This window comes from Pedobacter sp. Leaf132 (genome assembly GCF_920984695.1).
In the GTDB taxonomy this organism is placed as follows: Bacteria; Bacteroidota; Bacteroidia; order Sphingobacteriales; family Sphingobacteriaceae; genus Pedobacter.
In genome coordinates, this window is sequence record NZ_CAKLBO010000002.1 from 692,058 (window position 1) to 749,728 (window position 57,671).

At 33.6% G+C, this 57,671-nt stretch carries 57 protein-coding genes and 1 pseudogene (2 of these 58 cut by a window edge); 25 read left to right on the forward strand and 33 right to left on the reverse strand.

Annotation, left to right across the window (positions count from 1 at the left end):
* Both LUA86_RS06775 and LUA86_RS06780 read left to right on the forward strand, forming a co-directional pair.
* Positions 1–82, forward strand: the 3' portion of a protein-coding gene (locus LUA86_RS06775) for a hypothetical protein (protein ID WP_231459855.1). Its footprint begins 110 nt before the window's first position; only the last 82 of its 192 coding nucleotides appear in the window; its start codon lies off the left edge, out of view; its stop codon occupies positions 80–82.
* Positions 83–154: 72 nt separating this feature from the next.
* The gene (locus LUA86_RS06780) at positions 155–1,273 is read left to right on the forward strand and encodes a GNAT family N-acetyltransferase (protein WP_231459856.1); all 1,119 of its coding nucleotides are present in this window, start codon (positions 155–157) and stop codon (positions 1,271–1,273) included.
* A 100-nt stretch (positions 1,274–1,373) separates the two neighbouring features.
* Here the strand turns inward: LUA86_RS06780 and LUA86_RS06785 are convergent, their stop codons facing one another.
* From LUA86_RS06785 to LUA86_RS06810, 6 genes are all read right to left on the reverse strand, one after another.
* Entirely contained in the window at positions 1,374–1,694 is a 321-nt protein-coding gene (locus LUA86_RS06785; RefSeq protein WP_231459857.1) for a helix-turn-helix domain-containing protein, read from the reverse strand.
* Positions 1,694–3,046 carry a UDP-N-acetylmuramate--L-alanine ligase gene (murC, locus tag LUA86_RS06790; protein WP_231459858.1) on the reverse strand — a complete coding sequence of 451 codons (1,353 nt, stop codon included), beginning with the start codon at positions 3,044–3,046 and terminating at the stop codon, positions 1,694–1,696. The genes LUA86_RS06785 and murC overlap by 1 nt, the downstream gene beginning before the upstream one ends.
* A gap of 76 nt (positions 3,047–3,122) precedes the next feature.
* Complete coding sequence (prmA, locus tag LUA86_RS06795) at positions 3,123–3,962, reverse strand: 50S ribosomal protein L11 methyltransferase (protein WP_231459859.1); 840 nt, start codon at positions 3,960–3,962, stop codon at positions 3,123–3,125.
* Positions 3,963–4,724, reverse strand: coding sequence for a triose-phosphate isomerase (tpiA, locus tag LUA86_RS06800; protein ID WP_231459860.1), 762 nt, complete (start codon positions 4,722–4,724; stop codon positions 3,963–3,965).
* Positions 4,725–4,762: 38 nt separating this feature from the next.
* Positions 4,763–5,935 (reverse strand): putative sugar nucleotidyl transferase, encoded by a 1,173-nt coding sequence (locus tag LUA86_RS06805; RefSeq protein WP_231459861.1) that lies wholly within the window; start codon positions 5,933–5,935, stop codon positions 4,763–4,765.
* Between the two features lie 72 nt (positions 5,936–6,007).
* On the reverse strand, positions 6,008–6,256 hold the full coding sequence (locus tag LUA86_RS06810) for a type B 50S ribosomal protein L31 (protein WP_025142617.1): 249 nt from the start codon (positions 6,254–6,256) through the stop codon (positions 6,008–6,010).
* A 384-nt stretch (positions 6,257–6,640) separates the two neighbouring features.
* On the opposite strand from LUA86_RS06810, the gene LUA86_RS06815 reads away from it, so the two are divergent.
* The gene (locus LUA86_RS06815; protein ID WP_231459862.1) at positions 6,641–8,272 is read left to right on the forward strand and encodes an ABC-F family ATP-binding cassette domain-containing protein; all 1,632 of its coding nucleotides are present in this window, start codon (positions 6,641–6,643) and stop codon (positions 8,270–8,272) included.
* 402 nt (positions 8,273–8,674) lie between these two features.
* Here LUA86_RS06815 and LUA86_RS06820 read toward each other — a convergent pair whose 3' ends face one another.
* Positions 8,675–8,950, reverse strand: a complete 276-nt coding sequence (locus LUA86_RS06820; protein ID WP_231459863.1) for a hypothetical protein — start codon at positions 8,948–8,950, stop codon at positions 8,675–8,677.
* A 305-nt stretch (positions 8,951–9,255) separates the two neighbouring features.
* Entirely contained in the window at positions 9,256–9,663 is a 408-nt protein-coding gene (gene mce / locus LUA86_RS06825; protein ID WP_231459864.1) for a methylmalonyl-CoA epimerase, read from the reverse strand.
* A gap of 119 nt (positions 9,664–9,782) precedes the next feature.
* Here mce and LUA86_RS06830 point away from each other — a divergent pair, with 119 nt between their 5' ends.
* The 7 genes from LUA86_RS06830 to LUA86_RS06860 all read left to right on the forward strand — a co-directional run bounded on the left by LUA86_RS06830 (position 9,783) and on the right by LUA86_RS06860 (position 16,965).
* Positions 9,783–10,994, forward strand: coding sequence for an IscS subfamily cysteine desulfurase (locus tag LUA86_RS06830; RefSeq protein ID WP_231459865.1), 1,212 nt, complete (start codon positions 9,783–9,785; stop codon positions 10,992–10,994).
* Positions 10,995–11,144: 150 nt separating this feature from the next.
* The gene (gene iscU / locus LUA86_RS06835) at positions 11,145–11,558 is read left to right on the forward strand and encodes a Fe-S cluster assembly scaffold IscU (RefSeq protein ID WP_138821688.1); all 414 of its coding nucleotides are present in this window, start codon (positions 11,145–11,147) and stop codon (positions 11,556–11,558) included.
* A gap of 100 nt (positions 11,559–11,658) precedes the next feature.
* Positions 11,659–11,985 (forward strand): iron-sulfur cluster assembly accessory protein, encoded by a 327-nt coding sequence (locus tag LUA86_RS06840; RefSeq protein WP_025142623.1) that lies wholly within the window; start codon positions 11,659–11,661, stop codon positions 11,983–11,985.
* Between the two features lie 314 nt (positions 11,986–12,299).
* Positions 12,300–14,216 (forward strand): long-chain fatty acid--CoA ligase, encoded by a 1,917-nt coding sequence (locus tag LUA86_RS06845; RefSeq protein ID WP_231459866.1) that lies wholly within the window; start codon positions 12,300–12,302, stop codon positions 14,214–14,216.
* 145 nt (positions 14,217–14,361) lie between these two features.
* Positions 14,362–14,820 (forward strand): MaoC family dehydratase, encoded by a 459-nt coding sequence (locus LUA86_RS06850; RefSeq protein ID WP_231459867.1) that lies wholly within the window; start codon positions 14,362–14,364, stop codon positions 14,818–14,820.
* Positions 14,821–14,936: 116 nt separating this feature from the next.
* On the forward strand, positions 14,937–16,646 hold the full coding sequence (lysS, locus tag LUA86_RS06855; RefSeq protein ID WP_231459868.1) for a lysine--tRNA ligase: 1,710 nt from the start codon (positions 14,937–14,939) through the stop codon (positions 16,644–16,646).
* A 106-nt stretch (positions 16,647–16,752) separates the two neighbouring features.
* Positions 16,753–16,965, forward strand: a complete 213-nt coding sequence (locus LUA86_RS06860; protein WP_231459869.1) for a hypothetical protein — start codon at positions 16,753–16,755, stop codon at positions 16,963–16,965.
* A 63-nt stretch (positions 16,966–17,028) separates the two neighbouring features.
* On the opposite strand, the gene LUA86_RS06865 is transcribed toward LUA86_RS06860, so the two are convergent.
* Complete coding sequence (locus tag LUA86_RS06865) at positions 17,029–17,583, reverse strand: pyridoxamine 5'-phosphate oxidase family protein (RefSeq protein ID WP_231459870.1); 555 nt, start codon at positions 17,581–17,583, stop codon at positions 17,029–17,031.
* A 287-nt stretch (positions 17,584–17,870) separates the two neighbouring features.
* Positions 17,871–18,410: a DUF2892 domain-containing protein gene (locus LUA86_RS06870; RefSeq protein ID WP_231459871.1), complete on the reverse strand. Its 540-nt coding sequence runs from the start codon at positions 18,408–18,410 to the stop codon at positions 17,871–17,873.
* Positions 18,411–18,521: 111 nt separating this feature from the next.
* On the opposite strand from LUA86_RS06870, the gene LUA86_RS06875 reads away from it, so the two are divergent.
* The 3 genes and pseudogenes from LUA86_RS06875 to LUA86_RS06885 form a co-directional block, all read left to right on the forward strand.
* Positions 18,522–19,040, forward strand: coding sequence for a thioredoxin family protein (locus tag LUA86_RS06875; RefSeq protein ID WP_231459872.1), 519 nt, complete (start codon positions 18,522–18,524; stop codon positions 19,038–19,040).
* Positions 19,041–19,063: 23 nt separating this feature from the next.
* The gene (gene ung / locus LUA86_RS06880; protein WP_231459873.1) at positions 19,064–19,741 is read left to right on the forward strand and encodes a uracil-DNA glycosylase; all 678 of its coding nucleotides are present in this window, start codon (positions 19,064–19,066) and stop codon (positions 19,739–19,741) included.
* 116 nt (positions 19,742–19,857) lie between these two features.
* Positions 19,858–20,235, forward strand: a pseudogene (locus LUA86_RS06885) (GxxExxY protein); the annotation flags it as partial.
* Positions 20,236–20,354: 119 nt separating this feature from the next.
* Here LUA86_RS06885 and LUA86_RS06890 read toward each other — a convergent pair.
* A complete protein-coding gene (locus tag LUA86_RS06890) occupies positions 20,355–20,825 on the reverse strand; it encodes an Lrp/AsnC family transcriptional regulator (protein WP_231459874.1) in 471 nt (156 codons plus the stop codon).
* A 125-nt stretch (positions 20,826–20,950) separates the two neighbouring features.
* Between LUA86_RS06890 and LUA86_RS06895 the strand changes: the two genes are divergently transcribed.
* Positions 20,951–21,613 (forward strand): metal-dependent transcriptional regulator, encoded by a 663-nt coding sequence (locus LUA86_RS06895; protein WP_231459875.1) that lies wholly within the window; start codon positions 20,951–20,953, stop codon positions 21,611–21,613.
* On the forward strand, positions 21,600–23,462 hold the full coding sequence (locus LUA86_RS06900; protein WP_231459876.1) for an Nramp family divalent metal transporter: 1,863 nt from the start codon (positions 21,600–21,602) through the stop codon (positions 23,460–23,462). Before LUA86_RS06895 ends, LUA86_RS06900 begins: the two co-directional genes overlap by 14 nt.
* On the opposite strand, the gene LUA86_RS06905 is transcribed toward LUA86_RS06900, so the two are convergent.
* A complete protein-coding gene (locus LUA86_RS06905) occupies positions 23,452–23,928 on the reverse strand; it encodes a redoxin domain-containing protein (RefSeq protein ID WP_231459877.1) in 477 nt (158 codons plus the stop codon). The two genes, LUA86_RS06900 and LUA86_RS06905, sit on opposite strands and share 11 nt — an antisense overlap.
* A 179-nt stretch (positions 23,929–24,107) precedes the next feature.
* Here LUA86_RS06905 and smpB point away from each other — a divergent pair, with 179 nt between their 5' ends.
* Positions 24,108–24,557, forward strand: a complete 450-nt coding sequence (gene smpB, locus LUA86_RS06910) for an SsrA-binding protein SmpB (RefSeq protein ID WP_231459878.1) — start codon at positions 24,108–24,110, stop codon at positions 24,555–24,557.
* A 108-nt stretch (positions 24,558–24,665) separates the two neighbouring features.
* Here smpB and LUA86_RS06915 read toward each other — a convergent pair whose 3' ends face one another.
* Positions 24,666–25,322, reverse strand: coding sequence for a protein-L-isoaspartate(D-aspartate) O-methyltransferase (locus LUA86_RS06915; RefSeq protein WP_231459879.1), 657 nt, complete (start codon positions 25,320–25,322; stop codon positions 24,666–24,668).
* Between the two features lie 213 nt (positions 25,323–25,535).
* On the opposite strand from LUA86_RS06915, the gene LUA86_RS06920 reads away from it, so the two are divergent.
* A complete protein-coding gene (locus tag LUA86_RS06920; RefSeq protein ID WP_231459880.1) occupies positions 25,536–26,216 on the forward strand; it encodes a hypothetical protein in 681 nt (226 codons plus the stop codon).
* Here the strand turns inward: LUA86_RS06920 and priA are convergent.
* Both priA and LUA86_RS06930 read right to left on the reverse strand, forming a co-directional pair.
* A complete protein-coding gene (gene priA / locus LUA86_RS06925; protein ID WP_231459881.1) occupies positions 26,213–28,693 on the reverse strand; it encodes a primosomal protein N' in 2,481 nt (826 codons plus the stop codon). The genes LUA86_RS06920 and priA overlap by 4 nt on opposite strands.
* Positions 28,693–29,079, reverse strand: coding sequence for a DUF423 domain-containing protein (locus LUA86_RS06930; protein WP_231459882.1), 387 nt, complete (start codon positions 29,077–29,079; stop codon positions 28,693–28,695). The genes priA and LUA86_RS06930 overlap by 1 nt, the downstream gene beginning before the upstream one ends.
* A 91-nt stretch (positions 29,080–29,170) precedes the next feature.
* Between LUA86_RS06930 and LUA86_RS06935 the strand changes: the two genes are divergently transcribed.
* The gene (locus LUA86_RS06935) at positions 29,171–30,739 is read left to right on the forward strand and encodes a hypothetical protein (protein WP_231459883.1); all 1,569 of its coding nucleotides are present in this window, start codon (positions 29,171–29,173) and stop codon (positions 30,737–30,739) included.
* A 26-nt stretch (positions 30,740–30,765) separates the two neighbouring features.
* The gene (locus tag LUA86_RS06940; RefSeq protein ID WP_231459884.1) at positions 30,766–32,172 is read left to right on the forward strand and encodes a DUF5723 family protein; all 1,407 of its coding nucleotides are present in this window, start codon (positions 30,766–30,768) and stop codon (positions 32,170–32,172) included.
* A gap of 1 nt (position 32,173) precedes the next feature.
* Here the strand turns inward: LUA86_RS06940 and tsaB are convergent, their stop codons facing one another.
* From tsaB to LUA86_RS06975, 7 genes are all read right to left on the reverse strand, one after another.
* The gene (gene tsaB / locus LUA86_RS06945; protein WP_231459885.1) at positions 32,174–32,860 is read right to left on the reverse strand and encodes a tRNA (adenosine(37)-N6)-threonylcarbamoyltransferase complex dimerization subunit type 1 TsaB; all 687 of its coding nucleotides are present in this window, start codon (positions 32,858–32,860) and stop codon (positions 32,174–32,176) included.
* A gap of 60 nt (positions 32,861–32,920) precedes the next feature.
* The gene (yidD, locus tag LUA86_RS06950; protein ID WP_231459886.1) at positions 32,921–33,151 is read right to left on the reverse strand and encodes a membrane protein insertion efficiency factor YidD; all 231 of its coding nucleotides are present in this window, start codon (positions 33,149–33,151) and stop codon (positions 32,921–32,923) included.
* On the reverse strand, positions 33,135–33,533 hold the full coding sequence (locus tag LUA86_RS06955) for a ribonuclease P protein component (protein WP_231459887.1): 399 nt from the start codon (positions 33,531–33,533) through the stop codon (positions 33,135–33,137). The genes yidD and LUA86_RS06955 overlap by 17 nt, the downstream gene beginning before the upstream one ends.
* Before the next feature lie 66 nt (positions 33,534–33,599).
* Complete coding sequence (gene rpmH, locus LUA86_RS06960) at positions 33,600–33,758, reverse strand: 50S ribosomal protein L34 (protein ID WP_010601723.1); 159 nt, start codon at positions 33,756–33,758, stop codon at positions 33,600–33,602.
* 229 nt (positions 33,759–33,987) lie between these two features.
* A complete protein-coding gene (locus tag LUA86_RS06965; RefSeq protein WP_231459888.1) occupies positions 33,988–34,722 on the reverse strand; it encodes a LytTR family DNA-binding domain-containing protein in 735 nt (244 codons plus the stop codon).
* Entirely contained in the window at positions 34,700–35,761 is a 1,062-nt protein-coding gene (locus LUA86_RS06970) for a sensor histidine kinase (RefSeq protein ID WP_231459889.1), read from the reverse strand. Before LUA86_RS06970 ends, LUA86_RS06965 begins: the two co-directional genes overlap by 23 nt.
* Before the next feature lie 85 nt (positions 35,762–35,846).
* Positions 35,847–36,599 (reverse strand): LiaF domain-containing protein, encoded by a 753-nt coding sequence (locus LUA86_RS06975; protein WP_231459890.1) that lies wholly within the window; start codon positions 36,597–36,599, stop codon positions 35,847–35,849.
* A gap of 130 nt (positions 36,600–36,729) precedes the next feature.
* Here LUA86_RS06975 and LUA86_RS06980 point away from each other — a divergent pair, with 130 nt between their 5' ends.
* On the forward strand, positions 36,730–37,602 hold the full coding sequence (locus LUA86_RS06980; RefSeq protein ID WP_231459891.1) for a ChaN family lipoprotein: 873 nt from the start codon (positions 36,730–36,732) through the stop codon (positions 37,600–37,602).
* Between the two features lie 40 nt (positions 37,603–37,642).
* Here the strand turns inward: LUA86_RS06980 and mscL are convergent, their stop codons facing one another.
* On the reverse strand, positions 37,643–38,032 hold the full coding sequence (mscL, locus tag LUA86_RS06985; RefSeq protein ID WP_231459892.1) for a large-conductance mechanosensitive channel protein MscL: 390 nt from the start codon (positions 38,030–38,032) through the stop codon (positions 37,643–37,645).
* A 170-nt stretch (positions 38,033–38,202) separates the two neighbouring features.
* Between mscL and rpoN the strand changes: the two genes are divergently transcribed.
* Complete coding sequence (gene rpoN, locus LUA86_RS06990; protein WP_231459893.1) at positions 38,203–39,675, forward strand: RNA polymerase factor sigma-54; 1,473 nt, start codon at positions 38,203–38,205, stop codon at positions 39,673–39,675.
* Between the two features lie 70 nt (positions 39,676–39,745).
* Here the strand turns inward: rpoN and LUA86_RS06995 are convergent, their stop codons facing one another.
* Entirely contained in the window at positions 39,746–40,759 is a 1,014-nt protein-coding gene (locus LUA86_RS06995; RefSeq protein WP_231459894.1) for a type IX secretion system membrane protein PorP/SprF, read from the reverse strand.
* 2 nt (positions 40,760–40,761) lie between these two features.
* A complete protein-coding gene (locus LUA86_RS07000) occupies positions 40,762–44,274 on the reverse strand; it encodes a PKD domain-containing protein (protein ID WP_231459895.1) in 3,513 nt (1,170 codons plus the stop codon).
* A gap of 292 nt (positions 44,275–44,566) precedes the next feature.
* Between LUA86_RS07000 and LUA86_RS07005 the strand changes: the two genes are divergently transcribed.
* Positions 44,567–44,983 (forward strand): hypothetical protein, encoded by a 417-nt coding sequence (locus LUA86_RS07005; RefSeq protein WP_231459896.1) that lies wholly within the window; start codon positions 44,567–44,569, stop codon positions 44,981–44,983.
* 15 nt (positions 44,984–44,998) lie between these two features.
* Here the strand turns inward: LUA86_RS07005 and LUA86_RS07010 are convergent, their stop codons facing one another.
* From LUA86_RS07010 to LUA86_RS07020, 3 genes are read right to left on the reverse strand one after another with little or no spacing between them, the layout of a single operon-like run.
* Complete coding sequence (locus LUA86_RS07010; RefSeq protein ID WP_231459897.1) at positions 44,999–45,172, reverse strand: hypothetical protein; 174 nt, start codon at positions 45,170–45,172, stop codon at positions 44,999–45,001.
* Positions 45,173–45,217: 45 nt separating this feature from the next.
* Positions 45,218–45,358, reverse strand: a complete 141-nt coding sequence (tatA, locus tag LUA86_RS07015) for a twin-arginine translocase TatA/TatE family subunit (protein WP_231459898.1) — start codon at positions 45,356–45,358, stop codon at positions 45,218–45,220.
* Positions 45,359–45,409: 51 nt separating this feature from the next.
* On the reverse strand, positions 45,410–46,264 hold the full coding sequence (locus tag LUA86_RS07020) for an HD domain-containing protein (RefSeq protein ID WP_231459899.1): 855 nt from the start codon (positions 46,262–46,264) through the stop codon (positions 45,410–45,412).
* A gap of 204 nt (positions 46,265–46,468) precedes the next feature.
* Here LUA86_RS07020 and LUA86_RS07025 point away from each other — a divergent pair, with 204 nt between their 5' ends.
* Together LUA86_RS07025 and LUA86_RS07030 are read left to right on the forward strand one after the other, a co-directional pair.
* Positions 46,469–47,122: a TetR family transcriptional regulator C-terminal domain-containing protein gene (locus LUA86_RS07025; protein WP_231459900.1), complete on the forward strand. Its 654-nt coding sequence runs from the start codon at positions 46,469–46,471 to the stop codon at positions 47,120–47,122.
* 6 nt (positions 47,123–47,128) lie between these two features.
* Complete coding sequence (locus tag LUA86_RS07030) at positions 47,129–48,427, forward strand: AarF/ABC1/UbiB kinase family protein (protein ID WP_231459901.1); 1,299 nt, start codon at positions 47,129–47,131, stop codon at positions 48,425–48,427.
* On the opposite strand, the gene LUA86_RS07035 is transcribed toward LUA86_RS07030, so the two are convergent.
* Entirely contained in the window at positions 48,428–48,784 is a 357-nt protein-coding gene (locus LUA86_RS07035) for a two-component system response regulator (RefSeq protein WP_231459902.1), read from the reverse strand.
* Between the two features lie 250 nt (positions 48,785–49,034).
* On the opposite strand from LUA86_RS07035, the gene LUA86_RS07040 reads away from it, so the two are divergent.
* Positions 49,035–49,643 carry a GIN domain-containing protein gene (locus LUA86_RS07040; RefSeq protein WP_231459903.1) on the forward strand — a complete coding sequence of 203 codons (609 nt, stop codon included), beginning with the start codon at positions 49,035–49,037 and terminating at the stop codon, positions 49,641–49,643.
* A 56-nt stretch (positions 49,644–49,699) separates the two neighbouring features.
* On the opposite strand, the gene LUA86_RS07045 is transcribed toward LUA86_RS07040, so the two are convergent.
* The 4 genes from LUA86_RS07045 to ppk1 form a co-directional block, all read right to left on the reverse strand.
* Positions 49,700–52,096: a GAF domain-containing protein gene (locus tag LUA86_RS07045; protein WP_231459904.1), complete on the reverse strand. Its 2,397-nt coding sequence runs from the start codon at positions 52,094–52,096 to the stop codon at positions 49,700–49,702.
* Between the two features lie 302 nt (positions 52,097–52,398).
* Positions 52,399–56,004 carry a BamA/TamA family outer membrane protein gene (locus LUA86_RS07050; RefSeq protein ID WP_231459905.1) on the reverse strand — a complete coding sequence of 1,202 codons (3,606 nt, stop codon included), beginning with the start codon at positions 56,002–56,004 and terminating at the stop codon, positions 52,399–52,401.
* 69 nt (positions 56,005–56,073) lie between these two features.
* Positions 56,074–56,973, reverse strand: a complete 900-nt coding sequence (locus LUA86_RS07055) for an SdiA-regulated domain-containing protein (protein ID WP_231459906.1) — start codon at positions 56,971–56,973, stop codon at positions 56,074–56,076.
* Between the two features lie 10 nt (positions 56,974–56,983).
* Positions 56,984–57,671: the 3' end of a polyphosphate kinase 1 gene (gene ppk1 / locus LUA86_RS07060; protein WP_231459907.1), read on the reverse strand. 1,355 nt of this gene lie beyond the right edge of the window; only the last 688 of its 2,043 coding nucleotides appear in the window; its start codon lies off the right edge, out of view — the gene reads right to left on this strand; it ends in the stop codon at positions 56,984–56,986.

Genomic DNA, 57,671 nt, shown 5'->3' on the forward strand with positions numbered 1-57,671 from the left:
TGAAGATGATGCCGATTTTGACATTCCGCTAGATGATCTCGATAATTTTGATAATTTCGATGATGAAGATGACGATTTTTAATTTCTAAATAATATATATTTGAAAAAGCATCCTACCGCTTGGTTGGATGCTTTTTATTTTTAAAACTACCTCATGCAAATAATACCAGTAAATAATTCATCAACAAAGCAAGATTTTTTAAAAGTTCCGAAATTATTATACAAGGAAGATAAAAATTGGATTTGCCCTTTGGATAGCGAAGTTGAAAATGTTTTTGAACCTGCAAAAAACAACTTTTTTAACCATGGTAAATGTACAAGATGGATTTTGAAGGATAAAGACGGGAATCTTACAGGCCGAATAGCGGCATTTATAAACGATAAAAAAGCGCATAATTACAACCAGCCAACAGGCGGAATTGGTTTTTTTGAATCTATTGATAATCAGGAAGCTGCATTTTTATTGTTTGATACTGCAAAAAACTGGCTTACTGAAAATGGAATGAAAGCCATGGATGGACCAATTAATTTTGGCGAAAACGATTCGTTTTGGGGTTTGCTTGTAGAAGGCTTTACTCCCCCATCTTTTGGTATGAATTATAACTTTCCTTATTATCAAAAGCTTTTTGATGCGTACGGCTTTAAAACTGAGTATGAACAATTAACCAACCATATAAATTTAACAATTCCGTTTCCTGAACGTTTTACCAAAATTGCAAATTGGGTGCGTAATAAACCTGGCTATACATTTGAGTATTTCGACAAGAAAAATTCTGAAAAGTATATAGATGATTTAATGGAAATTTATAACGATGGCTGGCAAAATTTCGAAAACTTTGTTCCGATAAAAAAAGAAACTTTACAAGAAAGTTTTAAAAGTATGGAACCCATTATGGATGAAAAATTAATTCAATTTGCATACTTTAATGGCGAACCAGCATCATTTGTTGTGCTTATACCCGATGCAAACCAAATGATTAAAGGTTTTGATGGAAAGCTCGGCTTAATTGAAAAACTAAAGTTTGCCTACCGTCGTTGGGTTGGCGTATCCAGAATGAGGGCAATTGTTATGGGTACAAAGCCTAAATTCCAGAAACATGGTTTAGAGTCGGTTTTATTTATAAGATTAGGCGAATATGTTCTGCCTAAAAACCAGTATAAAGAATTGGAATTAAGCTGGGTTGGTGATTTTAACGAACAAATGATTTCCATACATAAAGCTACAGGCGCAACCTTTGGAAAAAAACATTTAACGATGAGAAAGGTGTTTTAAGCAAAAAACTTCATTATCAGGCACGAAGTATCTTAAGGCTAAAGGCTGAAGATTTTAGCGGTTATTGTGAGATTACTTCGTGCCTCGCCATGACGAAAAGCTAAATCCCTAATTTATCATAAAGCTCAATAACCTTTTTCCGAAGTTTATTGAGCTCTTCTTCTTTATCCAAAAGTTGTTGTTTTAAATCCAAAAGGTCTTCATTCGTTTCAGATTCATCTAGCATTCCGGTAATTAAGGCTGCAGGCGGAACTTTAAATAAGTTTGCAATTTGTATTAATCTCGAAATGTTTAAATCGGTTTGTCCAGTTTCTATTTTACAGAATGCCGGTGTAGAAATTTCAAGATGTTTCGCAGCATCAGCCTGACTTAAACCTAAATCAACCCTCCGCTTCTTGATATTGTCCCCTACATTTTTCATTATCTTTTTAAAGATGCAGCTAATTCCTGCAAGTCAAAACCTGCATAATTACCAGAGCTCATCATCAATAGATTTGCATTACGATAATTTAAACCCAACAAATAAGCATTTAATTCCTTTGCATCATTAAAAAACTTTAGATTAGGATTTGCAAAAGCTTCGCGAACATCTTCTTCAGAAAATGGTTCCATTCTCTTTTGCTCAAAGCTTTTTAAATCAATAAATACAATTGCATCATCAGCATTATCCATCGAACCTGCATATTCTTTAAGAAAGTCTTTATTCAAACTACTGAAAGTGTGCAATTCTATACAAGCAACAAGTTTTCTATCTGTAAATTGTGTTTTTACAGCATTTATAGTAGCTTTTAATTTAGATGGAGAATGAGCGAAATCTTTATAAACATTAGTTAAATCATCAGAGGAAATGACCTCCAAACGCTTTGCTGCACCTGTAAATGAAGAAATCGCTTCATTAAACATTTTAGCATCAATATCGAGTTCATTGCAAACTAACTTTGCTGCATTTAAATTCATTAAATTATGGTCGCCAAAAATCTTTAACGCAGTACGTTCTGGTAGTAAATAGGTTATTCCATTAACAATTTCATGTTCGGGAATTGCGTATGCAATTTTTTTAACATCAGCTTTTGAATGCTCAACGATTTCATTTAAGTCTTTATCAGCCTTGCAATAAATTAATGAACCTCCAGCTTCAATCGTATTAATGAACTTATCAAACTGTTCGGTGTAATCTGCATAGGTTGGGAAAACATTGATATGATCCCAGGCTATACCACTTATTACCGCCACATTTGCATGGTAAAGGTGAAATTTCGGACGCCTGTCAATTGGTGATGAAAGATATTCATCCCCTTCAATAATCATAACCGGAGCATCTTCTGTTACTTTAACCATGGTTTCAAAACCTGCAAGTTGTGCACCAACCAGATAATCAAAATCACGTTTGTAAAAATTCAAAACATGCAAAATCATGCTGGTAATGGTCGTTTTACCATGACTGCCACCTATTACAACTCTTAATTTATTTTTGCTTTGCTCGTAAATATATTCAGGATATGAATAGATTTTTAGGCCCAGTTCCTGCGCCTTTATTAATTCTGGATTATCAATTCTGGCATGCATGCCCAAAATTACTGCATCTAAATCATGAGATATCCTTTCAGGATTCCAGCCCATTTCTTCGGGAAGCAGATTATATTTATCTAACCTTGATTTTGCAGGTTCAAAAATTACATCATCCGAACCGCTAATCTGGTAACCTTTTTTATGTAAGGCAATTGCTAAATTGTGCATGGCACTTCCGCCAATTGCGATAAAATGTATGCGCATATTTTAATTATTGAATTTTGAATGAGTGAATTTTGGAATGAATGCTGCTCACCTCATCCGATTCACATCATACATTTTACTTTTTTTCAAACTGAGCCGCAACCCAATCGCCATTTTGTTTATGGTCTAAATATTTTATACCGTATTTAGCACATTCGGCAGTAATCATGCTTAAATCCGGGTCTAAATAAAATCCACTAAAAAAGATTTTGCCTTGTGATTTTAACACTTCTGCATATCTCCCAATTTGATCTAAAAGAATATTTCGGTTGATATTGGCTAAAATAATATCATAGCTATCATCAGGAATAACTTCTTTACTGCCACAAATTGCCAATAAATTAGTAACCTGATTTAGGTTAGCATTTTCTATCGTACTTTCATAACAAACGTTGTCGTAATCTATAGCCGTTAACTTTTCTGCACCAAGTTTTGCTGCTAAAATTGCAAGAATTGCCGTACCGCAACCCATGTCCAACACATTTTTTCCCTTAAAATCATTTGTTAAAATATACTGCATCATCATAGTTGTAGTTTGATGATGACCTGTACCAAAAGACATTTTTGGGTCGATTATAATTTCGTAAGGATATGATGGCTGAGGTTCGTGAAATGTTGCTCTTACATAGCAAACATCATCAATAATCAATGGACTAAAATTTTTCTCCCACTCGGCATTCCAATTTTCATCTGCAACATCTTCTAAAATGTATTCAGCCAGAAAATCATCAGCGTAATTATCGAGCAGGTTTTTCAATTCCTGCTCGATAAAATTTTCTTTAATTACAAAAGCGGTAAAACCTGCCTCACTATCCTCAAAAGTATCAAAGCCTAAATCTGCCAAATCGCTTATTAGCAAATCCTGTTGATAATCTTCTATGCTTTTGAACTTAAAAATTGCTTTAATGTATTGCATTTAGCTATTTAATGCTTTAATAATGTCCGTAAAATCGCGTGATTTTAATGAAGCGCCTCCAATTAAACCACCATCTATATCTTTTTGAGAGAATAAACTTACCGCATTACCTGGATTGCAACTACCGCCATATAAAATTGTAGTATCATCAGCGATGTTAAAGCCATAGTTTGCCTCAATTTCTGAGCGGATAAATGCGTGAATATCCTGCGCTTGCTCTGGAGAAGCTGTTAAACCCGTACCAATTGCCCAAACCGGTTCGTAAGCAATTACAATTTTAGAAAAATCAGCATCGCTTAAGCTAAAAACGCCTTCTACTAATTGTTTCTTCAAAACCTCATAATAACTTCCGTTGTTGCGCTCGTCTAAAGTTTCGCCAATACAAAAAATTGGAGTTAAGCCATTTGCTAATGCAACTTTAGTTTTCTCAGCAAGTAATTCATTGCTTTCAGCAAAATATTGTCTGCGTTCTGAGTGACCTAAAATAACATACTCTGCACCAACAGATTTCACCATTTTGGCAGAAGTTTCGCCAGTATAAGCACCGCTTTCTTTATCGCTAATGTTTTGAGCACCAATTTTAACATCGTTACCGCCAAGTTTCGTTAAAGAATTTAAATGAATAAATGGAGCACAAATAATAGCCAATTGTTCGCCTTTACGTTCATCTTTAACCATATTTACAATCTCACTAAATAACGAAACACCTTCGTTATAGTCTAAATTCATTTTCCAGTTGCCTGCTACTATTTGTTTTCTCATTATATTTTAGTTTTGATTATTTAAAGTTCAAGATAATTTTAAAAATTTCTATGTGCTGCCGTCATCTCATAAACCTTGCTTAAGATTTCCTTTTCAGCATCATTAAAGATTACATTTTTCCTGCCAAACACCTTCTCTGTTGTTTCAAACATTTTATTAAGTTTATAGCTTTCGAAACCTTCTGCCCCGCCCCAGCTAAAATCGGCAATATGGTTAGGAGGTAAACCGCCACCAAAAATATTTGCGCTAACGCCAACAATTGTACCTGTATTAAACATGGTGTTGATACCAGATTTAGCATGATCGGCCATGATTAAACCGCAAAATTGCAAGTTCGTATTACGCATTTTTTTGCTTTCATAATCATAGAGTTTAACTTCAGCGTAATTATTTTTTAAGTTAGAGTTATTGGTATCTGCACCTATGTTACACCATTCACCCAATACCGAATTTCCTAAATATCCGTCATGCCCCTTGGCAGAATTACCCCAGATCACGGAGTTGTTAATTTCACCACCTGCTCTGCTATTCGGCCCTATAGTTGTACCTGAGTAGATTTTAGCACCCATTTTAATAGATGAATTTTCACAAAGCGCAAAAGAACCTCTAATTAAACTTCCTTCCCAAATTTCAGCATTTTTACCAACATAAATTGGTCCGTAGCCACTATTTAAAACGCTACATTCAGCTTTTGCACCTTCTTCGAAAAAGATATCGTTGCCCAACAATTGGTTTGTACTGCTAATTTTAGCTGATGTGCGTCCCTTAGTTAAAAGTTCAAAATCCTTCCTTATCTCAGCAGGGTTGTTTGCAAAAATCTCTTCGGGATAAGTAATCTTAACAACTTTAGTATTGTATTCTATCGGTTTTAGCTGCTGCTTAACCTGTTCTAAGTCTAAATGTTCATCGGCTTTGTAAGCTAAAATATGATGCTCGTGTTTGAGATACTCCCCTAATTTAAGTCCGCAAATCGCACTAAGCAATTCGTTATCAGCACAAACAGAGCCATTAATAAATAGCGTTCCACCATTTTTGGAAGGATATTTTACCGAAAGGTAGTATTGTGTATTAAAACCAAAATCTGCATATAAGTATTTTGCCCATTTCTCTGCAATAGTTAAAATTCCTACACGCAAATCGGCGACAGGCCTTGTAAAAGTGAGAGGACGTAATGAATCCCAACTGGAATCATCAAAAAGATTGATTGTCATAAGTCACAAAAATAAAAAAAGTCCCGATGCTTTTGGCAAAGGGACTTCAAAAAATGCTTTGTACAGCTAAAATTATTTTTTAGCGTAACGGTTTTTGAATTTATCGATACGTCCTGCAGTATCAACCAATTTCATTTTACCAGTATAAAAAGGGTGAGAAGTGTGAGAAATCTCTAATTTATAAAGAGGGTACTCATTACCATCTTCCCATTTAATAGTTTCTTTAGTATCTACGCAAGATTTTGTTAAAAAAGCATATTCGTTAGACATGTCTTTGAAAACAACTGGTCTGTAGCTAGTAGGGTGCAAATCTTTTTTCATCGTGTTTTATTTTCTTTTAATTGTAATGAAGCTATCTCGCTTGCTCTTCGATGGTTTCATTTGAATATTATTTTAGTTATCTGTGTGAAACTTTCAATTACACTTTTGCAATTTGCTGGCAAAAACGCTTATGTCAATTTCTATTACTCTTTTTTATCTCTATTTTAGAGGTTGCAAATATCCAAATTTTATTTCTGATAAACAAGTGTATGAAATAAATATTTTAATATTATTTACTTACCACTTCATAATGCAGCTAACTGATTAATTAATACATTTATACAGCACACCTTGCCAAAAATTTTCGCGAAGTTACAATCATTTCCATTAATCAGTAAAGCTATCTTTCATTATCTTTGCCGCTCAATTTAAAAGCGTAAAACATTGATCGACGTAAATAACCTTTCTGTATCTTTTGGCGGCACTACACTTTTTAGTGGCGTATCTTTCTCTATAAATGAAAATGATAAAATTGCCTTAATGGGCAAAAATGGGGCAGGTAAATCTACCTTGTTAAAAATTATTGCTGGTGCAGGCCAAGCCACAACGGGGAATGTTTCTGGTCCGAAAGATGCAATTATAGCCTATTTACCACAACATTTACTTACAAAAGATAATGTAACCGTTTTCGAAGAAACTTCAAAAGCTTTTAGCGAAGCTTACCACATGCGTGATGAATTGGAACGTTTGAACGAGCAATTGAACATTCGTACCGATTATGAAACCGACGATTATATGAAGTTAATAGAGCAGGTTTCGGAATTGAGCGAAAAATTTTACTCCATGGAAGAGGTAAATTATGATGCTGAAGTTGAAAAGGTTTTAAAAGGACTTGGCTTTTTACGTAGCGATTTTACACGCCCAACTTCGGAATTTTCTGGCGGATGGCGTATGCGTATAGAATTGGCAAAAATTTTATTAAAAAAGCCTGATTTAATATTATTAGATGAGCCAACCAACCACATGGATATTGAAAGTATTCAATGGCTGGAAGATTTTTTGATAAATTCTGCAAAGGCAGTAATTGTAATTTCACACGATCGTGCTTTTGTAGATAACATTACCAATCGTACAATTGAGGTAACAATGGGCCGCATTTACGATTACAAAGCTAAGTACACACATTATTTACAATTGCGTAAAGAGCGTCGCGAACACCAGCTTAAAGCTTATGAAGAACAACAACGTTTTATAGCTGATAACCAAGAGTTTATAGACAGATTTAAAGGTACTTATTCTAAAACCTTACAAGTGCAATCGAGGGTTAAAATGCTCGAAAAACTTGAAGTAATTGAAATTGATGAAGTAGATAATTCTGCTTTGCGCTTAAAATTTCCGCCTTCTCCAAGGTCAGGCAACTATCCATTTATGGTTGAAGATTTAACCAAAGCCTATGGCAACCATGTCGTTTTCCAAAAGGCACACATGGTTATAGAACGCGGACAAAAAGTTGCTTTTGTGGGTAAAAACGGTGAAGGAAAATCGACTATGATTAAAGCACTTATGGGCGAAATTGATTTTGAAGGTGATTTAAAAGTCGGTCATAATGTAAAAATCGGTTATTTCGCTCAAAATCAAGCTTCATTATTAGATGAAGATTTAACTGTTTTTGATACGATAGACCAAATCCCAACCACAGAAAACAGGTTTAAAACTAAAGATTTACTAGGCGCTTTTATGTTTAGCGGCGATGATACCACGAAAAAAGTTAAAGTACTTTCTGGTGGGGAAAAAACACGATTGGCTATGATAAAACTTTTATTGGAGCCGGTTAACGTATTAATTCTCGATGAGCCCACTAACCACCTTGATATGAAAACAAAAGACATTATTAAAGATGCTTTAAAAGATTTTGATGGCACTTTAATTCTTGTTTCTCACGATAGAGATTTCTTGGATGGTTTGGCAGAAAAGGTTTTCGAATTTGGAAATAAGCGTGTTCGCGAACATTTTGAAGACATTAAAGGCTTTCTTGCACATAAAAAAATGGATAGTTTAAAGGAAATTGAAAAATAGTTTTTTCAATTCGTCACCCCCATTATGCTTAATTTATTTCAGCATCTAAAAGATTTGTAAAGCAAATTTTGTACTTCAAATTAATGTTAGTCAGGCTTTCCGTTAAATCTTTTTAGCGGAAATTTTGTGCTACACATATATGTATTCAACTAAAAAGGATACCACTCCAATCCTGTTTAGTTGGCAAATATTCTGCAAAGAACTAAAATATCCAAACCGAAATCCCCTGGTATTGCCTAATTGCAAGGTAAGAAGCAATATCTGCTTATAATATTGATTATCCGAAATTTTAAGAGCGGGCTTTGCCCTAAAACGACGGCCAGATTAGAGCAATATTGTAATTCTTATTTTCAATCGGCATTTACCTTACCATAAACGAACATTTTAAACCTACAGAGCTTATTACTTACTATATTTTTTCCAGGTTTCTACTTTTGCCTTCTGCCTTGCAATGTAAGCATCAGCAATTACTTCGGCTGAGCTCTTGCCTTCGGTAGTTTCCAACAATTCCTTGAGCTTGTGTTGGTCAACATCGGCTTTATAAAGAATTTGAATAAGCTTCGGGAAATCGTTATCAACTAAATATGCAAAAGCTTCAACCATGGCATCACGAAGTTGATTTTCTGTTAGATTTTCATTAATATCGAAATCTTTGCTGATGATTTTAATAAGCGACAATGAACAGGGTATTTAGGATTAACGGATTTTAAGATTATGATTTACTATTTAGCGCAAAGCGATGAAACACAAAATTAAGTTAAATAAACCTGATAGAAACGAGCATCCCGAATTTCTCGGGATAAAGTGTATAGCAGGACTAAAGAGGCGATGAAAAGCAGAACCAAACATTTTCAAGTTACAAAATAACTTAAAGATTCCCACATTGGCGAGCATAACGAGATTAAAAAAAAGTCATCATCCATTCTCCATCATCCATTTTACATCATCTATCTTACATCATCCATCTTACATCATTCCATCTTTTAAACCCATTTTATTTCCTGACAAAGCTCTATTAAAACCCCATTAGTATCTTTTGGATGTACAAAGCAAACCATTTTATTGTCTGCACCCTTTTTTGGTGTTTCATTTAAAAGCGTAAAACCATTGGCCTGAAGCCGCTCCATTTCTTCTAAAATATTATCGACAGCGAAAGCAATATGGTGAATGCCCTCCCCTTTTTTAGCCAGAAATTTTGCAATTGCACTATCATCAGAAGTCGCTTCCAGAAGTTCTACTTTATTTTCTCCAGATTTAAAAAACGCTGTGTTTACGTATTCTGAAGCCACTGTTTCAGTTTTATAGCAGGATGTATTTAGCAAAAGCTCGTAAAGTGGAACGGATTTACTAAGGTTATTTACGGCTATGCCAATATGCTCTATCTTGTTCATCGTTTTAAAAGGTTGGTTAAATGTAAAAATGCATGTTTTCTCTATAACCTCATAGGCATTATTTATAATTGTTCGGAAAGTTTTTTTGTATCTTTGTAATTATAATTAAGAGAATAGAGATGAAACAGCCGATATATTTAGATAATAACGCAACAACACCTTTAGACCCAAGAGTGTTAGAGGCGATGCTACCTTACTTTACTGAGAAATTTGGAAACGCCGCCAGCCGTAACCACGCTTTTGGATGGGTGGCTGAAGAAGGGGTAGATTATGCTCGTGAGCAAGTGGCCAAATTAATCGGCTGTACTGAAAAAGAAATCATTTTTACATCGGGCGCAACTGAGGCAGATAATTTAGCCATTAAAGGTGTGTTTGAGATGTATAAAGAAAAAGGTAACCACATTATAACTGCGGTTACTGAACATAAAGCCGTTTTAGATACTTGTAAACATTTAGAAAAAAATGGTGCTAGAGTAACTTATTTAGGCGTAAAAGAAGATGGTTTAATTGACCTTGCTGAATTAGAAGCGGCGATGACACCTGAGACGATTTTAGTTTCTATAATGTATGGAAACAACGAAATCGGTGTTATCCAGCCAGTTAAGGAGATTTCGGCAATTGCACATAAACATGGTGCTTTATTTATGACTGATGCTACGCAGGCAGTTGGTAAAATTCCAGTTGATGTAAACACTGATGGTATTGATTTAATGGCTTTTTCGGCGCATAAAATGTATGGTCCGAAAGGTGTAGGTGCACTTTACGTACGTAGAAAAAACCCCAGGGTTAAAGTTACTTCACAAATGGATGGTGGCGGCCACGAGCGTGGAATGCGCTCTGGTACATTAAACGTTCCGGGCATTGTTGGTTTAGGTAAAGCTTGCGAACTTTGTCGTTTAGAAATGGAAAGCGAATCTGTTCGTTTATCAGGATTACGCGACCGTTTAGAATCTACTTTAAGCAAAATGGAAGAAAGTTATGTTAACGGTAATGTAGAACATCGTTTACCACACGTAGCTAATATCTCTTTCAAATATGTTGAAGGTGAAGGTTTGATGATGGCCATGAGCGATTTAGCAGTATCATCTGGTTCTGCTTGTACTTCTGCTTCTTTAGAACCTTCATACGTTTTAAAAAGCTTAGGTTTATCTGATGATTTGGCACATTCTTCTATCCGTTACGGTTTAGGTAGATTTACAACCGAAGAGGATATAGACCACGCCATCGCAATTACTGAGAAGGCAGTTAATCACTTAAGAGAACTTTCTCCACTTTGGGAAATGTTTAAAGAAGGTATTGACTTGAGTAAAATTGAGTGGGCAGAACATTAATTTGCTGCGCAAATTAATGTGTTAAAAGTTGTACGTTATAAGTTTTAAGTCTGGAAGTATAAGTATAAAGCGATTAGACTTAGCACAGATAACAGGCAACAGAAAACTAATAAATAAAATCACCTTCGCAGAAGGCAAAAAAATAAAAACATGGCATATTCAGAAAAAGTAATTGACCATTACAATAACCCACGTAACGTAGGTACTTTAAATAAAGACAGTAAATTTGTAGGAACAGGCTTGGTTGGCGCACCTGAGTGTGGCGACGTAATGCGTTTGCAAATTGAAGTTGGCGAAGATAACGTAATTACTGATGCTAAATTTAAAACATTTGGTTGTGGTTCGGCAATTGCATCTTCTTCTTTAGCTACAGAATGGTTAAAAGGAAAAACAATTGATGAGGCTTTATCTATCGACAACATGGATATTGTTGAAGAATTGGCTTTACCACCGGTTAAAATTCACTGCTCGGTGTTGGCAGAAGATGCAATTAAATCAGCTATTAATGATTACCGCATTAAAAATGGCTTAGAGGCAATTGTATTAGAGAAATCTCACCACTAGGAATTAGTAGCAAGACAGAAGTATCAAGCATCAAGTTTATATTTTTAAACTTTGATTTTCGATAGTCAGTCTTGATACTTGATACTAAATACTCGATACTATGATTACAATAACAGATAAAGCAAAAGAAAAAATCACCCACTTAATGCAGGATTCAGAAATGGGTTCTGATTACTTTTTACGCGTTTCAGTAAAAGGTGGTGGTTGTTCTGGTTTATCATATAATTTAGATTTTGATAACGAAGAACAAAAAGGCGATCAGTTTTTTGAAGATAGAGGAATTAAAATCGCTTTAGATATGAAATCATTCCTTTATTTAGCTGGTACAGAATTAGATTTTACTGACGGATTAAATGGTAAAGGTTTCAATTTTATCAATCCAAATGCTAGTCGCAGTTGCGGTTGCGGTGAAAGTTTTTCTGTATAAAATTTTATGTAAATTATTTAAAAAAGGCTTCGGAATTTCCGAAGCCTTTTTGCGTTTTAGGTTATTTTGATTTTCAACAGATATATTGAAATTTAAAATAATTGTTATAATCTAAATAGGAATGTCGTCATTGCGAGGCACGAAGCAATCTCTAGCTAAATGGATTGATTCGTACCTCGCAACGACGGCAATTATCTAAATCTGCATTATTCATTTAAATTTGATGGAAATTAACAACACTAATACATCAATTTGTAATTTTAAACCAAAAAGCATTATTATTGTTAATTATAACGAACACCAAATAGAGAGCAATGCCATTAATTAACGAATTTTCTACCGTCCCTACCCTTTTGAGAAATGTTGTAAAAAACATTCACAAGCCTGAAGAAACTTTTTTGATTCACAAACAAGGTGCAGAATGGACAGAAATTTCATTTGAAGATACGCTTAAAAGAGCTGATGCCGTATCTGCTTACTTCCTGGAAAAAGGAATTAAAAAAGGCGATTGTTTGGGTTTAATGATAGAAAACTCTCCCGAATATGTGTATTACGACCAAGGAATACAGCAAATAGGGGCCATTAATGTATCTATATATCCAACTCTGTCAGAGCAGGAAGTAGATTATATTATTAATGATTCCGGCATCAAATCGATACTTGTTGGCAATAACTTTTTATACAGAAAAGTTTTAAAAGTTGCAGGAAACTGTAAACAATTAAAATATATCATTCCAGCTTTTAAAGATTTTGAAAAGGTTACTATTCCGGCTGATGTAAATGTAGAGGTTATTGCATTTTCTGATATACTTACGCTAAAACACCAAATTACTGCAGCAGAAAAAGCAGAAATAGAACAATGTAGAAAACAAGTTTTGCCCACAGATGTATCATCATTAATATATACGTCGGGTACAACAGGAACGCCAAAAGGCGTTATGTTAACGCATTACAATTTTGTAAAAAATGTTGAAGTTTGTTTACAGCAAATTCCGATTATAGATAAAACTGAAACATTTTTATCTTTTTTACCTTTATCTCACGTTTTCGAACGCACAGCAACCTATCATGTATGTTGTACGCAAGGCTGTAAAATTGCATTTGCACAGAGTTTAGAACTGCTAGCAAAAAATATGGGTGAGGTTCGCCCTACTGTGATGAGTTGTGTACCAAGACTATTAGAGCGTATACACGATAAAGCCATAAAATCCGGAACATCAGCAGGCGGAACAAAAGCAAAGATTTTTACATGGGCTTTAGAAACCGGCAAAAACTATCGCGTTGAGAAAGAAGCTGGAAAAAATCCTGGATTAATATTATCAGCAAAAAAAGCTATTGCAGAAAAACTTGTTTTTAGTAAGATTAAAGAGAAAACCGGTGGAAGATTAAAATTTATGATTTCTGGAGGTGCTGCATTGCCTAAAAACGTTGGCGAATTTTTTGGCGATTTAGGCATCAAAATATTAGAAGGTTTTGGATTAACAGAAACATCGCCGGTAATGTCTGTAACTGAATATCATCGCCAGGTTTATGGCACTGTTGGCCGTGTAATTCCGGGTATTGAAGTTGGAATTCAGGATGTTGATACAAAGAAAATCATTAACATTCAAACCCATAATACATTTAATGAAGATTTTGAATGTGAAGAAGGTGAAGTAATTGTTCGTGGCCATTGCGTTATGAAGGGTTATTTTAACAAACCAGCAGAAACTGCTGAAGCCATTGATAAAGACATGTGGTTTCATACCGGAGATATTGGCCGTTTTTACAAAGGTAATTTGCAAATTACCGACCGTTTAAAAAACATGATTGTAAATGCTTATGGCAAAAACGTTTATCCTACGCCAGTAGAAAATATCTATTTAAAAAGCCCAAAAATTGACCAGTTATTTTTAATTGGTGATAAGCGGGAATTTATCACAGCCATCATTATTCCTAACAGAGAAACCCTCGAAGAAACCTTTAAACTTAAACCTTCGTTTTTTGAAGATGCGAATCCGTTTATCCAGGAAAAAGAAATTATTGATTGGATGGAACAGGATATCAAAAAAATATCTAACGAATTGGCAAAATTTGAGCGTATTAAAAATTTCAAGATAAAACGTAATCCATTCAGTATTGATGAAGGAGAAATTACGCCTACAATGAAAGTTAAACGCCGGGCTGTTGAAAAGAAATATATTAATGTGATTGATGAAATGTACGAAGAGAACGTTGAAGCCGAATCATAATGAATATAGGTTAACAATAAAATCTTTTCAACATTTATCGAGCTTAATAATTCAATTATCCAGCTAATTCAACTCAATTCGAATTACAAATATCAATAATTATTAAAATTGCATAATCCCATAAAAATGGGTCGAAATTAAATCTATGGTAATAATTAACAGTTTTGAAGAGTACGAATCATTCCTTGGTAAAGAAATTGGTTCATCGGAATGGCATAAAATAGAACAAAAACAAGTTGATGATTTTGCCAATGCCACGTTAGATTTTCAATGGATTCACACCGATCCGGAAAGGGCAAAAACTGAAAGTCCATTTGGTTCCACAATCGCTCATGGATATTTAACTTTATCGCTTATCCCGTATTTATGGAAACAAATAGCAGATATTCAAAATGTTAAAATGGAAGTGAATTATGGTATCGAGAAATTTAAATTTAACAGGCCTGTATTAGTAAATGATGAAGTGCAATTAAGAGCTAAACTAATCGCCATTTGCGATTTAAGAGGTATTACTAAGGTTGTTATCGAGGCCAACTTAGATATTAACGGTCAGACCAAAACAGCTTATACCGGAAATGTAGTTTTTCTATATCATTTTAATTAATCAAAATTATTAGTAGAATTCGTTGAAGGCTTAGCTAAATCATAATAATCTCCCAAGAGGATAATACAATTATTAAACATCTTGCAAAATCGTTACTTTTGCAAAAAATACCCGAAATGAGTATAGGATTATCAGAACAAGAAATATTACGACGCGAGTCGCTAAAACAATTACGCGAACTAGGTATTGAGCCTTACCCTGCAGAATCTTATGATATTAATGTAACTGCTGCAGATATTTTAAAGAATTACGAACAAGATAAAACTGCATACAAAACGGTAAGTTTAGCGGGCAGGATAATGGGCAGAAACATTATGGGTGCTGCTTCTTTCGCTGAAATTCAAGATTCAACAGGTCGTATCCAGGTTTATCTAAAAAGAGATGAACTATGCCCCGGAGAAGACAAAACTTTATACAATACAGTTTTTAAGAAACTTTTAGATATTGGCGATTTCATCGGTGTAAAAGGATATGTTTTTACAACACAAACCGGAGAAATTTCAATCCACGTTACGGAGTTTAAGGTTTTATCAAAATCTTTGCGTCCTTTACCAATAGTTAAACGTGATGATGAAGGAAATGTATATGATGGATTTACCAATCCGGAGTTGCGCTACCGTATGCGTTATGTAGATTTAACAGTTAATCCAGATTACAAGCAAATTTTTATCAAACGCAGTAAAGTAATTAACAGTATGCGTAATTACTTTGACAACCAGGGTTGGATGGAAGTTGAAACTCCAATTCTTCAACCCATTCACGGCGGTGCTGCTGCTCGTCCTTTTGCTACGCATCACAATACTTTAGATATGCCACTTTATTTGCGTATTGCAAATGAGCTTTATTTAAAACGTTTAATTGTAGCAGGCTTTGATGGTGTATATGAATTCGGTAAAATGTTCCGTAATGAAGGAATGGATCGAACCCATAACCCGGAATATACATCGATGGAGATTTATGTAGCCTACAAAGATTATATCTGGATGATGGCGATGGTTGAAGAGTGTTTAGAAAAAGTAGCTATCGCGACAAATGGTTCTGCAAAAGTTAAAGTTGGCGATAACGAAATCAACTTCGAAGGCCCATACGAAAAATTAACCATGTACGAATCAATCCATAAGTTTACAGGCATTGATGTTTCGGCAATGAATGAAGAACAATTACTTCAAACCTGTAAAGATTTAGGTATTGAAACTGATTCTACAATGGGAAGAGGTAAATTAGTTGATGAAATTTTTAGTGATAAAGTTGAAGCAAACTTAATTCAACCTACATTTATTACCGATTACCCAATTGAAATGACGCCGCTTGCTAAAAAACACCGTTCTGCAGAGGGTTTGGTTGAGCGTTTCGAGATATTTGTTAATGGTAAAGAAATTGGTAATGCGTATTCAGAGCTTAACGATCCGATTGACCAAAAAGAGCGTTTTGAAGATCAATTAACGCTAGCTGATCGTGGTGATGCTGAAGCTATGGCAATGGATGATGATTTTGTTCGGGCGCTCGAATATGGAATGCCACCAACATCGGGTTTGGGCTTCGGTATTGATCGTATTGTTATGTTAATGACAAACCAAAGCACTATTCAGGAAGTTTTATTTTTCCCGCAAATGCGACCTGAAAAAAAGAAAATAGAATTAAGTGCTGAAGAAACAGAATTATTTTCATTGGTAAAAGAGGGTGAGAATGCTCTTTTAACTGATGTAAAAACAAAACTTACAGATTGGAGCAACAAAAAATGGGATACAACTTTAAAAGCACTCACGGCTAAAAATATCCTTAAAGTAACCAAAACTGATGATGGCTTGTTTTTATCTCATAGGTAATCAAACATTAAGGTTAACATAAAAATAACATAAACTTAAAAGGCTTGCTAACAATTGTTTAGCAAGCCTTTTCTATATTTACAGCAATCGAAAAAAATATTGCCGTATGAATACCTCAAGTTTAGAAATTACAGAAAGAGAATATTGTATTAAATTGAGCAAAGATGCTTTTGATTTATCTCTTGTTCATCAGCTTATAAAAAGAATTCAGGCTGAAGCGTTTTTCTTCAAAAGAGCCGAGGCCGAAGAAGATGATATTTTAAGCAAAAGAAATCAAAGAGATGAGTTAGAAGGGTTTGATTATTTAGGTGATAAATAATCAAACTCTAAACTTTTCACATTGAACTTTTCACTTTAGACTTTAGACTTTACACTCTAAACTTTAATCAATATCCAAGGTTCCTTCAACCGAATCGTCCATCGTTTTACCAATAACTACAGATGCTGCCATTTTCAAAAATGCCACAGCAGATCCATGTTTGATATCCCAATAATATCCCTCAGATGGAATTACTTTAATTAATGTAATATTCGGGTCTTCTTTTCCACCTTGAAACCAGGTTTTAATAAAAGGACTCCATAATTCATCAATTTTGGCCTGGTCTCTGCTAATTTCAGAAATCCCGTAAATGTTTACAAAGCCAGAATGTGCACCTGCCTGAAAAAGTAAATGAGTAAACGGATCAGCCGCAATTTCATCATTTTTGTGACTATCTTTCATGCTCATGAACCAAATATTGCCTTCATCATCAACTTGTTGAATTGCCATTGGCCTAACAGATAATGGAACGCCGGTTTTAATATTAGTACAAAAAAAACAGCTCTCCGCCTTTTCAGCTAAATCGCGTAGTTTTTCAACCGCTTCCTTGCCGCCCAAATCCTGGATATTATTTTCTTCCTGAGTATTATTAGTACTTCCTTCTTGTGATGTTGCCATAGTTTTTATTTTTACTACATTAAAAAATGGCATTTAGTTTTATTTTTTTCTGAAAAGCAAAATCAGGGCTACGATTACTTTCAGTCCCGCTATCGCTACTATCTTTTAAAAACTTCTTTACTGCTGTGTCCATACACACTAGTGCATTTCTTAAAATACAGCCATCTTAATAATTTACTGCAATTTTTAAAAGTATAGCCGCTCTATTGTGTTTACAGTTTTCGGTTAGTACACCAAAAAAACAGAGCGAAAAAAAGCCGCTTCATTTAAGAAACGGCTTCAGTAGTTTATCTGTATCTAACTTGTTGTTGCTTATCCATCATCCCCATCTGGTCTTTCATCTGCTTAATCTGGTCGGCAAGTAATTTGTTTTTATCAGCTTTTTTAGCATCAGCTAAATACATTGTGGCTTCGCGTTTATTACGTTTTGCCATTGCAATTCCGGCTAAACTTAACTTAGCCAAGGCAACATTATGGTCCATCTGCATGCCTAAACTTAGCGCTGCTTTAAAATACTTTTCCGATTTCATTGGAGCTGTTCTGCTTTCTATCAAACCAACAAGTAAATTATAATAACCGTGTTGCACTTTAATCAACTGACTTTCGTAATCGGTAATGCGATTTAAAAACTGTTGTGCCTTTGGCATATTATCTTTACGTAAAAACCATTGTGCTAAAAGCATATTTTCATTAAAGAAATAGGTTACTAAAACAATTATACCAAGCAATATTGCAATTATTCCCCAAGGCCAGTGGCCAAAAATGAATAAAGCAACAGCGCCGCCTAATAACGCAAACCCAACTATCAATCTAATAAAATTTGGCATAAAATTTATTCTTAATATTTTTCTGCAAATATCGTGTTTAAATAGCAGAATTTAGATTTTAAAATAATAATTTCAGTAAAAATTTACAAATACCTAAAACTATCATATCAAATGAAAATTTTCTTATCAATTACCCTTATAATAATCGCCATGAATGTTTCTGCACAAGAAGTAAATAAAAAAGTACACGATAAAATTCACAATAAAGATATTCTGTTAAATGCATGTACCAGGCAAGGCTTAATTACTTTTCCTGAATTTAAAGAAATGTACGATCCTTTGTATGAAGCTTATATACCTGATGCTGCTACAATGATTGAGTTAAAAAAACTTATCAAAAAAGAACATATAAAAATTATATTAGGAACTTGGTGTGGAGATAGTAAAGTTAACGTTCCAAACTTTTTTAAAGTGTTGGATGCGCTACAATTCAAAGAAAAAAATACCGATATAATTGCTGTAGATGGCAGTAAGAAAGCTGAGAACGGTATTATTGATGGCTTGAACATAACCAATGTACCTACTTTTATTGTTTTCGATAAGAAAGGTAATGAGTTGGGCAGAATAGTTGAACATCCTAAAACAACTTTAGAAGCGGATTTGTTAGCTATTTTTAAGAAGAAGAAATAATTAAACCCTCAACTTATATATATATGTCTGCTGCTTTAGAACCTGGTTGGTTAGCTGTTTTAAATGATGAATTCGAAAAAGATTACATGGTAAACCTTAAGGCGTTTCTTTTAGAGGAAAAGCAAAATGGTAATAATGTATATCCCAAAGGATCAGATATTTTTAATGCATTAAATACTACGCCTTTTGATAAAGTGAAGGTTGTAATTCTTGGTCAAGATCCATATCATGGTGTCGGACAAGCACATGGATTATCATTTTCTGTTCAGAAAGGTGTGGCCATTCCTCCTTCTTTAAAAAATATTTATAAGGAGCTCGAGACAGATATAGAAGGATTTAAAACGCCAATTCATGGCCATTTAACCAATTGGGCAGAGCAAGGGGTATTATTATTAAACGCTACACTTACCGTTAGAGCTTCTGAAGCAGGCTCTCACCAAAACCGGGGATGGGAAATTTTCACTGATGAAATTATAAAATCCTTATCCGACAGAAAAGAGCATATTGTATTTTTGCTGTGGGGAAAATATGCGCAACAAAAAGCAGCATTAATCGATCAAAAAAAGCATTATGTTTTAACAGCCGCTCACCCCTCGCCTTTCTCGGCTTACAATGGTTTTTTCGGCTCGAAACATTTCTCAAAAACAAATCAATTATTAGTACAGAATAATTTAACCCCAATAGATTGGAAGTTGCAATAATTTTTAACCATCTTAGAACAACATAGAACATCTTAGTGTAATCATTTAAGCATCCCCGACTATATACTTAATCGGATTAAAAAAATGATAAAAAATTTTTAGATAATTTAGAATACAAAGTTACGGGTGCATGTATTGAAGTTCATAAAGCACTCGGTCCAGGGCTTTTAGAAAGCATCTATCATAAATGTTTGATGAGAGAACTTCAGCTACGGCGTATTAGTTTTACAAGTGAACATCTAATCACTGTAGAATATAAAAATGTATTTATGGATACGATAATTCGAGCCGATTTATACATAGAGAATTGCATGGTATTAGAACTTAAAGCTGTAGAAAAAATTCAACCAATTCACCAAGCACAGATTTTAACGTACATGAAACTTTTGAACGCTCCTTGCGGTTTACTCATCAATTGCAATTGTATAAATATTGTTGCTGATGGTAAAAAATCATTTATTAACGATATATATAGAGGAATATTAAACCGTTAATCTTTATTGAAACTTAGATGTTCTTAGAATCCTCAGATGGTAAAAAACATTAAAAAGCAGAGTAACACCTATTGTTATGCTCTTTAATTCATTAATACCCATAAACTTTAATAAAGAAATTAATATTCCAAAGGCACAATTGGCTCTTTTTTGGTTGTAGACATAATCATCATTGTTTGGAAAGTTTTTACAACCGAAATTTTACTGATCTTATCCATAATTAAGCGTTCATAAGCCTTAATATCTTTTACATATACCTTTAGTAAAAAATCTGCTTGCCCGGTAACGTGATGACATTCAGTGATTTCTTTAATTTGATTTACCTCATCTAAAAAGATTTGAATGGTGTTATTTTTATGAAAATCTAACTGAATTTGAATGAAAGTTTTGATCCCTAAACCAAGCTTTTCTTCATCAACCAAAGCATGATAGCTTTTGATGAAGCCAGCCATTTCTAATTTACGTACCCTTTCTAATGTTGGTGCAGGAGAAAGTCCAATTTCTTGAGATAACAATAGATTTGTGATTCTACCATTCTCTTGTAAAATCTTTAGAATTCTAAAATCAATTTTGTCTAATTCTGATGCCATAAATGTTTAAGGTAATAACATCACAAACATAACCAAATTATATTCTAAATTTTAACATAATTAATCATATATATTTTAAATAATTTTTTTTAGATTTACCTAAAAATATAATTAGACAAACATAAATGCAAAGTTTTACTGAAGAAAATTACTTAAAAGTAATCTATCATTTAGCTCAAAAAACAACAAATGTTCAAACGAATGCAATTGCAGAGCAAATTCAAACTAAACCAGCTTCGGTTACAGATATGCTCAAAAAGCTTGCAGAAAAAGGACTTGTAGATTATGTAAAATATCAAGGTGTAACTTTAACCGAAAAAGGCAAACAAGCTGCTGTAAATATTGTTAGGAAACACAGATTATGGGAAGTGTTTTTAGTAGATAAATTAAATTTCAAGTGGGACGAAGTTCATGATGTTGCCGAGGAACTGGAGCATATAAAATCTGTAGATTTAATTGAGCGCTTAGATGAATTTTTAGGTTTTCCAAAATCAGACCCACATGGCGACCCAATTCCAGATAAAAACGGAACATTTGCAAAAACGCAGTTTATAAAATTAATAGAACTTAAAATTGGCGAATCTGGAACAATAACCGGTGTTAGTCAACATAGCTCTCCGTTTTTAAAATATTTAGAGAAATTGGGACTAACACTAGGTAAGCACATACAAATTACTGATATAACAGATTTTGATGGTTCTGTCGAGATTTCGGTAAACGATAAACAAATTAATATTAGTAGAGAAGTAGCAAAACATATTCTAATTAGCAACAATGGCAAAATCTGAATCGCTTAGCGAGGTACATCAAAGTGTAGATACCAGTAAACGAAAGGGTTGGCGCCGGATATTGTCTTTTATCGGCCCGGCTTATTTAATTAGTGTAGGTTACATGGACCCCGGAAACTGGGCTACCGATTTAGCAGGTGGAAGTAAGTTCGGCTATCAGTTAATTTGGGTTTTATTAATGTCCAATTTAATTGCGCTATTACTCCAATCGCTTAGCGCAAGGTTAGGAATTGTTAGAGGTTTGGATTTAGCCCAAGCATCAAAACATGCTTATCCACGTTGGGCAAATATTCCACTTTTTATGCTTGCGCAAACGGCAATAGTAGCTTGTGATTTGGCAGAAATTATTGGAATGGCAATAGGTTTACAGCTACTTTTTGATTTGCCCTTAATTTGGGGAATTTCTATCACTATATTCGATACATTGTTATTACTTTTTTTGCTTAATAAAGGCATGCGAGCAATGGAAGGCTTTATCGTTTCGATGGTATTTATAGTTGGTATTTCTTTTTTGGTAGAAATGTTTATTGTTGAACCATCACTAAAAGAAGTTGCCAGAGGTTTTGAGCCGTCAGTTTTAGGAGGTGATGCACTTTACATCGCTATCGGAATAATTGGCGCTACAGTTATGCCACACAATCTTTATCTCCATTCATCACTTGTTCAAACCAGAAAAATTGAACGCACCAATAAAGGGATAAAAGAAGCGTTAAAATTTAATCTTATTGATACAACCGTTGCACTAAACCTTGCATTTTTTGTTAACGCAGCCATATTAATTCTAGCTGCAGCTGCATTTTATAAAAATGGTTTGCATGAAGTTGCCGAGATTCAGGACGCCCATAAATTATTATCCAACATTTTTGGCAATATAGCACCAACCTTATTTGCAATTGCTTTAATAGCTGCCGGCCAAAGTTCTACAGTAACCGGTACCTTAGCGGGGCAAATTGTAATGGAAGGGCACATAAATTTACGTATTCAGCCATGGTTAAGGAGATTGATAACAAGACTTTTAGCAATTGCACCAGCCTTTTTCACCATACTACATTACGGGGATGATGCTTTAGGAGGGTTATTGGTATTGAGTCAGGTCGTGTTAAGCTTGCAATTGGGTTTTGCCATTATTCCTTTAATCCATTTTACATCAGATAAGAAGCTGATGAAAGATTTTGCCATTAAAACCTGGGTAAAAATTTTAGCATGGACCAGTGCTGCAGTAATTATAGCGTTAAACGTTAAGCTTGTTATCGAAGAAATAAGTGGATGGACAAAGGTTAATAACGAATGGTGGGTTTATGCAATAATTATACCTGCTGTAACCTTAACAGTTTTGCTGTTGTTGTATGTTTTCTTCCACCCTTTACTTGATAAGAAAAATCATGAAAAACAGATGGTTCCCCATGGCGAAGCCTTAGATATTGGTAAAATTGACAAAATAAGTTATCAAAGAATTGGTATTGCTGTAGATTTCTCTGCAAATGATAGAAACACGATTCGCCATGCATTAATTCAAGGCGGCAAAGATGCACAATACTACTTAATTCATGTTGTAGAAACTGCTGCAGCACGTTACCATGGAGATAAAGTAATGGATCATGAAACTAAAAGCGATGCAGAAAACCTGGAAAAGTATAAAATTAACCTTACAGATTTAGGCTACGATTCTACCACGTTTATAGGTTTTGGAGGCACAGCTAAGGCAATTGCTGATATCAGTAATAAAAATGATATTGATTTATTGGTTATGGGTGCTCACGGACATAAAGGCTTAAAAGATTTAATCTTTGGAACCACCGTAGATGCCGTAAGACACCGTGTAAATATACCGGTTTTGATTATCCGATAGATTTTATAATCTTTTTGATGCCACCATCACCGTCGCCAAAAACTAATAACTTGCCATTTGGTGCGTAGAGATACATTGCAGGGTATTTCGTAGGTAAAAATGTTGGTATAAAAATTCGGTTTTTATCTTGTAATACAATAACGTTGGGCTTTAAATTTAAGCCTGGCGCATAGGTACCAAAAAATTTCTGAATAGAAATCGATTCATCTAAAGTTACCATGTAAATGTTAACATCTTTGAATTTATTATAGGCTTTGTTCAATTCAGTAGCTTCACGTTGGCAATGCTCGCAAGTACAATCAAACAGAATAAATAAAGATTTTTTCTTTTGATTTACATTTACGTTTGAGAAAGCTTTACCATCCAGCTTAAAAAATTTAAACTGTGGTAAATATGCTGGCTGCTGTGCATTTGCTACAAATCCAAGCAAAATAAGTGCTACAAAAAGAATGTTTTTAAACTTCATACCTAATAAATATACTCAAACTTAATTTTTTATTTGCGAACAAAGCAATTATAATTTGAGTTTTACATTTGCAGAACATTACAATAATATAAAAGAAAATAATAGCGCAAATTTTAAGATATTTGCATCCCAAGCATTATTCAGCTTATGCTTAATGATGATTTTAATAAAATACCATTTTGAAAAACGATATAAACATAAAAAATAAAAGAGCATATTTCGATTATAACATTATTGATAAATATGTTGCCGGCATTGCCCTTTTAGGTACAGAAATAAAGGCGATAAGACAAGGTAAAGCTAATATGACAGATGCTTTCTGCATGTTTATTGGCGGTAATTTATATGTTCGAAATTTGCATGTTTCGGAGTATAGCCACAGTTCTTTTTATCATCATGATATAAAGAGAGATAGAGCCCTACTTCTGCAGAAAAAAGAAATAAGAAAATTAAAAGCCAAAGGCGAAGAAAAAGGTTATACCATTGTTCCTTTAAGGATTTTTGTAAATGAGAGGGGTTTTGCTAAAATCGAGATCGCTTTAGCTCAGGGTAAAAAAGAATTCGACAAAAGAGATAGTATTAAAGACCGCGATTCAAAGAGGGAAATGGACAGAGCGATGAAGGTATAACCAGCTTAGCTGTATCATTAGTTCATTAGTATTTAGGTCTCTACCTAATTTAAGCAATGCACATATTCATCAACTAATTGCTGATGAACTAATGATTATTAAATCGAATTACCAAGCCTGGTCTCCAACCAACGGAACAAATCTAAAAGTATCGAGTACAATTTTTTCATAATCCGTTTCGCTCATTCTTAAAACTGTAACCATTTTTTGGCTATGCTCATCTCCTACTGGGATAACCAATATACCGCCAACTTTTAATTGCTTAAGCAGAATTTCTGGCACCAAAGGCGCTCCTGCTGTCACAATTATCTTATCATAAGGTGCTTCTTCGGCAATTCCTTTAGACCCATCGCCACAATAAAATTTCGGGCGATAGCCCATTCCTGGTAAAATTTGAATGGTTCTGTTGTAAATATTTTCCTGGCGTTCTATGGTAACCAAATTTGCACCAAGCTCTAATAAAATACAAGATTGATACCCAGAACCCGTACCAATTTCAAGCACTTTATCACCCTTTTTTATATGAAGTAATTCACTCTGGTAAGCTACGGTATAAGGTTGCGAAATGGTTTGTCCGTCGCCAATTGGGAAGGCAATATCTTTATATGCCTGATTCCAGAATGTTTCATCGAAGAAAAAATGACGTGGGACTTTACCAATTGCTTTAAGTACGTTTTCATCTTCAATTCCACGAGATTTTAGTAACTCAACTAACTTCTTTCTCGCACCCCTTTCTCGGTAATTATCAACAAATTTATAGGCCATGAAGTTTCAAAAGTAGCGTTTTTATGTTGGGATACGTTTTAATATTTCTAAACATTTTATAACTAACAGTAAATCAAAAGTTAATTTTTTAATGCGCTTAAATTATGTTAAATTACAATATAAAAGGGGTTAAATAATATTATTAGCGTGTTAATTGATAATTATTTTTACTTTTGAACTTACAATACATACTAAGGAATCTATCTCTCTTCGATGAAAAAAAGACTATTAAGCATATTAATTTTATGCGCATCTTTTACTACTTACGCACAGACAAGTGCCGATTTTAATTATTCTCTTGCTGTAAGGGGCTATAGCTTAATGCAGTTACCTAAAATATTAAACCAAACCAATGCTCAGGATTATACAAAAATGGTTGGCAACGGTTTAATGTTAAAATTTAATGATAATCAAATCAGCTACAGAATTAGCGCTAATTATTTTAGAGATAAAGACGTAAGTTTTCAAAATACTTGTGAAACATGCGAAATCGCTAAAGGAAAAGTAACTGATTATTCATTTAAAATAGGTTTTGAAAAGAATTTCAATTACTCCAGAATTCAACCCTATTTTGCTTTTGATGTGGGATACCGTTCAAATCGTTTTACAGGAATGTTAAGCCCGGCAAATTCAAATGTTGCTACGAGCAATCAATCAGCAGATGCAACTAAAAATGGACTAGTGATGAGCCCATCGTTGGGTATAAAAATTAACATTATACCTAACCTTGCCATTTTTGCAGAAAGCAGCTTGGATTTTAATTATTCTTACGAAAAGCAGGATATTACTCAAGCGAACTTAGCTGGCAGAACTATCAATACCTACAATAAATGGGAATTTTTATTAAATCCTGTTTCAGCTGGTATTCAATTTAACTTCAACAGCAAAAACTAATAAGGGTCTACATCTATTTGAGTGATTACACTCTTATAGTCTTTTGTAGCATTAAACTGGGTAAGAGTTTCTCTTAAAACCGCTTTCACTTTATTTATTGCAGTATTACGATCTGCTTTGATAATGATTTGCTTAATGTAGAGATTTCTTACCCGGCTTACCAAAGGTTGCTCCGGACCTAAAACACGCTGGCCGAATTTAGCTTTCAGCGTTTGTGCAAGCACAAAAGAAGCTTTATCTAAAACCATAGAATCTTTGTGCTTCACATAAAGGAAAATCATTCTTGAAAAAGGAGGATATAAGAATTTTTCACGTTCTACAATCTCATCATTATACATGCCTAAATAATCGTTTTCAACAACTTGCTTAATGATTCTGTTCTCCGCATCATAAGTTTGAATGCATACATTACCCTGCTCTGCCCTTCTACCTGCTCTGCCGGCTACTTGTGCTAACAATTGAAAACTTCTTTCATAAGCCCTAAAATCAGGATAGCCAAGTAATGTATCAGCATTGATAACGCCTATTAAACTCAGATTATCAAAATCCAATCCTTTGGCAACCATTTGAGTACCAATTAAAATATCAGTTTTTTTATCCTGAAAATCGCTCAAAATTTGCTGCAAACCATTCTTGGTACGCGTGGTGTCCATATCCAGGCGGGCAATTGTAACTTCAGGATAGAGCAACTTTAATTCTTCTTCAATACGTTCTGTGCCAAAACCTTTTTGCTCTACATGCACTGAACCGCATGCCGGACAAATATTAACGCTACTTTGCTGATAACCACAATAATGGCAATGCAACTTCCCACTACTTTTATGATAAGTTAAACTTACATCACAGTTAATACACTTTGGTGTGTAACCACAAGTTGCACAAATTAATATAGTTGCATAACCGCGTCTGTTTTGAAAAAGCACTATTTGTTCTTTCTTACTCAGCGCTAAGTCCATATCTTTTATAAGCACACTGGAAAAATATGACACCATTGTTTTTCTCTTCGTTTCCTCAGAAATACTAACTACCTGTTGATTTGGAAGTTTTACACCACCAAAACGTTCATGCATTTCTACCAAACCATATTTTCCATTTAGCGCATTATAATAACTCTCTAAAGATGGCGTAGCAGAACCTAAAACCACTTTAGCACCGTGTAGATGGGCCAGATAAATTGCCGAATCTCGTGCCTGGTAACGTGGAGCTGGGTCGTATTGTTTGTAAGATGGTTCATGTTCTTCATCAACCACAATAAGTTTTAGATTTTGAAAAGGTAAAAACACGGCCGAACGAGCACCTAAAACAACTTTATATGCGCCATGCTTTACTTTATTCCAAATTTCTACTCTTTCATTATTATTAAATTTTGAGTGATAAACCCCAATTGAATTACCAAAATATTGTTTAATTCTTTCTACAATTTGTGTGGTAAGCGCAATTTCGGGCAAAAGAAATAAAACCTGATCGTTACTATTGTTAATGATATTCTCTATCAACTTTATGTAAACCTGGGTTTTACCTGATGCAGTAACGCCATGTAACAACACTACATCTTTTTCTTCAAAAGACTCAGTAATATTATTAAGAGCGGCTTGTTGACTTGCGTTTAAGTTAAAATTGATGCTAAAATCATCATCGTTGGAATTTAATCTGCTTACCGGTCTTTTTAAAACTGTAAAAATTTCTTTATCCGTAAGGGCTTTTAATGCTGCAGCACCGCAATTGCTCTCCTCTATTAATTGTTCTTTAGCTATGGGTAAACCTGCTTTATTTAATTTTAAGTAGCCCAATAACGCGTCCAATTGCTTTGGCGCTCTTTCGAGCAATGCAAAAAGTTGTTTAAGGTTTTCCTCATCATTGTAAAAATCATTGAGGATAATGAATGATTTTAATAAAGGCTTATATTTTTGAATTACCTCTTCGGCAACAAATATGAGTTCTTTTGCCAGCAGTTGATTGATTATGGGATAAACACTTTTTTGACCAAGCAATTTAGAAACATCATTAACCGTTAGTCTTTGTTGTTTTTTTAATTTTGAAATAATTATTGCTTCTTTTTCGTTTACAGATGTAGATTCATCATAATCATCCCTTAAAATTAAAATGGTTTCACTTGCCAACTTTAAACTCGCCGGCAAGGCAGCAGCCATTACATCACCTTCGTTACACATATAATAATCTGTCATCCATTGCCAGAACTTCAATTGTAAAGGTGTTACAACCGGCTCAGCATCTACTACATCGATTATATATTTTGCTTCGTAAACTGCTGGAGGTGTATTGGTGATTTGGCTAATTAAAGCAGTGTAAATTTTATGCTTACCAAATTGAACAACCACTCTTTTACCAATTTCAATTTGTGCATTTAAATCGAATGGAATACGATAAGTATAATTTTTAGCTAAAGATAAAGGCAAAATCACCTCAACAAAAAGTGTTTCTCTTTCTGCAAAAATATCTGGTTCAAACACAGTCATTATTTATCTTTTATAGCGGCAAAGAATAACATTATCCAGCCTAATGCAAATAATAAACCCCCTATTGGTGTTATCGGACCAATAACATCAACAAAGGAGATATGCAGAATGCTTCTGGTTGCTAATAAATATAAAGATCCGGAGAAAAGGATAATACCGAAAGTAAAACAAAAATATGCAATGTTAATTAACTTGTTTCTATATCTTGCAAAAGTTGATAAATACAAAAGTGCAAAAGTGTGATAAAACTGATATTCAACACCTTTCTGCCAAATTTCTAACGAATATGCATCAACTACAGCCTTTAATCCATGGGCACCAAAAGCACCAAATAAAACAGCAATTAAGCCAAAAAAAGATGCAGTAAGAATGATACGTTTATTCATATAAATTAGCTTAAAAGGATTGCTAAATTAATAAAATGAGCAATAACTTAGTACAATTGGATGTAATAATTTAAATTTGTTGCACAAACACATGAAAAAAATCTTAGTTATTTTAATTGTATTAGTTACAGGGGTTTCTTTTATGGCTTACCTGTATTTCTCTAAGTTAAATACAGAAAATAACGAAAAAGACCTTGCTCTACAATCTGCTACAAATAATGCAGCTTTAATATTCGCCTTTCAGAATGATAAAAGTTTTTATCAAATCATCGAAGGACAAAGCCTGATTCAGCAGGTGCTTGGAAATCAAAAAAGTAATTTACTTAAAGCGTTAAAATTATATTTTATTCAAGATGCCGCACTGAACAATTCAATTGCAAACCAAGAAATTTATTTAAGTATACTGCCTGATGAAGAAAAGGAACTCAATTTTTTGATAACTGTTCAATTGCAACCTGATAAAAAGGTGCAAAATATTTATACTATTTTAAAATCAAAATATTTAATTGATGACCAGGGTAATGATGTTTTTAAAATTAAACTAAACGATAGCCTTTCTATATTTTTTGGAACAAAGAATCAGGTTATTACTGCATCAACATCAAAAAAACTGGTTATTGATGCAGCAGTTCGATTAGCGGAAAACCCATTTACAGAATACATAAAGCAGAATAACACTTACAATAAAAATGTACTGGGGCAAATCTACATCAACTTTAATAAAACGCCATTGTTGCTTCAAAACATAATTGCCGGAAAATTAAATGGAGAGATTTCTATTTTTGACAAGCAGAATAGCTATGCTTCATTAAATTATAATTTTAGTAAAGAGAAAATCTTATTTAACGGTACAACCGAATTAAAATCAACGGATAACTATTTAAAATTATTCGAGAAAGTACCTAATCAAACCATTTACATCACTAACATACTTCCATCAAACACTGCTAATTACAATTTGTACGCCTTTGATAATTATGAGAATTGGAGAAAAAAGTTAATTACCTGGCAAACAAATTTTGATGATGAAAAAAAAGTTTCAAAAACGATTGACGAAGTTAAAAGTGACTACAGAGTAGATTTAAATTCAATCTTTAATACTTACACAAAAAACCAATTTATTTGCTTTCAGTTAAGCACAGCTGAAAAATTAGGCGCAATTTCTTTATCAAACGGAGAAAAAGTGAAGCAACTTTTATTGGATGTTAGCGCAGATTACAACGAAGAGATTAAAATATTTAAGCAATCTGATGTTTTATATGCTTTCTTCGGAACACCATTAAAAAAATTTGCCCGACCTTATTACACAATTATCGATAACAACCTTGTCTTTGCAAACAATGCAAGTACTGTACAAGCATTTTTAAACAGCTACAAAAACAATAAATTGTTAATTAATGAGGCTTCGTATTTAGATGCAATGAATTTAGTTTCCACCACCTCAAATCTGAGCTTTTTCATCAATACAAATAACTCAAAAGATATATTTAAAGAGAATGTTTTATCACCCTATTATAAGCACTTACGTGCAGATAGTGGTTTAAAAAGTTTTGATACATTTTACTACCAAATGAGTGCCGATGGAAACAAGTTTATAACTAACTTGTTATTAAACAAATATTTACAATCTGAAATACCAGACACATTACGCAACCGTTAATAAAGCATAGCCAAGCATACATTTACATGAAGAAACTTTTACTTGCAATAGCCTTAATTACATTTTACCAAACATCTTTCAGTCAGCAATATGGGCTTTTTGGCACCAAAACTATGTTTGATGCATTTGAAAATCCTTCTCAAAAATCCTTTGTTTTGGATTCATCAAGAAAGTTTTCTTCTAACTTTTTCTTACCCTATTTTGGCATAAATAGTGCAAATGTTGGCGGCTCTGAAACCGTAGTGAGGAGATTAATAAATGAACGTATTAATGATACCAGAGATTTACCCTTAGGTACCGGAGAGATAAATCATTTTTATGAAAACAGCAACATGTATGTGCTTACTTTGCGTATATTTCAATCTTATAAATATCAAAAAGAAATGGGCTTTGCCTGGCAAATCCGCTCTAATGCACATATAAACTATACAAACGAAACTTTAGCCGTTTTTGATTCTTACCGCCGTTTTCCTCAAAACCAAACATTAAAAGGTATTTTTGATACGGATGGTTACCAGCAATCTTATCATCAATTTAGTTTCACCTATCGCGAAAACTATAATAAACGATTAGCTTTTGGTATCAAGGCAAGTATATTAAGTGGTATTGTTTACAATGATTTAGATATTTCAGATTCGTACCTTAGAATAGATGCAGACAATAACCTTTTAGATATTGGCTTAGCGGGAACATATTCTGCAAACTTTAACGACCAAAACAAAATCAACAAGAAAACTTTTATACCAACATTTAAAAACCCTGGCGTTTCATTGGGTTTTAGCACAAATTACACAACAAAGAAGGGCTTATTTTTAATGGCAAATGTTAAAGATTTAGGTTTCATTTGGTGGCGAAGTAATACACATAGAACTGTTGTTAATGCAGTAGAAACTATCGATCTTAGCCAAGGTCAGAGTTACGCAAATAAAAAGATTAGGGATATTTTTGAATTATCAGAGCAGCCAGACAAATTTACAGCTTTAACAAATGCTAAAGCAGATGTTTATCTATCAAAAACCTACGGTTTTTACAAACCAGCAATTGCAGTTTCTAAAAATTTATTTTACCGTGGTGGTGATGTGGCTTTTGTAAATACATTTAATTATAATAACTTATCAGGTAGCGTTATTCCCTTATATAATTTAAACAATATTTTCATGGTTGGCCTGCAAGGGAAGTATCAAACGCCAAATTTTGAATTATTTATGGGTACAGATAACCTAATTTCTACCGCAAGTACAGCTAAGGGATTAATAAAACGCGATGCGACCATTGGAACTGGCGCTAACGGGGCTTCTTTTTATATGGGCCTAGGTATTAAATTCGGGAACACCGTAAATCATCCACAATTTAGTGATGTTATGCCTGGAATAAATGATAATGAAGGCGGAAGCTTCTTCAGAAATTTATTTTCAATCTTTAGAAAGAAATAATCTAAACCTTCTTTTTTGGTTGAGTTAGAACAAAATCTTTCAAATAAAAAGGCTCGAAATAAGCAACATCCTCAAAGCTTTTAGATTTAAATTGGTTATAGGCTAATTGAGACATATTTGCAGCAGAATTAAAGTTATGATTTACAAACTTTGCATTGCTGGCCGTTAATGTTGCTGAACATTTAGAAGAACCATCACCTATAAATGTTATAATTTGATTTGATATGTAGGTTTCAAAGCTGTTTTCATCGATAATTTTTGCTGAAGTTTCTTCTACAATATTTAACTTAATGTCGAAAACAGAAGTGTAAACCTCCATCCTTCTGGCGTCTATCATCGGGCAAACTAAGCCTCTGTATTCAGGGCTTTGAGTTATAAATCCAGCGGCCATCATCTTTAAGGTTTCAATAGCAATAAGTGGTTTATTTAAAGCGTAGCATAAACCTTTTGCGGTTGAAACACCTATCCTTAAACCTGTATAAGAGCCTGGGCCTTTACTAATCGCTATTGCATCTAAATCAGCATAGCTCAAGCCGGCGGTTTTCATTACCTCATCAATAAATAAGGTAAGTTTACTAGCATGCAAATTCTGTCCAATTTCTTCTTTAATAAATTTTGTTTCACCATTGATAGAAATTGCAACAGAACAAACAGAAGTAGCCGTTTCAATTTGAAGTATTTTAGCCATTGCGCAAAGATATTAAAGAAATGGAAAATTTGAGATGGAAAATGGATACCAAGAATATATTTAAGGAACTGGATCATGACCATGAGCGCCCCATGGATGACAGCGACTGATACGCTTTAAAGCCATCCAACCGCCCTTAAATGGACCATGTTTTTTTATCGCTTCTATTCCATATTGCGAACATGTTGGCGTGAACCTGCAATTAGCACCCAACATTGGCGATATTGCATATTGATAAATTTTTATCAACCCTAAAAAAAACCAGCCAAATACCTTATTTATTAGCTTCATTAGGATTAATTAAGGTGTGAAATCTCTTGAAGGTAGAAATTAATTTTTTCTCTATAAAAGAAAATTCATATTTATCCTTACCAACAAATTGGAGTGAAAATAAAAGCAAACCTCTATCCTCTGGTAAAAAAGCATAAAACTTTTCTAATTTGTTTAATCGATAAGCTTCGCGGATGCGGCGTTTTAAAAGATTGCGGTCTACAGCTCTTTTGTACCGTTTCTTGGGTACATTAATAACCACCTGTACAGGAATTTCTGATTTATCTTCTATGAAAATATAGGAAACCCGAAAAGGATATAATAAAAAAGAAGAACCGTTTTTAAACAGCAGTTCTAAATGTTTCCTGCTGCATAACCGTTCTTCTTTTCTGAATGTATACATATTTTTTTGATTGATGATTGCAGATTTGATCTGCCTTTACTGATGCTACAGAAAAGCAATCAAAAATTATGCTTTATGCTTACGTTCGTCTGAAACTGTTAATCTTTTTCTTCCTTTAGCACGACGTGATGCTAATACTCGTCTGCCGTTAGCTGTTGCCATTCTTTCGCGGAAGCCGTGTTTGTTTCTTCTCTTTCTTTGCGAAGGTTGGTATGTTCTTTTCATGACTGTATATTATCTTATTAATTTAAAATTAAGAGGTGCAAATATAAAAGTATTCATTTATAAATGCAAGTCTGTTTAAGTATTATTTTTCTCTTTGAAAAGCAAATGTAGTAATTCTATCTAAAATCTGGTCCCGCCTACGCTTCAAGCCCGAGAAAATCGGGGCTTTCTCGCTAAAGTCGGGTTTATATTAAAACTGTTTGTGCTTCTATTTAAGGCTACAAAATGCCTACAAACCCAAAGCTGCCTTCAGCTTTACATAGCCAGTTTTACTCACAGGCAACCAGATATCTGATTTTAATAAAACAACATAACTATCCTTTTCTTTTAGCTCAATTTTAGTAACCTGTGCAAGGTTTATGATATAAGATCGATGAATACGAATAAAAACTTCTGCATCTAAAGTTTTCTCAAAGTATGCCATTGTTTTGTTTTTATAAAAAGAACCTTCTGATGTACTAATCTTAACGTAATCATCATCGGCCTCAAGGTAGTTAATTTCAGAAACCGGAATAATTTTAATTACACCGTCTTTTTTAACCACTACCCTATTATTTTGACTCGGACTTAGTGCGGCAGCATCTAAAACAGCTTCAGTATTTTCAGGCTGATTTAATCTTGAAGGCACCTTTTTAATTGCAGCATCAAACCTTGCTTTGTCAATTGGCTTAAGCAAATAATCAACAGCATTTACTTCGAAAGCTTTAATGGCATATTCATCAAATGCCGTTGTAAAAATAACTGCAGGTTTATCTTCAACAAGCTCTAACATCTCAAAGCCGCTGATTTTTGGCATCTGAATATCTAAGAAAATTAAATCAGGCTTATGTAATGTAATTGCCTTTAAGCCTTCAAAACCATCACAACATTCTGCAACTATCTCTATATCTTGATGTTCTGATAGATAGAATTTTACAATGTCTCTGGCTAAAGGTTCATCATCAATTAGTATAGTCCTGATCATTTTTTTGAGGAATTTTTAAGGTCGTAATATATAAATTATTTGCCTCAATTTCGGTTCTTAATAGCTCAGGATTTGCGAAAAGTAAATATAATCTTCGTTTAATAGCCGTTAAGCCAAAACCTGTTCCGCCGGTTGCCTTCATTTCCGGGTCGAAAGGATTTTGCACACGCAGTTGTAAAATATTATCATACATTGTTACATCAACCTTTATGGTAATTGCGGTTGATGTGTTATACAATCCGAACTTGATAGCATTCTCTACAATAGGCTGCAAAAGCGTTCCAGGCAAACACAATTTATGTGTATTTTCATCAACATTAACCTCAATATTTAACCGGTGACTAAACCTAACTTTCTCAATATCAAGGTAAAGTTGTATATATTCCATCTCCTCTTCAACAGAAACCCACAATTCATCATCTCGCTTAAGCGTACCACGCAAAAAAGAAGCAAGTTTTGTAATCATTACGCCCGCTTCTTTCGGATTTACCATAGTTAATGCAAAAACAGAATTTAAGCTATTAAAGAGAAAGTGTGGTTGTAATTGATGTCTTAATTTATTCAGTTCGGCTTCTTTAGCCAAATTTTGCGCAGCTAATAATCTAGATTGAGTTTCTGATTGTTCTTCCAATCTATACCACAATATATTAGCTAAAGCACACCATCCTAAACACATGAAGGAAATTAATCCTCTAAAGGCAAAAGAAAAATTGTAGAAATCTTTATAATCTTTAAAATCGGTATAAATGTAAAAAAGAGCATACTTTGCCAGGTAAACAATTACAAAGGTTAAGGCAAGCGTTATTATCAGCACATACAAAATTCTTTCGTTTTTGGGTTGATAATAACCCAGCATATTGCTAATGCCTATGCAGGCCGCTGCTAACAGGAAATTATTTATCGCACTATCTGTAATGGCAATTATCCACGAAAAATTTACAACGTAATGTATACCAAAGGCACACAAAATAGTCCAGCACAAGGCAATACCTAATGATATTTTCTGTATTTGTGGGACTGAAAGCGGTCTTGTTGTCAAAATTTATAGGTTTAGTTTAGGTTGAATTAATGATGTTGTTTAAATAAATATGCGATGATATTTTTCATCGCATATTTATCGGAGCTTAAAAACTTTTAATCTCTATCCCGCCAAACATTGCTGTACCATCTAAAATTATAGTTTTTTGGATATCAGTTTGAGGCATTAAACTCCCTCTCTTATCCTCTACACTACCAAAAACTGCCGTAACATTTGATTTTACTGCCCAATTTTGAGGAACGATGAGCTTAATACCACCAAAAATTGCAGTAACATCGAGCTTTACAGTTTCACTAAAATCTGCCTGCGTAAAGTTGATATCTGCACCGCCAAAAACTGCCGTAACATCTCCGCCCTTAAAGTTTTTTGAAAATACTGTTTGATGACTTCCACCAAAAACTGCAACAGCTTCAACAAAATCATTATCTAATTTTTTATCATAAGATGGATTTTCTGCAGTATTTAAATTATTATTACTATTTCGATTCCAGAAACCAAAATTTGCAGCTCCATTTTTTGGCTTGAATACCAGATAAGCGCCAACGATAACAAAACCTACGCCCAAAGCATATTTTGAAATATTGAAACCTAGGTGCATGTTATCGATAGTATTGTATGCACCAAGTAAAACCAAAACCAACCAGCCAATTCCTTTAAAATTGTTTCTAAGGCCTACAAATAATCCTATTAGAATTAAAAGATTTGAACCGCTAAATATCCATCTAGGAATATCTAAATCCATGGTTCGAACTAAAAAGCCTAAACCAACCAGAATGATTATCAACCCACTAAGCATTCTGCCGGAATAGTTATTATTTATGTTATTTGAATTTTCCATTTGTGTAATTATTAATAACCAAATGTATTTATAAGATTTCAGGCCAGCTAATCGTATTCCGTAGAAAACAATTAAACAGCGGTAAATAACCTTATTTTATCGGTGAAAAATATTTTAGTATTTTGTTGCCATGAAATTTTTACTATTTACGCTTGCCATACTAAGCTCCATTTTTGGCTACGGTCAACAAATCGAGTCGAATTATAAAATTTATGATGTTAAAAATCAGAAAATAATTACTGTTGATGATATTATAAAGGATATGGAAAATGCTGATGTTTTATTCTTTGGCGAAGATCATAATGATTCGATTGGTCATTACCTTGAAGCATCAATTTTTAAAAAATTAAGTGAAAAATATCCAAAAAGGTCCGCTTTAAGTCTTGAAATGTTTCATACTGATGTACAGCCTGTAGTTGATGAGTATTTGGCAGGTGTAATTACGGAGAAAAACTTTACCAGAGAAGCAAGAGCCTGGAACAATTACAAAGATTACAAGCCATTGATTGAGTATGCAAAAGCAAATAATATCGATGTTATAGCAGGTAATGCAGCTGCAAGGTACAGTAATGCGGTAACGAAAAGCGGACTGGACATCCTGAAAAATTTCCCGAAATCTTCACTAGCATTTTTACCACCATTACCGATAGATACTGCAACAGGAAGATACAACGATAAATTTACAGAAACACTTGGTGGGCACAGTATGGGTTCAATGAAGATTTATCAAACTCAGAATTTTTGGGATGCAACAATGGCCTGGTCTATTTCCAGGTACGCAAAAACACATAAAGGAATTAAAATCCTACAGCTAAACGGGCGTTTTCATAGCGATGAAAAACTTGGAACGCTAGCCAAACTATTAACTTATTCACCAAAACTTAAAATACTGAACATTTCAGCATTCTCTGATGAAAGCTTTGAAAACCCAGTTTGGGAAAAATTTAAAAATCTTGGAGATTACATCATCATAACCAATCCAAAAGTGAAAAGAAGTTTCTAAATAAAATAGGTTCGCTAAATTTGCGAACCTATTTTATTTATTATGCTTTTGCTTTCAAAACATCTCTAATTTCAGTAAGAAGAATTTCCTCTTTAGTGGGTGCAGCAGGCGCTGCAGGAGCTGCAACTTCTTTCTTTTTAAGATTGTTAGCACCTTTAATAATCAAGAATAAAACAAAAGCAACAATTACGAATGCAATAACTTGTGATAAGAAATTACCGTATTTTATGGCTGTTCCGGGAATTACTAATTTGCTTAAATCTTCTAATCCTGCGGCTTTTAAAGCTGGCCCCAATACCGCAGGTGTAATAATATCTTCTACTAAAGAGCTTACAATTTTACCAAAAGCAGCTCCAATAATTACACCGACAGCTAAATCAAGAACATTTCCTTTAACTGCAAAATCTTTAAATTCTTTAACAATTCCCATAATTTTAGTTTTAGTTTGTTTTTATAACGAAAGTAACAATTATATCATAAAGTTAAAAACTAAGTAACCATTCTTTAAAGGCTCAATAAATCAAAATCATCATTAAATAGATTTATACTAAAGATTATCTGCTAACAATTCCTTATTTTTGCCCGACATACACGAATACCATGCTAAAGCAACACCTACAACAAAAGCTACTTCAAAAGTTATCCCCTCAGCAAATTCAATTTATCAAGTTGTTGCAGGTGCCTACGGTTGCTTTAGATACAAGGGTGAAAGAAGAACTGGAAGAAAATCCGGCTTTAGAAGACCCAAGTTTAATGACAGCAGATGAGCCAAAAGGTGAATATGATGATTTAAATGATGGCCCTGAAGATTATGAAAGTTCATCAGAAGATAATAGCATGGATGAATTTAACGTGGATGATTATCTTCAAGATGATTCTGCAAACGATTACAGCACAAATTACAACAATGGCGATGATGATGAGGAGAAAAAAGAAACACCAATCGCCATTGAAAGTACATTTTTTGAGAGTTTACAGGAACAATTAGATCTGATTCCTTTATCTGACCAGGATTTTATTATTGGAAAACAAATTATTGGAAGTTTAGATGATGATGGTTATTTACGTCGTCCGCTAAGCTCTATGATTGATGATTTGGCTTTTTCTCAAAATGTAATGGTTGAGGAAGAAGATGTTTTGGAAATGCTGCGTTTAATACAGAGCTTCGATCCTCCGGGCATTGGTGCAAGAGATTTGAAAGAATGCTTGTTAATTCAATTAAAAAGAAAAGACGTTAACAACCCAATCATTGTTAAGGCAATGAACGTAGTTGAAAATTATCTTGATGAATTTACAAGAAAACACTACGATAAACTGGAAAAAAGTTTAAATCTGGATAGCGAAGAACTTAAGGAAGTTGTAAACGAAATTCTTCGTCTGAACCCGAAACCTGGCGATGCAAATCAGGTTACTACAAAGCAAATGCAGATTATTCCCGATTTTCACATCAGCAATAACGATGGCGTTTTAATTTTGACGCTAAACTCTAAAAATGCTCCTGAGCTTAAGGTAAGTCGTTCTTACCAGGAAATGTTTGAACATTATGATAAAGCTTCTTCAAAGGATAAAAAATTAAAAGAAGCTGTACAATTTGTTAAGCAAAAGTTGGATTCTGCAAAATGGTTTATCGATGCCATTAAACAAAGGCAACAAACTTTGTTAAAAACCATGAATGCAATTATGCATTATCAGTACGAATATTTTTTAACAGCAGATGAGCGTAAAATGCGCCCAATGATATTAAAAGATATTGCTGATAAAATCGATATGGATATTTCAACGGTTTCGAGGGTTGCCAACTCAAAATATGTGCAAACCGAATTCGGCACGTTTTTATTAAAATCTTTTTTCTCAGAAGCAATTCAAACTGAAAATGGTGAAGAAGTATCGAATAAAGAAGTTAAAAAAATTCTGGAAGATTGCATTGGAAACGAAGATAAACGCAAGCCTTTAGCCGATGAAAAACTTACCGATATTTTAAAGGAACGCGGCTATAATATTGCCCGTAGAACGGTAGCAAAATATCGCGAACAAATGAATATTCCGGTGGCAAGACTTAGAAAAGAGCTTTAATAGTTTTTAGTAATTAGCCTTTTTTATTTGTTTTTCTTAAACACTTCAAAACAAACAAATAGATATTAATTTACCACATTTTTATATATGATGGTACTTTATAAATATTGTTTAACATTAAGCCAAGTACAATTTCATGGCTACCGTTACTTACCGTGTTTAGGTTAGATGTAGTAAAATCGTAAGAATATGTTAAATTAACCATTTTACCTATATTAAATCCAGCCATTGCAGAAAAAGAATCATCCTTTCTGTAACTTCCACCTAGCCAAATCTTATCTTTGAAAGCTATCTTCATATTCAAATCTACAGATACTGGCGCTGGCTGAACGTATTTAACCATAACAGATGGAATTGCAGCGATTTGGTCATCAAGGAAGAACTTATATCCGGCGGTAGCGAAAAAATGAGGCACTTCTTTGCCGGTATTGTAATTTTCTGAGTTTGTGAAACTTAATTTTTGCGATAAAACCTGCTGTGCAGAAACTCCAGCAAACATTCTGGCACCATAAAGCCATACACCAAGACTTAAATCTGGCCTCAGCTGACTAACAATAGTATTTGAAAGCGCAGGGTCGCTTTGGCTATCTGGAAAGGTAAGAGAGTTTATATCTAATCTAATATTTGATACGCCTGCTGCTGCACCAACCGATAGATTAAATGTATTGCTCAATTGTAAATGATAGGCATAAGTAACATTTGCATCAAGACGAGAAAGCGGACCAGCCTTATCTTGTACAACGGTTACGCCCATGCCGTGATGCGCCGGCGAGGAGGTATAATTTTGCATATAATTCCTATCCATCGGATTTCCGGTTTGCTCTGGAAAAGATGTTAACGCGTTACTCCAAAGCTGATTATCGCCCAAAGCCCAATGTGCAGAAACAAAAGATGTTTGCGGTGCATCGTTAATTCCGGCCCATTGTTTTCGATAACCTGCTTTAAAATCTATATAGTTTTCTATTCCGGATAATGCCGGATTTAAAAGATATTGATTAAAAATATATTGCGTGTATTGTGGCTTCTGTTGAGAAAATCCCTTTAAACTAATTAAAACAGCAAGTAGTAGTATATATTTTTTCAATTTTATCTGATTATTGTAAGCGGTCCGGTAATGGTTTTTCTCCCGTTTCTTGGGTTGATAAGATAGTAATAAACTCCAACAGGTAAAGGCTCATTTTGATAATTTCCATCAAATGGTGTTTTATAACCTACGCTTGAAAATACTTTGCCTCCGTTTCGGTTAAAAACATCAATTGTTGCATTAGGGTAAGTATCTAAATATTTAATAGCCCAAACATCATTTACCCCATCGCCATTAGGTGTAAATGAATTAGGCGGCACCAATACCTGAAGAACTTTAACTAACACAGTTTTAACAACCTTACAACCCTCACTCGATGTTGCTTCTAATTTATATTCGGTATCCTTATCCGGAGTTGCAACCGGATTTAACACATCATCTTGTTTCAAACCTAATGATGGACTCCACTTATAGGTTAGATTTTTGCCTTCAGCTACAGCCGGAATTGTAATTTCTCCACCAGCTAGTATATAAAGTGTTGAACTTCCAATATCTGCCGATGGCGATTCGTACACAAAAACATCCTTAGTAATTGCACTTATACAGCCGTTTGATGCTGTAAAGGTATAAGTAATTGTGTGTTTACCCGCCTGAACCCTTTTCGGATTAAAATTTCCTTCTGAATCTATTCCATCACCAGAATAAATTCCATTGCCAATAATACCCGTGGTTTCTTTTGCCTGATTGATAATTACCAAACCATCATTTTGGCATACAAAAGGAATATCTGCAAATTCTAAAATTGGTGCTGGTTTTAGTGTGATAGTTTTTTCTGTTTCCAAAAAGCAAGATTCACCAGAATATGCAATCAATTTTATCTTAAAATCTTTATTACTGTTGCCACCAAATGCCGTATAAACTAAATTTATGTCTTCATTAGTTGGATATGTATATGTCTCAAAATCGTTCGGAGCATCCTCCAAATCCTTAAAAATATCTATTTTTGTTATCTTTCCGAAAAAAGCTTTTGATAAATTATTAATTACTACTGCACTATTGCTGCAAAGATTGTCGGCATTTTGAATTGAGAAATCAGCCTTTTCTACGGCACCATTAACTGTAAAATCCTTTGATTCGGTACTTTCACATCCATTTACATTAGTTATTTTTAGACTAACCTTGTACACACCAAATGAACTGTATTTATGTTTTCCATCTTTATCTGTTGATGTATTTGGATTCATAGCAGTTGAAGCTGCATCGCCAAAATTCCACTCATATTTTAATGGTCCACTGACACTTTCCTCATCAATTGTTTTATTTACGAAAAGGGCAAAAGCATCATTTAAACAAACATCTGGCATGGTAAAATCTGCAGTTGGCAAATCGGTTACTTTAACATCTTTAACAAATGCTTCGCTTACACAGCCATTTGCCGATGTAGTAATAAGCGATATTTTATAAGTACCGACAGCAGAATATTGATGTATTACAGGTCTATTATCACTGTTTTCCTCAAAATTATTATCGCCAAAATCCCAACGCCATTTAACTATTTTATTTGTCGTTTGTGTTAGACTAATTGATGAAGCATCTGTAAGTACATAATCAGTATTTATACAGGTATTATCTAAAGATGTAAATTTTGAAACCGGTAAAGGATTTATTGTGATATTTTTAGTAAAAACATCAGAGTAACAACCCGAGCCGGCTTTTACAATAAGTTTCACATCATAAGTTCCCTCTTTTAGATATTGATGTTTTGGGTTTTTTTCATCTATAACGGTTCCGTCACCAAAATCCCATAGCCAATTAGTAACCTGGAAATCGGCAGAATTAGATATACTTTTATCTGTAAAAATTACATCAGTTTTAGCACAGGCAGATATAGCTGCATCAAAATTTGATGTTGGCAAATCGTAAATAGAAAATATATAGTTAGTTACTAAATTTCCTTCTTGGCAATTTACGGGATCGTTAGGGACATGCGCAACCACATTAAGCTTATGTTCGCCTGCAACTGTATAATTTTTAGCGTTTGGATAGCTATAAATGTAAAATGTTTGTCCATTAATTACTTTTACTTCTGGCTCATTTGTAGTAGTTATTTGCTGTTCGTTATCCAATGTCCAGGTAATTTTATCTGGTTTGTAGGGTAAATTAATTTTAAAGTTTATTTCTGTATTTATACATCCATTTTGATATTCTTCTTTTTTAACATTATTAACAACTGTTAAATAATTGTTAGAAGCCAAATTTGTTCCTGCAGAGTATGCATAAGATTCTGTTGTACCGTAACCATAGGCTATTACATTAAATCCTTCATCGGCTGTAAGTGTTAAGCTTTTTTCGGTAACAGGTATTTGGGCATAAGATAAATTATTAGAAAGAACAGACCATGTTACGTTCGGCACAACGCCATTTATTTTAAAACTTCCTGTTTTGTTTGTTTTAATCAGAACATTTAAATACCGTTGTCTAATATCCTGGTCGGTAGCAGAAAAGACAGTGATGTTATTTACATTAAATTCTACCGGGTTTAATAATACCATATCCGGATCGCCAAAACCAGCATTAGATCCACTTGGAGTTGCACATCCAACAGAATACATGTATTGACTTAAGATAAAGTTTTTATCACCGGTAACATAATTCGGATTTGATAACCTTGAAGAGCTATAAAACCCACCCTTATTCAAGGTGGTAACAAGCGACCCATTCTCGTAAATTTTAGTATTATCCTCAACAGCAACAGCCCGATATATATAAGATTGATTAAAGAATGGAATAATTCCATAGGTTTTACCTAAACTAGATACCGGATAAATTTGCTGATATAGCGGATCTGCACTCGAACAATTACCTATTGTGATGTTTGATGTACCAGAAAAAGCTGCAAAACGTTTGCAAGATGAATTGCTTGGATCGGTTTCAACAGATATGCCAGTTAAATCTTCTAAACCAGAAGTATATTCATAAACATCACCAGATTTGGGTAAAGTAATGGTTCTGCTGATATTATTCCGTTCTCTGATAATTAAAACAGTATTATCTTCAACTGCTACAAGTGCCAAGTAATTATAACCTTGCTGCGAAGTATTATTATTATTAGTCGAAGTTATATTTTGGGTATAATTAACAGAAAAATATTTTTGCCCGAGGGTTTCAAAAGGTAAAATTAAAGATGCCGCAGAACGATTACCTGCAAACATATGCGCATAGGCAGCCACTTTTGGCTTTCCCGGCGTAACAACGATATGAATACCACGATTAGATAGCACTTGGTTTGCATCTGATAATGGGATATATGAATCATTTCTATTAACCTGAATACCTACAGAAGTATTGGCTGGAATAATAGTTGGTCCCGAAGAGTAAGCGCCACAAGTTACTGTAACTTCAGAATCAAATTTTGAGGTTACAAAAACCATTAAACTGGCTAAAGAATTCCCGTTAGGTACATGCGTAGGAAAAACAGTCCAAAAATCAGTTCCCTCATTGGAAATATTTTGACTGAATACATTGTTACAAAAAAAACTGGCTATAATAAAAACTAATAATAATGCTCTTTTCATCGTTATTAGCCTGGTTAGAAGTTGGTTTGCATTGATTTGATTATAGATGCAATATACTATTCTAAAATATAGATGTAAAAGATTTCAAACAGAAAAATCTATATTTTTTCTATTTCATGTAAAATAACAAGGGGTTCGTGTAAAAAAACATCACCAATAAATTATAAATGCATAAGATTAATTAATAATTCTGTTCGCCACAACGCTCAAATTTCAGAAATCAAATCCCGGATTTCGGTGACCGAATTGCATCCCAAAAATTTATTTTACGATAAAAACCTTAAACGAGTTTATGAACGCGTATTTAAAATTGATTGAGCAGATTTACCCGGCAAGAAATTGCGAAACACCAGACATTTTAATTTATAATGCAATGGAAGTTGCTTATGCTAAAATGCAGTTAGAAAGAAATATTAGTGAAACCGTGCTTTATAATTACAGGATAGCATTTTATTTCTTAAAAGAACATATCAAAAATGCAGTTAACGATGGAATGCGAAAAATATCTTATGAACTAAACGAGCTCGACAGACAATGTTTAATATATTTTTTAAATAAACTAGATTCTTCAATATATGATAAAATAGAACTTGATGTTATAGTTGACAACATCAACACTTTATTATCTTGTTACGATTTAAGTAAAAATTATGCCTTTATTAAAGCTGAAAATGAGGAACAAATTATAAAACTCAAAGTTTCAGCTTAAAAATAATTAGTCATCTTATTTCGGCTTTTTATCTTCAAACTGTTCTGAATATTCTTTTGCTTTCTCATCGGCAAGTACATCATTATGATTTGAAGGTTCTAGATTTTCATCAAGGCGTTTATTCCAATCATTTAAACCATTATTATCGTCAGCCTTATTTTTATCGGGAGTATTTACAGAATTTATCATCTTAATAATTTTATTAAAAACATATTAAAGAAGAATTAGTTCAAATTATTTTACGGGTGGTTCATCTTTTGCGTTTTTAAATTCTTTAACGCTTTTTCCAATACCACGCATTAATTCCGGGATTTTTTTACCACCAAAAATTAATATAACTATAACTACTATTAATATAATTTCAATTGCCGACATATAAAATTTTTATTAAATATACACTATATATACTCGCAATTGATTAAAAACTTAAACAAGTAAAGCATTCAATGTTCTTGCTTTTATTTTAGGTACAGCACCATGCCTCATAAATTCAGAAAAACCTTTTAATTGTTTTATTGATTTTACAGCCTCATATCCGGTGTAATTACTTCTAATTTTATTAAGCAACAAAGTGTCCGTTTTAAATAAATCTTGTTCATTTAATATCCCTTTTTTAAGGAAGCTTTTAATTAACTCGGCCATTTTACCATTTGCATATACATGAAGCGGCAAATTAAATACATCGCTATTAAGCCTGCTAAAAATCTCGTTTATCCATAAAGCTTCTTTTTCAGAATTAACTGCCATTTTACCATCTTTTAAAGTAATAGATTTTAAAAATTCAATCGCCCTTTGCCTTGATATTAATCCGGCATGAAAGCCATCTCTCAAAGTATAATCTAATCTATCCGCACAAAGTGATGGAAGCGGTTGTTCCAAAATATCAAAACTCCCATATATGATTTGATTTGCATTATAACCGTATCTAAGCAATACATCAGGAATTTCTGAATTGTACAACACCTCTGCAAAAATTTTTTCGTGATAATCTTCATCCGTATTATTAAAAACGTAATCACCAACATGAGAAAACGCAGTATGAGAAATATCATGCAATAAACCTGCAATTTGTTCTAATTCAGAACCGCCCAGGTTTTTAATCAACATTAAAACACCAATTGCATGTTCCAGTCTTGAGTGGCAAATTTCTGGATTGACCAGATAAATAGCACCACTCTGATGTATACCAGCCAAACGTTTTAATGCTTCAGTATTTAATAATTCCTCAAATACATCTGGAAATTCAATCTTTCCATATAAAATATCGTTTAGCTGTACCATGGTTAAAGCAATAAAATGAATTACAATTATACTATAATTTTTAGCTAGAAAAACAATAAATTATCAACAAAATACTAAACGTATTAGCTAACAATAAACTTTCAAAAAAAATGAAAACATTTATTACAAAAACATGATTTTTTAATACTTATAGTCTAGAACACGATTGCATTTTAAACGTTATATTTAAAAAAAAACAGACATATGGCAACTGCTGAGCAAATTCGAAAAGCATATTTAGATTATGTTTTAAGCAATAATGAAAAACCAAAATCGGTTTATGTTTTTGCAAAAAAGCTAAAAATTACTGAAGCTGATTTTTATCAATTTTTTTCTTCTTTTGAAAGCATTGAAAAAAATATTTGGTTCGATGTAACTTATGAAACTATAAATACAATTAAAGAACAGGAGGTTTGGTCTCAGTACTCTTCAAGAGAAAAAATGCTTTCTTTCTTTTACAGTTACATGGAAAATCTCAAAAACCAAAGAAGCTTTATTATTTATAGTTTAAGAAACTTTAACGGTAAAATAGGTACCCCAACTATCCTTGCTGGTGTAAAACCAATATTTGAAAATTTTGCCGAAGATATAATAAATGATGGTTTAGAAAACGGAGAACTTGCCGAGCGTAAATTTTTTAGTAAAAGATATAAAGATGCCCTTTGGGTTCAATTTGCCTTTATACTAAATTTTTGGATAAATGATGATAGCGAAGGTTTCGAAAAAACTGATGAAGCTATTGAAAAAGGTATTAACGTAACATTCGATTTATTTCAACACTCTCCTATTGATAACCTGTTTGAATACGGAAAATTTTTGAGCAGAAATGGAAAGTTTAAAGAGAAAATGGGATTTTAAAAGATAATGAAGCAACAAAAAAGTATTCCGGTAACTAAAGTAGAACGTTCGGCAAAGTTTGTTAAAACTGGTTTTCAAATTGGTGGCAATTATATTAAGCATTATTCAAAAAAGCTTTTTAACCCAGAATTAGACAGAGAACAGCTTAATGAAGATAATGCAACAGATATTTATAAATCCTTAAGTGAATTAAAAGGAAGTGCATTAAAGATTGCCCAAATGTTAAGTATGGATAAAAACATACTTCCAAAATCTTACGTTGATAAATTTACACAATCTCAATACAATGCTCCTCCACTTTCGGGACCGCTAATTGTTAGAACTTTCACTAAAAACTTTGGCAAAACACCTGAAAAAATTTATGATAGCTTCAATATAAATTCAACAAATGCTGCATCAATTGGTCAGGTTCATCAGGCTCAGTTAAATGGTCAGAAACTTGCAGTTAAGATTCAATATCCTGGAGTTGGCGATAGTATATCATCAGACCTAAAATTGGTTAAACCTTTTGCATTCAGACTTCTTGGCATGTCTGAAAAAGAATTAAACATTTACATTAAGGAAGTTGAAGAACGTTTATTAGAGGAAACGGATTACGAACTGGAAGTTAAACGTTCAATTGAATTTTCTGAAGCTTGTAAAAATCTGGACAATGTAGTTTTCCCGAAATATTATCCAGAATTATCTGGCAAGCGCATCATTTCTATGGATTGGATTGAAGGCATGCACTTGAAAGAATTTCTGAAAACCAATCCATCTCAAGCCTTAAAAAATAAGATTGGACAGGCTTTATGGGATTTTTACAATTTTCAGCAACATGAATTAAAAGCCGTTCATGCAGATCCGCATCCAGGTAATTTTTTAATAACTCCGGATGAAAAACTTGGAGTGATAGATTTTGGTTGCATTAAAGAAATGCCACTCGATTTTTATATTCCGTTTTTCTCACTTATATCAACCGATGTAATTAGTGATAAAGCCAAAACTATTGATGCTTTCAGGAAACTAGATATGATACATAAAGAAGATACAGCTTCGCAAGTTGAATTTTACTATAAATCATATAAAGAAATGATAGAGCTTTTTGCCAAACCATACATAAACCCTGTATTTGATTTTAGCCAGACTGAATTTTTCGAGAAATTATATAATTATGGAGAGAAAATCTCAAAAATGCCAGAGTTTAAGCAAGCCCGAGGCGTGAAGCACTTTATTTATGTTAACAGAACCAATTTCGGTTTGTATACAATACTGCACGAGTTAAAAGCAACTGTAAATACCAATACCTACAAACCAAAATTATAATCAGACATTCTTTTTTACAATTTCAACCATTTCATCAATTTCAAATGGCTTTAAAATGTAATCATCAGCTTTGCTTGCTTTAGCTATCTCAGGTAATTTCTCAGAAGTTGAAGTAAGCACAGCTGATATGTCTTCAGTTTCAGGATCAGATTTAAGTTCTTTTATTATTTTAGAACCTTTTTTTGTTCCTTTAATGTGATCGTCAATTATAACTACATCCGGATCAATTTCTTCAATATTTTCAATCGGCTCGGTTGTTAATGAAGCAGTTACATCAAAACCCTCCTCATCCAAAACCTGATCCATAATGTCCAGAATATCTTTATTATCCTGTACTAGAACAACCTTTTTCTTCATAAATAATTGGCAATAATTTTTCTATAAATATAATAAAAAGAATAAATACTACATATACTTCAATTATTTAGAATTAACTAAAAGCTGTTAATAGTTGGTCTGTTTTTTTTGCCCGTTGGTCGATTAGTTACCTATACTCGTATAAATATGCAATATAGGCTGCAACGTTTTCCGGGTACTGGCGTCTTATTTACAAAACCACTAAAAAATATAAATCATTAAATTATAATCAATTATAAATAACAGCATTATGAAAACCTCAATCAAAACACTAATCGCAACTTCGTTAACAGTTATCACTTTAACAACTTCTGTTTTTTCTAGCAGCGTAATGGCTAATGAGAAAAAACCTATAGCAACTGTTTCTGCACCAAGTAATTTCAAAAGAATTTCTGTTAAAGGAAATGTAGAACTTAAAATCGTTCAGAGACAAAATCAATCTGTAGCTTATGATGAAGATAATGTTGGTAAAGCAAAAATCACACAAGAAGGCGACTTATTAAGAATTACATCGCTTGATAAAGATGTTAGCAAAATTACGTTATACGTTTCGGATATATACAGAATTGAAGCTGCCGATAATGCAGTTGTAAAAACAGATGGTAAAGTAAAAGTTAAGTTTTTACAAGTTTTTTTAAAAGGAAATGCGCATGCAGAAATTAACTCTAGTACAGAAGGATTATATACTGTAATACAAGATAATGCAGATTTAAAACTTAGCGGAGCAACAGATAACCATACTGTAATTATGGGCGACACTCAAAAATTAACCATGGATAGATTTGCGGCACTGAAAACAAATATCCGTTCTAACGAAGACATGGGTGCAATTACAGAAACTGTTGCAGTTATTAAGTAAGAATTTACAGTCAAAAAAAAAGCGAAGAGGAAATCCTCTTCGCTTTTTTTTTTGATTTAATTTAAGTTTAAACTTAAATCTTTTGATTTTGCTTCTGCTGCAGTATCTTTTCGTTTCGTTTTGCTTACATACTTAACGCCTACGCGTAAAGCTTTTAAGCCAGAAACACCTTGCAATTCTTCTAAATCAAGTTTTTCCAAGTCATCATTTAAATAGCCTTGATCTTGCAAATACTTGATGTACTCAACATATTCTTTAGCTTCATCGGCATTAAAATAAACCATTGCAATTTTATTAGGTTGCGTTAAACGTTCTGAAGTTCCTTTTATTAAAACCTTATCGATACGTTTTTTAACAACCTCGTATCTAATATTATAAGCACCTTCTACGTCAAATCTACGCTCATCGTTTCTAAAACTAATATCAATTGCATTTGAGTGAATAAATAACAATTGGGTAGTTTCTAACGGACGAGGCATTTCGCCAATTAATCCTTTAGATAAGCGGGCAATCTCTACCATAGAGGTTAATTGCCATAAGCGAATATTCTTTAAATAAAGTAAATCGAACGGTTTATTTGGTGCAATTTCCTGTCCGATATAAATATCATATTCTACACCATCTGTACGAAATTTGGCAAAATAACAAGGATAAGATGATTGCAAATTCTGCTGTGCAGTTTCTAAGTACTGACTAACTTCCATGTTAATCATTTGCATAGAAACCTCTAATTTACGACGATTTTCATAGGCCAAACCAGTTTCTGGTAGTATTTCTGCAAAATAATCATCAACAATTTCGCCAGCTTCGGGATGGTTAAGCTTAATTACAGAGAAGAATGGATAAACTTCTGCAGCTAAAAATTCGTTCAACAACATTTCTTCGTTGCTCGATGCAACATTACTAATGCGAACAATCCAATCGTTACAGTTAAAAATTAGTTTATCAATCAATTCTAAGAAAACAAACTTGCGCAGGCTTTTTAAAGTTTTTATAATGTTCAATAAATGAACATGCATATCTTCTTTTAAAGCTTCGTTACGCTCGTTAGTAGAGTTTCTAATATCAACGGCACCAAACAATGGATACATTCCTTTGAAAGTAACGGTTTCCATTTGCTTAAGCTTTTTACTTTCTTTGCCTTGTTTTAAGAAATCCCAAACGGCCTCATTAAATTTCCATTGAACGGACGGTTGCAAAGCCGTAAATTTATCCATTAGCACGGCATCCATTTTGGCATTAAATTCTTCAATACTGTATTGAAAAAGCTGTCCAATTAATGGCATCGCCGGACGTAATCTCGATAATAATTTATCATCAAACTGAACTTCCTTACTTGAATATACTTCTAAAACCCCTGCTAACTGCGAATTATAGTAAACCGGTAGAACGGAATAAGAGCAAACACCTGCTTGTTTCAACACACGTAAAAAAGGATCTTTACTCATTTGGTCTTCTTTAATCGAAGGCACAAATATCGGACGAGGATCTTCTTTGTATTTATCCACTAATGAATAAAAAACTTCCTCTTCCATGTTCGATTCTTTTGCCGAATTAATAAGCATGCTTTGCGAAAATTCCTTATCATCAAAAACCAACTTATTGTTAACGGTTAAAAATGGCATTAATCCAAATTCAATATCACCATTTCCACTTAAAGTTTTTAAAGCCTGTATAACGTGATTGTAGGCATCACTTTGGTAATTATGATCTACCAAAGCATTTCTAATGCCTTCAATAGCATGTTGAAGCGTAACATCAGTAATCGAGATTACACTAAAACCTTCAAAAGTAAATTTATTTAGAGAAAGCTGTTCACTTAGATATTCTATCTCTGTACCTTCCTGAAAATGTTTGGCAAGCTCTTCAAAATTCAATTCTGGTAATTCTCCTTTATGCTGAATATCAATAAACTGTGTATCGTTTTGGATATTATAATAAGAAGTTAAATTACTATCAGCGTTAACATGCGCATAAATAATTTCATTTTTTAAAACAGATGTAAAATTGTAAAATCTGGTTAAAATTAAATTATAAATGAATTTTAAGTGTTTTTTTTCAGATGATTCAGTATCCTTGGATACCTTTTTAGCCGGATCATGATCTTTAAAAAATTGATAAAAAGCATTTGTGCTAAAGAAAATCTCATCAGGCACGGGCGTACTCAATGCCCAGAACATTTCATTTTCGTTCGCCATTAAAGGCGTTAAAATGGTAAATATTAATTCGAGCGTTTCTGTATGTTTTGATAATTCCTGAGCGCTAATATTGCCCAACAAAGCATCTTCTTTCTCAATTTTTTCGAGCAAAAACCTATAAAATTCCGACTTAACGGTTTTTTCTGTTTTAAGTCTGTTTTTTAAATAGGTTACCAATGGCCTAAACGACAGGTTAGATTTAACCTGGCAATTAATGCACTCGTTTTTATGTATCTTAATTACATTGGTATTCATGGGTATAAGTTTTTTATAGACGTAAAATTTAAAGGTTTAAAAATAGTTTTACTACAATACAAATATACAGTTAGCAAGAGTTACAAATAGTCTGCCAAACGTAATACTATTTTTATATCAATAATTTAATATACGAATAAAATGATGACTTAGTTTAGTAGAATTTAATTGATGTGCAATTGCAGCATACATCTCTAACCGCTGCCCACCATTAATTCTTACCCACAACAGGCAGAAAAGAATGGTAGAACTAACTTAATTACAGCAAAAATTAGCTTATCAAAAAATTTTAAAATTATAAATTAATACCTGAAATTAATCGAAACATAGGGATACCAACCGTCAACAGAATGCCCCATTATAAAGCGCACAACCGTTAAAGATGCAGGCGCAAAATATGCACCGCCGCCAACTCCATGATGCCAGGTTTGAGACGCTTCGTTTCTTTTCCAAACTCTACCCACATCATAAAAACCAATTAAGCCAACCTGACCTGGTAAAATATAGCTCACCAAATCACCTATTTTAGCTCTTAATTCTAAATTATTGTAGAAGCTGTGTTCGCCGGCAAATCTAAACTGTCGGTAACCTAGCAAGTTTCCTTGTCCGCCTAAAAACTGAGCCTGATAAAAAGCAGGCTTACCAATTGTAACACCTCCTCCAAATCTATCTGCAAGAATGAAATTCTTTCTACCATCTAAATTTTTATATAAAGCAACACTTGCTGTAAATTGGCCAAATGAGTTTGAATATTTATTTAATCCTTTGTAACCGGATAGTTTAAAATCTACAAAACTACCCAATGTTGGCAATAAATCGTTATCGCGTGTATTGTTGGTAAAATTTACAATTGCACCGGCAAACATCTTTTCATTTCTAATCGTTAAACTATCAGATGAATGCAACTGTGCCGTATTTTGTATAAATCGACCAATGTTATCATCATAATCCAATTTATAGTATTGAAAAGATGGTCCGACACTAAAAGTAGATTTTGGCCTACGCCATCTTATGGATGGGTCTACCTGGTACAAATTAAATCTGGTGCGGTAGTATCTGATATCATCTCCATGCTCATCAAAACGAGTATCATTACCTAAGCCAAAAAAGTTTTGAGTATTATTCGGCGCAAATGCATCTGCTTTTAAAATAAAATCGCCTTTTCCAAAAGCTTTTAACCATTCTCCTCTATAATTAAACCTAAAGGCTTTAGAAGAAAATGAATGTAAAAAAGAAACAGTTTGCGAATTTCCGTAAGGTTGTTTTCTGAAACCCGGATTGGTTTGTTTATAAATAAGTCCGAGTAAAATACCATCATCATTATTATAACCGGCATTTAAACTAACTGAACTTCTACGATACATATCTTTTGGTACATAACTAAAATTAGCAGTATCGTTTGAGATAACTTTACTGATTTTGTTTGCATCTTCGCCAGCATAAGTTGCTTTAGTTGTACGCCCGTATAATTTAACCTTGCCATTGCTGTTAGCAAAATCGTAATATTTATCGCCTTTACCACCAATAATTCTGATTTTGATATTTGATGATTTATTGTCTAAAATAAGGCTATCATTCCCATTATGCATATAAACCCGAAGCTCTTTGGTAACTTTCGGATCGAATTTTCTATCATAAAGTTCACCTTTTACATCGCCATCTTTAGATATTTTGTTGATTTTAACTCTTAAGCCTTTTTCACCATTATCGGTAATTTTAATCAATTCATTTTTATTGGATACTTCGATATCAACAATGCGGTTAAAGAAGTGATAATAATCATTCATCAATTTTGGTAAAGCTTTAACCCTTGCCCTAAGCTGATTTAAAAATGCATCATGATGTAAAGAGTAACTTGGTTCCGGAAGTCTTTTTAAAGCCTTTTCAAAAACCTCATCGTTATAATTTGCGCAAAAATCTGCAACAATTTTATCCCATTCTTTTTCATCGATGTTGGCTGTCCACCTGCTGCTAATCTCTCTGCCTTCCCATAAAAACCATTTTATGTCTTTTATTTCGCGTTCATAACCCTGCATCATTGGTAGCAGAGAAGAACTCTGCGTAAATCTTTGAATCTTACCGTCAGACATAAAGAAAACCTGATCTCTGTCTCTAGGCACAGGTGTATAATAAGAATCGCCGTCTTTTTTACTTTCTTTCCAACGCCATTGGTCTTCGTGTCGGTCCCAATCACCTAAAAGAATATCGAGCGACCTTGCTTTTACCCAAGCCGGGCCATTCAACTTATTGTCGTTATCTTCAGTAAGTTTTTTATCCATTTTTGGAGAACTATCCGATTCTCCGGCTGGTTCTCTTTCTTCTAACAAACAAAGTGTGTTTGCAAAAACGGATTCATATTCGCCTAAATTATCATCAGGAGAAACCCATCCAATTATTGGGTTTGAATGATAAATGCCACCCGCTTTTGCTAACTCTGGCACAACCAAAGCAGAAAATGGATGTTGAGCAGACATATTATCCTTTATAATATCTTTAGCAAAAGTTTCTCTTAAACCTGCCGGAAGCAAAACTTCAGGATACTTTTCTACACTTCGAAGCACATATTCCTTACCATTTTTGTCTTCTAACCTTAAAGATCTACTTTGATTACCGCCACCTCTTTGCGTTGCTTTTAAGCCACCTGCAATTTTTGAAATCCGCAGAACAGGAACCTTAGTTTTAGCAGCATACTCTTTACGGAAATTTTCGCCAAAAAGCCAGCGATGAAAACGACCAACACTATCATATTCGGGTTTAACCTGCACAATAATACTATCTGCAGTAATTGGCTTAAGTATATTTCTTTCTTTAGCAGTGAGCACCTCGAATTTTTTAGTGTAGCTGTAAATGCGTTTAACACCTGTATCTGCATACACGTAATATTCATAACGCATATCATTATTCATCAACTGGTCTGCAACAACATAACCTTGCTGCATTTCGTTAAAAAGAGAATTTTTGCCTTGCCTGTTTGGCGATACCTTAGAACCCGAACCACTAACAATTTGCAACTGTTTACTTTTAATTAATTGCAAACCATGCTCATGACCAGCAACATAGGTTACATTTTTATAATCTCCAAAAACACCATTCACCGATTTTATCATTTCCTTGTAAGCTGGGTGGTTTAAATCTTCGGGACTTAATAAAGTAGAACGCAAAAACGGATAAACAGAACCTAAAACCGGTAATGGGATAAAAAGATTTTTATTTATTGATGTTAGAGGAAAAAGGTGATTTCTTATGTTGAAATAGCCTCCGTGTGGTCCATAGCTTTGAAATGGATGATGGGAAGCAAGAATAATCACTTTATCTTTGTTTCGTTCTAAAAGCTCTTCCATTTTTACAATAACTTCGTCTTTTGTTCGGCATTCACATTCGCCGTTTGCATTTGATTTATTGTAAGGAAAAAGCCACCATTCACTATCGTAGGCGATAATTGTTAATTTATCCGTTAGGTTTATTGCAACCGGATCGGGGCAGCCATTTTGAGGTATGAGTTTTAAAAGCGGGTCGTTCTGGGCTTTTAAAAAATCATCTTGCGCTTTAATTTTTGCTAAACCTTTTGGTCCTGATTTATCCCAATCGTGGTTGCCTGGCAGAAAATAAACCGCAGCGCCTTTTTCACGCATCGGAATAAACTGCGACTGAAGAATCTTTTTCGTATCCTCCTCTTCTAAACTTCCTGGCAAACCCATACCTGATGGGTAAATATTATCGCCCAGGTAAATAACAGTAGTTTTTTTTGGGATTATCTGCTTAGCCGCATTTTTTAAATCCTGCGTTTGTGCCGGGTTCATTTCTCCGGCATCGCCGAATAATATAATTCGGTATTTAACATCACTTTGTGCAAATGAAATTAATCCAGCAAATATCAATATAGTGGTTAGCGTAAAATTTTTAATCATAAATTAGTTTGTTACAGCAAAAACATAGTAAAAGTAGGCTGCCTTTTAGTTAGAAAGGCAGCCGTACAACTATTTCCTTAATTTAAATTCAAGAATATTTCCGGCAGATAATGTACCACCCTCATTGGAAATATATAGAGTATTATCCTTATCAAATGCAATTCCTTCTGGCTGATTAAAATCATCACCCTTTAAAGGCACAACACTTTTTATTTTAAAATTGGCATCAGTAACTAAAATCATTTTATTTACAGATGATAAAATGTACCATTCATTTGTGTTTTTGTTTTGAGAAAGGGCCGATGGTTTAAAGTTTAATTTTTTGCTTCCTGATGCTTTTGCAATTTCATGATATGGAATGCTAAATTCTCCATCTGCTTTTAAAGTGCCATCATTAGCCATCGAGAAAGCATAAATACGGGTTGCTTTTTCTTTATCATCAGCTTTGCTTGCTTTTGTTAAAGCGTAAATTTTACCTGTAGCTTCGTCGGCTGCCAAGCCTTCATATTCGCCTTTTGGTAATAAATCTTTAACCTTTTGCACATTGGCTGCTTCAGGTTTGTTGATTTCAGAAAGCGGAAAAACATGAAACTCCCCATTACTTTTTAAAACAATGACCTGTTTTTTTAATATTGCCAAATCTTCATAATCACCTTTGCCTCCAAATTTTGTAAATTTAGCTTCTTTATCCTCTAAACCAAGGTAAAATAAATCGCCATCTTCATCTTGAATGGCATAAACTTGTTTCGGGTCGCCGTTGTTAAAAACAATGCCCGATATTTCGAACAAGCTTTGCGGCATATTATGCTTTACAGGTTTACTTAAATCGTAAGGAAAATCAGATTTTGTTTGTGCTGTTTCTGATGCGGTAGTAGATTCTTCGTGTTTTTCGTTAACACATGAAATGCAAAAAAAAGCAATAGATAAAGCGCCTAGTGCAGTCAGCATGGCATATTTATAATTTTTCATCAGCTAAAATTTAATGTTGATTTTGTAAAAATTTATAGATTTCTGATTGAGACGCAATAAGTGTTCCATCCTTTTTTACTGGTTGATTATTCATTTCATCATCAATTGAAACCGCTTGTAAATTATCTTTTTTCTGTATGTCCATTATGTGAAGAATTTCGCCTTTAATGGCTTCATCGTAAACCGGAAAACAAACTTCAATGCGCCTGTAAATATTTCTATTCATCCAGTCGGCCGAACCCAGAAACACATCCTTTTTGCCCAGATTATTGAAAATAAATATCCGCCCGTGCTCAAGGTATCTATCAACAATACGAGTAACAGTAATATTTTCACTCATTCCATCCACACCTGCAATTAACCTACAAATACTTCTAACAAACATGTTAATCTTTACCCCTGCCTGCGAGGCTTCGTAAAGTTTATTAATTAAGATTTTTTCTTCCAGATTATTGAGCTTAATGGTTATAGATGCATCTTTACCGGCCTTTGCAAATTCGATTTCCCTATCAATAAGCGCTAAAAATTTCTCTTGCAAATTAAACTGGGCGACCAAAATGTGCTCAAAATTTACGGGCACAGTTTTTTCAGGCTTTACCCTTTTAGCCAAAAACATAAAAAGAAGTTCAATTTCCCTCAAAATATCTTTGTTGGCGGTCATTAAGATGTGATCGGTATAAAAAGCAGCAGTACTCTCA

Coding starts and splice junctions, on each gene's coding strand:
- LUA86_RS07010 (WP_231459897.1), bottom strand. CDS start 45,172: ATGATAAATTCTGTAAATACTCCCGATAAAAATAAGGCTGACGATAAT.
- LUA86_RS06860 (WP_231459869.1), top strand. CDS start 16,753: ATGAATACCTCAAGTTTAGAAATTACAGAAAGAGAATATTGTATTAAA.
- LUA86_RS06930 (WP_231459882.1), bottom strand. CDS start 29,079: ATGAATAAACGTATCATTCTTACTGCATCTTTTTTTGGCTTAATTGCT.
- LUA86_RS06900 (WP_231459876.1), top strand. CDS start 21,600: ATGGCAAAATCTGAATCGCTTAGCGAGGTACATCAAAGTGTAGATACC.
- LUA86_RS06840 (WP_025142623.1), top strand. CDS start 11,659: ATGATTACAATAACAGATAAAGCAAAAGAAAAAATCACCCACTTAATG.
- LUA86_RS06850 (WP_231459867.1), top strand. CDS start 14,362: ATGGTAATAATTAACAGTTTTGAAGAGTACGAATCATTCCTTGGTAAA.
- LUA86_RS07020 (WP_231459899.1), bottom strand. CDS start 46,264: ATGGTACAGCTAAACGATATTTTATATGGAAAGATTGAATTTCCAGAT.
- LUA86_RS06940 (WP_231459884.1), top strand. CDS start 30,766: ATGAAGAAACTTTTACTTGCAATAGCCTTAATTACATTTTACCAAACA.
- priA (WP_231459881.1), bottom strand. CDS start 28,693: ATGACTGTGTTTGAACCAGATATTTTTGCAGAAAGAGAAACACTTTTT.
- LUA86_RS06955 (WP_231459887.1), bottom strand. CDS start 33,533: ATGTATACATTCAGAAAAGAAGAACGGTTATGCAGCAGGAAACATTTA.
- LUA86_RS06875 (WP_231459872.1), top strand. CDS start 18,522: ATGAAAATTTTCTTATCAATTACCCTTATAATAATCGCCATGAATGTT.
- murC (WP_231459858.1), bottom strand. CDS start 3,046: ATGCGCATACATTTTATCGCAATTGGCGGAAGTGCCATGCACAATTTA.
- LUA86_RS06870 (WP_231459871.1), bottom strand. CDS start 18,410: ATGCCAAATTTTATTAGATTGATAGTTGGGTTTGCGTTATTAGGCGGC.
- LUA86_RS07045 (WP_231459904.1), bottom strand. CDS start 52,096: ATGAATACCAATGTAATTAAGATACATAAAAACGAGTGCATTAATTGC.
- tpiA (WP_231459860.1), bottom strand. CDS start 4,724: ATGAGAAAACAAATAGTAGCAGGCAACTGGAAAATGAATTTAGACTAT.
- LUA86_RS06780 (WP_231459856.1), top strand. CDS start 155: ATGCAAATAATACCAGTAAATAATTCATCAACAAAGCAAGATTTTTTA.
- iscU (WP_138821688.1), top strand. CDS start 11,145: ATGGCATATTCAGAAAAAGTAATTGACCATTACAATAACCCACGTAAC.
- LUA86_RS06905 (WP_231459877.1), bottom strand. CDS start 23,928: ATGAAGTTTAAAAACATTCTTTTTGTAGCACTTATTTTGCTTGGATTT.
- lysS (WP_231459868.1), top strand. CDS start 14,937: ATGAGTATAGGATTATCAGAACAAGAAATATTACGACGCGAGTCGCTA.
- LUA86_RS06785 (WP_231459857.1), bottom strand. CDS start 1,694: ATGAAAAATGTAGGGGACAATATCAAGAAGCGGAGGGTTGATTTAGGT.
- LUA86_RS06830 (WP_231459865.1), top strand. CDS start 9,783: ATGAAACAGCCGATATATTTAGATAATAACGCAACAACACCTTTAGAC.
- LUA86_RS06865 (WP_231459870.1), bottom strand. CDS start 17,583: ATGGCAACATCACAAGAAGGAAGTACTAATAATACTCAGGAAGAAAAT.
- LUA86_RS06915 (WP_231459879.1), bottom strand. CDS start 25,322: ATGGCCTATAAATTTGTTGATAATTACCGAGAAAGGGGTGCGAGAAAG.
- LUA86_RS06845 (WP_231459866.1), top strand. CDS start 12,300: ATGCCATTAATTAACGAATTTTCTACCGTCCCTACCCTTTTGAGAAAT.
- ung (WP_231459873.1), top strand. CDS start 19,064: ATGTCTGCTGCTTTAGAACCTGGTTGGTTAGCTGTTTTAAATGATGAA.
- rpoN (WP_231459893.1), top strand. CDS start 38,203: ATGCTAAAGCAACACCTACAACAAAAGCTACTTCAAAAGTTATCCCCT.
- rpmH (WP_010601723.1), bottom strand. CDS start 33,758: ATGAAAAGAACATACCAACCTTCGCAAAGAAAGAGAAGAAACAAACAC.
- yidD (WP_231459886.1), bottom strand. CDS start 33,151: ATGAAGCTAATAAATAAGGTATTTGGCTGGTTTTTTTTAGGGTTGATA.
- LUA86_RS06965 (WP_231459888.1), bottom strand. CDS start 34,722: ATGATCAGGACTATACTAATTGATGATGAACCTTTAGCCAGAGACATT.
- LUA86_RS06895 (WP_231459875.1), top strand. CDS start 20,951: ATGCAAAGTTTTACTGAAGAAAATTACTTAAAAGTAATCTATCATTTA.
- LUA86_RS07040 (WP_231459903.1), top strand. CDS start 49,035: ATGAAAACCTCAATCAAAACACTAATCGCAACTTCGTTAACAGTTATC.
- prmA (WP_231459859.1), bottom strand. CDS start 3,962: ATGCAATACATTAAAGCAATTTTTAAGTTCAAAAGCATAGAAGATTAT.
- LUA86_RS07025 (WP_231459900.1), top strand. CDS start 46,469: ATGGCAACTGCTGAGCAAATTCGAAAAGCATATTTAGATTATGTTTTA.
- LUA86_RS07035 (WP_231459902.1), bottom strand. CDS start 48,784: ATGAAGAAAAAGGTTGTTCTAGTACAGGATAATAAAGATATTCTGGAC.
- tatA (WP_231459898.1), bottom strand. CDS start 45,358: ATGTCGGCAATTGAAATTATATTAATAGTAGTTATAGTTATATTAATT.
- mce (WP_231459864.1), bottom strand. CDS start 9,663: ATGAACAAGATAGAGCATATTGGCATAGCCGTAAATAACCTTAGTAAA.
- LUA86_RS06810 (WP_025142617.1), bottom strand. CDS start 6,256: ATGAAAAAAGATTTGCACCCTACTAGCTACAGACCAGTTGTTTTCAAA.
- LUA86_RS06980 (WP_231459891.1), top strand. CDS start 36,730: ATGAAATTTTTACTATTTACGCTTGCCATACTAAGCTCCATTTTTGGC.
- LUA86_RS06935 (WP_231459883.1), top strand. CDS start 29,171: ATGAAAAAAATCTTAGTTATTTTAATTGTATTAGTTACAGGGGTTTCT.
- LUA86_RS07050 (WP_231459905.1), bottom strand. CDS start 56,004: ATGATTAAAAATTTTACGCTAACCACTATATTGATATTTGCTGGATTA.
- mscL (WP_231459892.1), bottom strand. CDS start 38,032: ATGGGAATTGTTAAAGAATTTAAAGATTTTGCAGTTAAAGGAAATGTT.
- LUA86_RS06805 (WP_231459861.1), bottom strand. CDS start 5,935: ATGACAATCAATCTTTTTGATGATTCCAGTTGGGATTCATTACGTCCT.
- LUA86_RS07000 (WP_231459895.1), bottom strand. CDS start 44,274: ATGAAAAGAGCATTATTATTAGTTTTTATTATAGCCAGTTTTTTTTGT.
- LUA86_RS06975 (WP_231459890.1), bottom strand. CDS start 36,599: ATGGAAAATTCAAATAACATAAATAATAACTATTCCGGCAGAATGCTT.
- tsaB (WP_231459885.1), bottom strand. CDS start 32,860: ATGGCTAAAATACTTCAAATTGAAACGGCTACTTCTGTTTGTTCTGTT.
- LUA86_RS07005 (WP_231459896.1), top strand. CDS start 44,567: ATGAACGCGTATTTAAAATTGATTGAGCAGATTTACCCGGCAAGAAAT.
- LUA86_RS07030 (WP_231459901.1), top strand. CDS start 47,129: ATGAAGCAACAAAAAAGTATTCCGGTAACTAAAGTAGAACGTTCGGCA.
- LUA86_RS06890 (WP_231459874.1), bottom strand. CDS start 20,825: ATGGCATCAGAATTAGACAAAATTGATTTTAGAATTCTAAAGATTTTA.
- LUA86_RS07055 (WP_231459906.1), bottom strand. CDS start 56,973: ATGAAAAATTATAAATATGCCATGCTGACTGCACTAGGCGCTTTATCT.
- LUA86_RS06920 (WP_231459880.1), top strand. CDS start 25,536: ATGAAAAAAAGACTATTAAGCATATTAATTTTATGCGCATCTTTTACT.